The organism is Microbacterium sp. 11MF, assembly GCF_000383475.1.
GTDB lineage: Bacteria > Actinomycetota > Actinomycetes > Actinomycetales > Microbacteriaceae > Microbacterium > Microbacterium aquilitoris.
The window spans coordinates 733185-789922 of record NZ_KB911460.1; the positions used below are offsets into that span (position 1 = coordinate 733185).

The 56738-nt window shown below is 69.8% G+C and carries 53 protein-coding genes (1 of these 53 only partly in view); 29 read left to right on the plus strand and 24 right to left on the minus strand.

The window, feature by feature from the left end; genetic code table 11:
• Positions 1-72 precede the first annotated feature (72 nt).
• The 4 genes from H286_RS0110525 (at position 73) to H286_RS0110540 (ending at position 3545) form a co-directional block, all read left to right on the plus strand.
• The gene (locus tag H286_RS0110525; RefSeq protein WP_018186962.1) at positions 73-1122 is read left to right on the plus strand and encodes an NAD(P)H-dependent flavin oxidoreductase; all 1050 of its coding nucleotides are present in this window, start codon (positions 73-75) and stop codon (positions 1120-1122) included.
• 108 nt (positions 1123-1230) lie between these two features.
• Complete coding sequence (locus tag H286_RS0110530) at positions 1231-2028, plus strand: amino acid ABC transporter substrate-binding protein (protein WP_018186963.1); 798 nt, start codon at positions 1231-1233, stop codon at positions 2026-2028.
• A 70-nt stretch (positions 2029-2098) separates the two neighbouring features.
• On the plus strand, positions 2099-2773 hold the full coding sequence (locus H286_RS0110535; RefSeq protein WP_176770681.1) for an amino acid ABC transporter permease: 675 nt from the start codon (positions 2099-2101) through the stop codon (positions 2771-2773).
• Positions 2760-3545 carry an amino acid ABC transporter ATP-binding protein gene (locus H286_RS0110540; RefSeq protein ID WP_018186965.1) on the plus strand — a complete coding sequence of 262 codons (786 nt, stop codon included), beginning with the start codon at positions 2760-2762 and terminating at the stop codon, positions 3543-3545. Before H286_RS0110535 ends, H286_RS0110540 begins: the two co-directional genes overlap by 14 nt.
• Positions 3546-3548: 3 nt before the next feature.
• Here the strand turns inward: H286_RS0110540 and H286_RS0110545 are convergent, their stop codons facing one another.
• The 8 genes from H286_RS0110545 to H286_RS0110580 form a co-directional block, all read right to left on the minus strand.
• Positions 3549-3827, minus strand: a complete 279-nt coding sequence (locus tag H286_RS0110545) for an acylphosphatase (protein WP_018186966.1) — start codon at positions 3825-3827, stop codon at positions 3549-3551.
• Positions 3827-4858 carry an NADP-dependent oxidoreductase gene (locus tag H286_RS0110550; RefSeq protein WP_020098126.1) on the minus strand — a complete coding sequence of 344 codons (1032 nt, stop codon included), beginning with the start codon at positions 4856-4858 and terminating at the stop codon, positions 3827-3829. The genes H286_RS0110545 and H286_RS0110550 overlap by 1 nt, the downstream gene beginning before the upstream one ends.
• Positions 4859-4997: 139 nt before the next feature.
• The gene (locus H286_RS0110555; protein WP_020098127.1) at positions 4998-5483 is read right to left on the minus strand and encodes a MarR family transcriptional regulator; all 486 of its coding nucleotides are present in this window, start codon (positions 5481-5483) and stop codon (positions 4998-5000) included.
• A 1-nt stretch (position 5484) separates the two neighbouring features.
• Complete coding sequence (locus H286_RS0110560; RefSeq protein WP_020098128.1) at positions 5485-7170, minus strand: MDR family MFS transporter; 1686 nt, start codon at positions 7168-7170, stop codon at positions 5485-5487.
• A gap of 143 nt (positions 7171-7313) precedes the next feature.
• Positions 7314-7991, minus strand: a complete 678-nt coding sequence (locus H286_RS0110565) for a YqaJ viral recombinase family protein (RefSeq protein ID WP_020098129.1) — start codon at positions 7989-7991, stop codon at positions 7314-7316.
• Positions 7992-8058: 67 nt separating this feature from the next.
• Positions 8059-9237: an ROK family transcriptional regulator gene (locus tag H286_RS0110570; RefSeq protein WP_020098130.1), complete on the minus strand. Its 1179-nt coding sequence runs from the start codon at positions 9235-9237 to the stop codon at positions 8059-8061.
• Positions 9238-9353: 116 nt separating this feature from the next.
• Positions 9354-10421, minus strand: a complete 1068-nt coding sequence (locus H286_RS0110575; RefSeq protein ID WP_020098131.1) for an ABC transporter permease — start codon at positions 10419-10421, stop codon at positions 9354-9356.
• On the minus strand, positions 10418-11893 hold the full coding sequence (locus H286_RS0110580) for a sugar ABC transporter ATP-binding protein (RefSeq protein WP_020098132.1): 1476 nt from the start codon (positions 11891-11893) through the stop codon (positions 10418-10420). Before H286_RS0110580 ends, H286_RS0110575 begins: the two co-directional genes overlap by 4 nt.
• A gap of 320 nt (positions 11894-12213) precedes the next feature.
• Between H286_RS0110580 and H286_RS0110585 the strand changes: the two genes are divergently transcribed.
• The 6 genes from H286_RS0110585 to rplL all read left to right on the plus strand — a co-directional run bounded on the left by H286_RS0110585 (position 12214) and on the right by rplL (position 17997).
• Positions 12214-13260, plus strand: a complete 1047-nt coding sequence (locus H286_RS0110585; RefSeq protein ID WP_018186974.1) for a substrate-binding domain-containing protein — start codon at positions 12214-12216, stop codon at positions 13258-13260.
• A gap of 81 nt (positions 13261-13341) precedes the next feature.
• Positions 13342-14487, plus strand: coding sequence for a Gfo/Idh/MocA family protein (locus tag H286_RS0110590; RefSeq protein WP_020098135.1), 1146 nt, complete (start codon positions 13342-13344; stop codon positions 14485-14487).
• 36 nt (positions 14488-14523) lie between these two features.
• Positions 14524-15528 (plus strand): sugar phosphate isomerase/epimerase family protein, encoded by a 1005-nt coding sequence (locus H286_RS0110595; RefSeq protein ID WP_020098136.1) that lies wholly within the window; start codon positions 14524-14526, stop codon positions 15526-15528.
• A 198-nt stretch (positions 15529-15726) separates the two neighbouring features.
• Complete coding sequence (locus H286_RS0110600) at positions 15727-16761, plus strand: hypothetical protein (RefSeq protein WP_231370939.1); 1035 nt, start codon at positions 15727-15729, stop codon at positions 16759-16761.
• A gap of 316 nt (positions 16762-17077) precedes the next feature.
• Positions 17078-17566 carry a 50S ribosomal protein L10 gene (rplJ, locus tag H286_RS0110605; RefSeq protein ID WP_018186978.1) on the plus strand — a complete coding sequence of 163 codons (489 nt, stop codon included), beginning with the start codon at positions 17078-17080 and terminating at the stop codon, positions 17564-17566.
• Between the two features lie 50 nt (positions 17567-17616).
• Positions 17617-17997, plus strand: coding sequence for a 50S ribosomal protein L7/L12 (rplL, locus tag H286_RS0110610; protein ID WP_018186979.1), 381 nt, complete (start codon positions 17617-17619; stop codon positions 17995-17997).
• Between the two features lie 79 nt (positions 17998-18076).
• On the opposite strand, the gene H286_RS0110615 is transcribed toward rplL, so the two are convergent.
• Positions 18077-19132, minus strand: a complete 1056-nt coding sequence (locus H286_RS0110615; protein WP_018186980.1) for a LacI family DNA-binding transcriptional regulator — start codon at positions 19130-19132, stop codon at positions 18077-18079.
• A 266-nt stretch (positions 19133-19398) separates the two neighbouring features.
• On the opposite strand from H286_RS0110615, the gene H286_RS0110620 reads away from it, so the two are divergent.
• From H286_RS0110620 to H286_RS0110630, 3 genes are all read left to right on the plus strand, one after another.
• Complete coding sequence (locus H286_RS0110620; protein ID WP_026302873.1) at positions 19399-20724, plus strand: ABC transporter substrate-binding protein; 1326 nt, start codon at positions 19399-19401, stop codon at positions 20722-20724.
• A gap of 110 nt (positions 20725-20834) precedes the next feature.
• Complete coding sequence (locus tag H286_RS0110625; protein ID WP_020098138.1) at positions 20835-22172, plus strand: carbohydrate ABC transporter permease; 1338 nt, start codon at positions 20835-20837, stop codon at positions 22170-22172.
• On the plus strand, positions 22172-23143 hold the full coding sequence (locus tag H286_RS0110630; protein ID WP_018186983.1) for a carbohydrate ABC transporter permease: 972 nt from the start codon (positions 22172-22174) through the stop codon (positions 23141-23143). Before H286_RS0110625 ends, H286_RS0110630 begins: the two co-directional genes overlap by 1 nt.
• 67 nt (positions 23144-23210) lie before the next feature.
• Here H286_RS0110630 and H286_RS0110635 read toward each other — a convergent pair whose 3' ends face one another.
• Both H286_RS0110635 and H286_RS0110640 read right to left on the minus strand, forming a co-directional pair.
• The gene (locus H286_RS0110635; protein ID WP_020098139.1) at positions 23211-23894 is read right to left on the minus strand and encodes a DUF305 domain-containing protein; all 684 of its coding nucleotides are present in this window, start codon (positions 23892-23894) and stop codon (positions 23211-23213) included.
• Positions 23891-24601, minus strand: coding sequence for a DUF3105 domain-containing protein (locus tag H286_RS0110640; RefSeq protein WP_020098140.1), 711 nt, complete (start codon positions 24599-24601; stop codon positions 23891-23893). Before H286_RS0110640 ends, H286_RS0110635 begins: the two co-directional genes overlap by 4 nt.
• A gap of 178 nt (positions 24602-24779) precedes the next feature.
• Between H286_RS0110640 and H286_RS0110645 the strand changes: the two genes are divergently transcribed.
• The 3 genes from H286_RS0110645 to H286_RS0110655 are packed head-to-tail and all read left to right on the plus strand — an operon-like array spanning position 24780 to position 27908.
• A complete protein-coding gene (locus tag H286_RS0110645; RefSeq protein ID WP_018186986.1) occupies positions 24780-25436 on the plus strand; it encodes a phosphatase PAP2 family protein in 657 nt (218 codons plus the stop codon).
• Between the two features lie 4 nt (positions 25437-25440).
• On the plus strand, positions 25441-27306 hold the full coding sequence (locus tag H286_RS0110650) for a helicase HerA-like domain-containing protein (protein ID WP_020098141.1): 1866 nt from the start codon (positions 25441-25443) through the stop codon (positions 27304-27306).
• Positions 27303-27908, plus strand: a complete 606-nt coding sequence (locus tag H286_RS0110655) for a GNAT family N-acetyltransferase (RefSeq protein WP_020098142.1) — start codon at positions 27303-27305, stop codon at positions 27906-27908. The genes H286_RS0110650 and H286_RS0110655 overlap by 4 nt, the downstream gene beginning before the upstream one ends.
• On the opposite strand, the gene H286_RS0110660 is transcribed toward H286_RS0110655, so the two are convergent.
• Positions 27903-29333: an MFS transporter gene (locus H286_RS0110660; protein ID WP_020098143.1), complete on the minus strand. Its 1431-nt coding sequence runs from the start codon at positions 29331-29333 to the stop codon at positions 27903-27905. The two genes, H286_RS0110655 and H286_RS0110660, sit on opposite strands and share 6 nt — an antisense overlap.
• A 190-nt stretch (positions 29334-29523) precedes the next feature.
• Between H286_RS0110660 and H286_RS0110665 the strand changes: the two genes are divergently transcribed.
• On the plus strand, positions 29524-31062 hold the full coding sequence (locus H286_RS0110665) for an SDR family oxidoreductase (protein WP_020098144.1): 1539 nt from the start codon (positions 29524-29526) through the stop codon (positions 31060-31062).
• Between the two features lie 18 nt (positions 31063-31080).
• Here H286_RS0110665 and cydC read toward each other — a convergent pair whose 3' ends face one another.
• The 4 genes from cydC to H286_RS0110685 are packed head-to-tail and all read right to left on the minus strand — an operon-like array spanning position 31081 to position 36871.
• Positions 31081-32745, minus strand: coding sequence for a thiol reductant ABC exporter subunit CydC (gene cydC / locus H286_RS0110670; RefSeq protein WP_020098145.1), 1665 nt, complete (start codon positions 32743-32745; stop codon positions 31081-31083).
• Positions 32742-34379 (minus strand): thiol reductant ABC exporter subunit CydD, encoded by a 1638-nt coding sequence (gene cydD, locus H286_RS0110675; RefSeq protein WP_020098146.1) that lies wholly within the window; start codon positions 34377-34379, stop codon positions 32742-32744. Before cydD ends, cydC begins: the two co-directional genes overlap by 4 nt.
• 20 nt (positions 34380-34399) lie before the next feature.
• The gene (cydB, locus tag H286_RS0110680) at positions 34400-35434 is read right to left on the minus strand and encodes a cytochrome d ubiquinol oxidase subunit II (RefSeq protein ID WP_020098147.1); all 1035 of its coding nucleotides are present in this window, start codon (positions 35432-35434) and stop codon (positions 34400-34402) included.
• Positions 35435-35443: 9 nt separating this feature from the next.
• The gene (locus H286_RS0110685; RefSeq protein ID WP_020098148.1) at positions 35444-36871 is read right to left on the minus strand and encodes a cytochrome ubiquinol oxidase subunit I; all 1428 of its coding nucleotides are present in this window, start codon (positions 36869-36871) and stop codon (positions 35444-35446) included.
• 190 nt (positions 36872-37061) lie between these two features.
• Between H286_RS0110685 and H286_RS0110695 the strand changes: the two genes are divergently transcribed.
• Positions 37062-39179 (plus strand): serine hydrolase, encoded by a 2118-nt coding sequence (locus H286_RS0110695; RefSeq protein ID WP_231370941.1) that lies wholly within the window; start codon positions 37062-37064, stop codon positions 39177-39179.
• A 1-nt stretch (position 39180) separates the two neighbouring features.
• Here the strand turns inward: H286_RS0110695 and H286_RS0110700 are convergent, their stop codons facing one another.
• Positions 39181-39804: a helix-turn-helix transcriptional regulator gene (locus tag H286_RS0110700; RefSeq protein ID WP_020098151.1), complete on the minus strand. Its 624-nt coding sequence runs from the start codon at positions 39802-39804 to the stop codon at positions 39181-39183.
• Between the two features lie 73 nt (positions 39805-39877).
• Between H286_RS0110700 and H286_RS0110705 the strand changes: the two genes are divergently transcribed.
• The gene (locus H286_RS0110705) at positions 39878-40375 is read left to right on the plus strand and encodes a DUF427 domain-containing protein (RefSeq protein WP_020098152.1); all 498 of its coding nucleotides are present in this window, start codon (positions 39878-39880) and stop codon (positions 40373-40375) included.
• A 24-nt stretch (positions 40376-40399) separates the two neighbouring features.
• On the opposite strand, the gene H286_RS0110710 is transcribed toward H286_RS0110705, so the two are convergent.
• Positions 40400-41224 (minus strand): HAD-IIA family hydrolase, encoded by an 825-nt coding sequence (locus tag H286_RS0110710; RefSeq protein ID WP_020098153.1) that lies wholly within the window; start codon positions 41222-41224, stop codon positions 40400-40402.
• 117 nt (positions 41225-41341) lie between these two features.
• Here H286_RS0110710 and H286_RS0110715 point away from each other — a divergent pair, with 117 nt between their 5' ends.
• From H286_RS0110715 to H286_RS0110740, 6 genes are all read left to right on the plus strand, one after another.
• Entirely contained in the window at positions 41342-42259 is a 918-nt protein-coding gene (locus tag H286_RS0110715; RefSeq protein WP_028497488.1) for an iron-siderophore ABC transporter substrate-binding protein, read from the plus strand.
• A complete protein-coding gene (locus H286_RS0110720; RefSeq protein ID WP_020098155.1) occupies positions 42256-43260 on the plus strand; it encodes a FecCD family ABC transporter permease in 1005 nt (334 codons plus the stop codon). The genes H286_RS0110715 and H286_RS0110720 overlap by 4 nt, the downstream gene beginning before the upstream one ends.
• Positions 43260-44306 (plus strand): FecCD family ABC transporter permease, encoded by a 1047-nt coding sequence (locus H286_RS0110725; RefSeq protein ID WP_020098156.1) that lies wholly within the window; start codon positions 43260-43262, stop codon positions 44304-44306. The genes H286_RS0110720 and H286_RS0110725 overlap by 1 nt, the downstream gene beginning before the upstream one ends.
• A complete protein-coding gene (locus H286_RS0110730; protein ID WP_018187003.1) occupies positions 44299-45114 on the plus strand; it encodes an ABC transporter ATP-binding protein in 816 nt (271 codons plus the stop codon). The genes H286_RS0110725 and H286_RS0110730 overlap by 8 nt, the downstream gene beginning before the upstream one ends.
• A complete protein-coding gene (locus H286_RS0110735) occupies positions 45111-45956 on the plus strand; it encodes a siderophore-interacting protein (RefSeq protein ID WP_020098157.1) in 846 nt (281 codons plus the stop codon). The genes H286_RS0110730 and H286_RS0110735 overlap by 4 nt, the downstream gene beginning before the upstream one ends.
• A 73-nt stretch (positions 45957-46029) precedes the next feature.
• Complete coding sequence (locus tag H286_RS0110740) at positions 46030-46419, plus strand: DUF3021 domain-containing protein (protein ID WP_028497489.1); 390 nt, start codon at positions 46030-46032, stop codon at positions 46417-46419.
• A 94-nt stretch (positions 46420-46513) separates the two neighbouring features.
• Here H286_RS0110740 and H286_RS0110745 read toward each other — a convergent pair whose 3' ends face one another.
• Entirely contained in the window at positions 46514-47554 is a 1041-nt protein-coding gene (locus H286_RS0110745) for an LLM class flavin-dependent oxidoreductase (protein ID WP_020098159.1), read from the minus strand.
• A 77-nt stretch (positions 47555-47631) separates the two neighbouring features.
• Positions 47632-48492 (minus strand): SDR family oxidoreductase, encoded by an 861-nt coding sequence (locus H286_RS0110750; protein WP_020098160.1) that lies wholly within the window; start codon positions 48490-48492, stop codon positions 47632-47634.
• Between the two features lie 108 nt (positions 48493-48600).
• On the opposite strand from H286_RS0110750, the gene H286_RS0110755 reads away from it, so the two are divergent.
• From H286_RS0110755 to H286_RS0110770, 4 genes are read left to right on the plus strand one after another with little or no spacing between them, the layout of a single operon-like run.
• Complete coding sequence (locus H286_RS0110755) at positions 48601-48963, plus strand: winged helix-turn-helix transcriptional regulator (protein ID WP_020098161.1); 363 nt, start codon at positions 48601-48603, stop codon at positions 48961-48963.
• Positions 48964-49017: 54 nt separating this feature from the next.
• A complete protein-coding gene (locus H286_RS0110760) occupies positions 49018-49956 on the plus strand; it encodes an aldo/keto reductase (protein ID WP_020098162.1) in 939 nt (312 codons plus the stop codon).
• A 41-nt stretch (positions 49957-49997) separates the two neighbouring features.
• On the plus strand, positions 49998-50729 hold the full coding sequence (locus H286_RS0110765) for a sulfurtransferase (protein WP_020098163.1): 732 nt from the start codon (positions 49998-50000) through the stop codon (positions 50727-50729).
• A gap of 32 nt (positions 50730-50761) precedes the next feature.
• Positions 50762-51841 carry a DNA glycosylase AlkZ-like family protein gene (locus H286_RS0110770; RefSeq protein WP_020098164.1) on the plus strand — a complete coding sequence of 360 codons (1080 nt, stop codon included), beginning with the start codon at positions 50762-50764 and terminating at the stop codon, positions 51839-51841.
• A gap of 6 nt (positions 51842-51847) precedes the next feature.
• On the opposite strand, the gene H286_RS0110775 is transcribed toward H286_RS0110770, so the two are convergent.
• The 4 genes in view from H286_RS0110775 to H286_RS0110790 are tightly spaced (at most 45 nt apart) and all read right to left on the minus strand, a layout consistent with a single transcriptional unit that may run on beyond the window.
• Positions 51848-54841, minus strand: a complete 2994-nt coding sequence (locus H286_RS0110775; RefSeq protein WP_020098165.1) for an alpha-mannosidase — start codon at positions 54839-54841, stop codon at positions 51848-51850.
• Positions 54842-54886: 45 nt separating this feature from the next.
• Positions 54887-55762, minus strand: a complete 876-nt coding sequence (locus tag H286_RS0110780) for a carbohydrate ABC transporter permease (RefSeq protein ID WP_018187013.1) — start codon at positions 55760-55762, stop codon at positions 54887-54889.
• On the minus strand, positions 55759-56703 hold the full coding sequence (locus H286_RS0110785; protein WP_018187014.1) for a carbohydrate ABC transporter permease: 945 nt from the start codon (positions 56701-56703) through the stop codon (positions 55759-55761). The genes H286_RS0110780 and H286_RS0110785 overlap by 4 nt, the downstream gene beginning before the upstream one ends.
• Before the next feature lie 4 nt (positions 56704-56707).
• A protein-coding gene (locus H286_RS0110790) for an extracellular solute-binding protein (RefSeq protein ID WP_028497490.1) crosses the window boundary here: on the minus strand, positions 56708-56738 show its end. The gene runs 1331 nt beyond the window's last position; 31 of the gene's 1362 nt are visible here — the last part of the coding sequence; its start codon lies off the right edge, out of view; its stop codon occupies positions 56708-56710.

A 56738-nucleotide genomic window follows, 5' to 3' on the forward strand; every position in this document is an offset into this window, starting at 1 on the left:
TCGTCCAGACAGTAAGGGGCTCCACCTCCGGGTGGGGCCCCTTCGTCGTTCCCGCCTTGATAGCGTCGTCGCGTGACCCGCGACATCCCGACGCTGTTCGGCATCGACGCCCCCATCGTGCTCGGGCCGTTCGGCGGTCTGTCCTCGGTCGCGCTGACCGCGGCAGTCAGCGACGCCGGGGGTCTCGGCTCGTTCGGGCTCTACGGCTACTCCGGCGCCCGCATCCGCGAGACGGCGTCCGCTCTCCGCGCCGCGACGAACCGCCCGTTCGCACTGAACCTCTGGCTCCCGACGGGTGACGAGGTCTCGCCCGCTGAGACGGACCTCGATGCCGCCCGGGTCGCCGTGGCGCCGCTTCTGGCGGCAGCGGGTGCGGCGGCGCCCGTCCTCCCCGATACCTTCCTCCCCGACCTCGGCGAGCAGCTCGAGGCCGTGTGGGATGCCGCCCCCGCAGTGCTCAGCGTCGTGTTCGGCGTGCCGGCGGCCGAGATCGTCGACGAGGCGCATCGCCGCGGCATCCGTGTCGTGGGAACCGCCACCTCGGTCGCCGAGGCCGCCGCGCTGGCGGAGGGGGGAGTGGATGCGGTCGTCGCCAGCGGCGCGGAAGCCGCCGGTCACCGGGTGAGCTTTCTGCGCCGGGCGGAGGAATCGCTCGTCGGCACGTTTGCGCTCGTGCCGCAGGTGGTGGACGCTGTGGACGTACCCGTCATCGCGGCCGGCGGCGTCGCCGACCGACGGGGCGTCGCGGCCGCGTTCGCGCTCGGTGCGGCCGGCGTCCAGGTGGGGAGCGCGTTCCTGCAGACGCGGCAGTCTGCGGCCTCCGACGCGCATCGGACGGCGCTGCGCGCAGCGGCCGATACGGACACCGTGCTGACGCGGGCGATGAGCGGGCGGTTGGCCCGCGGCATCCCGAATCGGGCCGTCCGGACCATCGAGGCTGCGGGCGCGATCGCACCCTTCCCGGCACAGAACTGGCTGACGGCCGCGTTCCGCACCGCTGCGCCTCACGACGCGGACCTCATCTCGCTCTGGGCCGGTCAGGCCGCGGGGTTGTCGCACCGGGGTGACGTGGGCGAGGTCTTCGCCGAACTCGCCGCGGGGCTTCCGCCGGCATCCCGCTGACACAGTCCGTCACCTGCGGGAATCATTCACGCGGATGCGTGTTGTACTGGGGGTCCGTGCGGGCCACAGCCTTCGCGTGCCTCCCCTTCCCCCTCACCAAGGAGACCCATGTCCCGTCGTCGTACCGCCGCCCTCGGAGCCCTCGCCCTCAGCGCCGTTTTGGCTCTGACCGCCTGCTCCTCGAGCTCGAATGCTCCCGGCGCCGGTGGTGACGACCTCGGTCTCGCCAAGGGCGGTACGTTGACCGTCGCGACCGAGGGCACGTACCGTCCGTTCACTTACCACGACGAGAGCGGCAAGCTCGTCGGCTACGACGTCGAGATCATCGAAGCCGTCGCGAAGAAGCTCGACCTCAACATCGAGTTCAAGGAGACGCAGTGGGACGGCATCTTCGCCGGGCTCGACGCGGGTCGCGTCGACGTGATCGCCAACCAGGTCTCGATCAACCCCGAGCGCGAGGCGAAGTACCTCTTCAGCGAGCCGTACACGGTGTCGCCGAGCGTCGTCGTGGTCAAGGACAGCGACGACTCGATCTCGAGCTTCGCCGACCTCGAGGGCAAGAAGACAGCGCAGTCCCTCACGAGCAACTTCTACAAGCTCGCCGAAGAGGCCGGTGCCGACGTCACCCCGATCGAGGGCTGGGCGCAGGCTGTCGAGCTGCTGCGCCAGGGCCGCGTCGAGGCGACTGTCAACGACAAGCTGACCTTCCTCGACTACGAGAAGACCGACGGTCCCACTGGGCTGAAGATCGCCGCCGAGACCGATCCCGCCAAGAGCGCCGTCGTCACGACCAAGGGCAAGAAGGCGCTCATCGAGAAGATCGACGGTGCGCTGGACGACCTGCGCGAAGATGGAACCCTCGCGAAGATCAGCGAGAAGTACTTCGGGGCCGACGTCACCGAGTGACATTCGTGTCGACGGGCTCGGCGCGGCGCGGTAACGCGACCGCCGAGCCCGTTCCCTGTTCTGCGAAAGGATGCCGGTGGACGCCGATACATGGCAGTTGATCCTGACCTCGTTCTGGCCGATGTTCAGCGCCGGGATCACCGCGACGATCCCGCTGGCGCTGATCTCCTTCGCGCTCGGACTGGTGCTTGCGATCACGGCCGCCTTGATGCGGATTTCGGGCAACCGGCTTCTCTCCGGCGTGGCGCGTGTCTACATCTCCGCCATCCGCGGTACGCCGCTGCTCGTGCAGATCTTCGTGATCTTCTACGGTCTGCCGCAGATCGGTGTCCTGATCAATGAGTACCTCGCTGCAGTCATCGCCCTCTCGCTGAACGTGGGCGGATACGCCGCTGAGGTCGTGCGGGCGGCGATCCTGTCGGTGCCGAAGGGGCAGTGGGAGGCGGGCTTCACCGTCGGGCTCTCGCGGGCGACGGTGCTCCGGCGCATCATCCTCCCGCAGGCGGCCCGCGTCTCGGTGCCGCCGCTGTCGAACACCTTCATCTCTCTCGTGAAGGACACGTCGCTGGTGGCCCAGATCACCGTCGCGGAGCTCTTCCTCTCGGCGCAGCGCATCGCCGCCTTCACCTCGGAGTTCCTCGTCATCTACATCGAGGCGGCGTTCATCTACTGGCTCTTCTGCCTCGTCCTGTCCTTCGGCCAGGACCGCATCGAACGGAGGCTCGACCGCCGTGTCGCACACTGACGCACCCCTTCTCGCCGTCACCGGGCTCCGCAAGTCGTTCGGCGACAACGTCGTCCTCGACGGCGTCGACTTCTCCGTCGCGCCCGGGCAGGTCGTCTGCCTGATCGGCCCCAGCGGTTCGGGCAAGACGACGGTCCTCCGCTGCCTCAACGGCCTCGAGACCCCCGACGCCGGTGTCGTCGCCTTCTCCGATGGTCAGCGTCACGACTTCGCACAGCCTCTCAAGGGCCGCGCGGCCAAGCTCGACCGCGCCGCCCTCCGCGACCGGTCCGCCATGGTGTTCCAGCAGAACAACCTGTTCCCGCACCTCACCGTGCTCGAGAACGTGATCGAAGGTCCCGTGCACGCCCACGGTGCGTCGAAGGATGCCGCGACCGCAGAGGCCGAACGGTTGCTGGGTCGCGTGGGACTCGCCGAGAAGCGCGATGCGTACCCGCACGAGCTCTCCGGCGGTCAGCAGCAGCGTGTCGGCATCGTCCGGGCGCTCGCCCTCGCGCCCGACGTGCTCCTGTTCGACGAGCCGACGAGCGCGCTCGACCCCGAGCTGGTCGGCGAGGTGCTCCTCGTCTTGAAGGAGCTCGCCGAGGAGGGGTGGACGATGGTCATCGTCACGCACGAGCTGGCCTTCGCGCGGCAGGTGGCGGACGAGGTCGTGTTCTTCGACGACGGCGTCATCGTCGAGCGCGGGCATCCGCGCGACATCTTCACCGCGCCGACGAACGAGCGCACGCGGCGATTCCTCGACCGCATCCTGCGTCCGCTCGAGGACTGAGCCTCAGGCGTCGCGCCGGATCTCGAACCCGTCCTCGTCCGTGACCGGCGTCAGCTCGGTCATCGCGACGTGGTCCACGACCGCTCCGCGCGGGCCGGTCGCCGCCCACTCCACCACGGACTCGACGGCGGCGGCATCCCCCTGCACCTCGGCTTCGACGGAGCCGCCTGCGAGGTTCCTGACCCATCCCGTCGCGCCCGCGCCGCGAGCGATGTGCTGCAGGGAGTAGCGGAACCCGACGCCCTGGACGATGCCGCGGACGACCAGACGGATGCGCCGCATCACGCCTCCGTCACGCTGAGGACGACCTTGCCGCGGACGTGACCCCGCTCGACCTCGCGGTGCGCGTCCGCGGCGTGGGCGAGGTCGAAGACCTTGTCGATGTAGACCTGGATGGCGCCCGAGTCGAGCAGCCGACCGAGGGTCGCCAGCACCGACCCGTCGGGCACGACCTTGTACGTCGTCGCGCGCACGCCGGCCGAGGCGGCGGCATCCGCGTAGCCGTCCCATCCGCCCGTCGGGACCATGATGTACAGGCCCCCGGGCCGCAGGACGCCGAGAGAGCGGGCGCCCGTGTCGTCGTGGACGTTGCCGACGAGGTCGATCACGACGTCCACGTCGCCGACCACGTCCTCGAACCGCGTCGTCGCGTAATCGATCGCGACCGACGCCCCCAGTTCACGCAGCCACCCGAGGTTGCCGTCTGATCCCGTCGCGGTGACATGGGCTCCGAAGTAAGCGGCCAGCTGCACGGCGAAGTGGCCGACTCCGCCGGAACCTGCGTGGACGAGCACCCGCTGGCCCTCATGCGCGTGAGCGGTCTCGACGACCAGCCCCCAGGCCGTCAACGCGGCCAGGGGGACCCCCGCGGCCTCGACGTGCGACAGTGACGCGGGCTTGCGTGCGACGGAGAGCGTCGGCACGACCACGTACTCGGCGTAAGTGCCGCCCGACCGCGGGAAGGGGACCATGCCGAAGACCTGATCACCCGGTTGCAGGGGGTGAGCTTCGAAGGGGCTCTTCACGACGATGCCGCTGAAGTCGAACCCGAGGGTCGAGGGATACTCGGGGATCTGCCCCGAGACGCCCCGGCCGGAACGCGTCTTCGCGTCGATGGGATTCGTGCCGGCGGCGACGACGCGCACGAGCAGTTCGCTGAGAGCCGGCTCGGGGACCGGGATGTCGGCTTCGCGCAGGACCCCGGCATCGCCCGGCCCGTCGTACACGACGGCGCGCATGGCAGCGGGGGGAGCGGTCACCTCGACGAGGTCGCTCGCGGTGGGGGCTGCGGGTCGCAGTGGCCGGAATCGCATCGGCGGCTCCTTCTCACCAGCGCTCGACGGCGGGCGCTATAGGTGCTCGGTGGATGACCAGTCAACCTCGCCATTGTCTCGGCGGTGTTACGTCGGCATCACCGGGGCAAGAAGCCCGGCCTGAGGCCCTCGGCGCGGCCTAAGAGAGGGATCTGCCGTCGGGTCGTGACCCGGCGACCAGGGCGTGCAGGAGGTGCGCGAGGTTCTCGATGTCCTCGACGCGCCAGTCGCTGAGGGCCTCGAGCAGTGCCCCCTCCTGCGGGCCGCGTGCATCCGCGAGGCGCTCGTGACCGTGCGCCGTGGCGGACAGGAGGCTGGAGCGACCGTCGGTCGGGTCAGGGGTGCGCTCGATGAGGTCCAGATCGGCCAGCTCCCGGACGGTGCGACTCAGCTGGCCCTTGTCGACCGCGAGCATCTCGGCAAGAGCGGACTGCGTTACAGGCTCGTGCCGCGCGATCGTCGTGAAGACCTTGTACGCACCCGGCAGCATGCCGGGGCTCACCCGGTTCGCGTTCTCGGTGATCCGGCGGCGGAACAGGGCGATCAGATCACTGAACTCACCCTCGAGGGCGCGCACCGCCAGGGTGCGCGCCTCTCGATCGGACTGCGTGGTCATCTCGGCCATATTATCGGCGGGTCGGCGCCTCGGCCTCGGAGCGGGCGTCGGTGTCGACGTCGGAACCGGTGACGGGCACGGTGCCGGTGGCGGTGATGCCGTCCATCCCGGCGGGGACCGAGACGGTCGCGAGGTCCGCCTCCGACGCGTTGCGACGCTCCGAGGTGGTCATCGTGCTCAGCGACCGATTCGGCAGGAAGATCACCGCGATGATGCTCAGGATGCCGAAGGGCACCGCGATGAGGAACGCGGACGAGATCCCCTGGGCGTAGATGTCCTCGACGATGACGCGGAGCTGGTCAGGCATCTCCGAGACACGGGGGAGCGTTCCCGAGCTGAGCTGCTTTCCCCACGTCGCGCCGGCCGGGCCGATCGCGGTAAGCGCCGCGACGACACGCTCGTGAGAGCCCGCGAACAGGTCGGCGACCCGCGAGGCGAGCGCGGCGCCCATGAGCGAGACGCCGATCGTGCCGCCAAGGCTGCGGAAGAAGGTGACTCCCGAGCTCGCGACGCCGATCTCGCTCGGCTTCGCGCTGTTCTGGACGGCCAGGACGAGGTTCTGCATCGTCATGCCGACACCGGCACCGAGAAGGAACATGTACACCGACACGAGGAAGAAGTCCGTGTCGTAGTGGATGGTCGACAGGAGGGCGGCGCCCGCGGTCAGCAGGATGCTGCCCACCACGAGGTACGGCTTCCAGTGTCCGTAGCGGGTGATGAGGGCTCCGACGCCGATGGAGGAGAGCAGCAGCCCTGCGATCATCGGGATCGTCATGAGGCCCGCCTCGGTCGGGGTCGCGCCGCGGGCCATCTGCATGTACTGGCCGAGGAAGACCGATGCGCCGAACATCGCGATGCCGGTGGCGATCGAGGCGACCACAGCGAGGGTGAACGTGCGGTCGCGGAACAGGGTCAGCGGGACGAGGGGCTCCGAGCTGCGGAGCTCGACGATGACGAACAGGATCGCGGCCAGGACGGCGCCGCCGACCATGAGGAGCGTCTCCGTGCTCCACCAGTCGTAGCTGCGGCCCGCGTTGGTGACCCAGATGAGCAGGAGCGATACGGCGGTCGAGAGGAGGACGATGCCGATGTAGTCGATCTTCGGTCGGCGCGTCGACGGGGCGGAGGCGGGGATCGTGCGCTGCACCAAGAGGAGAGCGGCGACGGCGACGGGGAGCGAGACGAAGAAGTTCCAGCGCCAGCCGAAACCGTCGGTGATGACACCGCCCAGGAGCGGACCGCCGACCGTGGCGACGGCCATGACGGCTCCGAACAGGCCCATGTAGCGTCCGCGCTCGCGCGGGCTGATGATGTCGGCCATCAGCACCTGGCTGAGGGCGGCGAGGCCACCGGCGCCGACGCCCTGCGCGGCGCGGAAGGCGATGAGCGTGCCGGGGTCCTGCGCGAATCCGGCGGCGGCGGTCGCCAGCACGAAGATCACGAGGGCGATCTGGTAGAGCGTCTTGCGGCCCATGAGGTCGGCGAGCTTGCCCCAGATCGGGGTCGAGATCGCGGTGGTGAGGAGGGTGGCGGTGACGACCCAGGTGTAGGCGCCCTGGTCGCCGTTCAGGTCGTGGATGATCACCGGAAGGGAGGTCGATACGACGGTCGAGGCGATCATCGAGACGAACATGCCGAGAAGAAGGCCCGACAGCGGGACGAGCACCCGACGCCGGGTCGGAGTGGTGGTGGTCATGTACAGCTCCAGATGGTTGACTCACATCAAAGATTGAGAGAAGTCAACTATATGCCGATGCTTGATCCGTGTCAACTATCTGCAGACGCCTGGCGCGCGGGCGCGCCGGGAACACGGGCCGCAGCCCGGACGTGATGCGGCGGTCAGTCCGCGAGGGCGAGCGCGCGGAAGATGTCGCGCTCGCGCAACTGCTCACGACGACTGACCGGTGCAGGCTGCTCGCGTCGCGGCGGGGTGTTGCCGGTGGTGCGGCGGTAGAGCTCATCGATGAGCGACGTCGCCAGGTGCACGAGCGCGCCGATCTCGGCCTCATCCCGGTCGATCCATGCGCAGCGCGGCTCGTCTCGGAGCGGCACGAAGTCCTGGTGCTCCTCCCATACGACGAGCGTCCGCTCGGCGCCGAGGACGTGCTGCTGCCACCACACCTGACGCATGTAGGTGCGGGGGATCGACTTCCAGGTCTTGTTGGTCGTCTTGATCTCCGCGAGAACGACGCGGCCCCCGGCATCCACCATGATCCCGTCAGGAGTCGCGAGGTGACGCTTCTCGACCTCGGCGTGGAACAGGGCGGACGAGGGCAGGATGCCGTGGGTCGCCGCCACCCACGCGGCGATCTCGGGCTCGCGGCGTCGGCCGTGGTCGGTGTAGGCGTTGCCGCTGAATCCCGACCCGTTGAGCTTGGCCTCGGCCGCCCGGGCGATGGCGCGCTCGCTCGTGAGCGACGCGACGTCCGTGGCGGTGATCCCGCGGGAGCGAGCCCGCATCCACGCGACCCGGTCGCGGGAGTCCGCGACGATCCGGGCAGCGAGTTCGGGAGTCACCCGTCGATCCTAAGTCGCCCCTCCCGCACGCTCGCCCCGACCCGCCGGATGCCGACGGCGAGGATGCTCACGCCCTCAGTGACGTCGAGGCGAGGACGTCGTGCGAGAGCGCGTGCTCGATCGCCAGCATCCCCGCGCCCAGAACGCCGGCGTCGGCGCCCGTCGCGGACTGGACGATCGACAGATGCGCCGTCGCCAGCGGGGCGGATCGGGAGTACACGACCTCGCGGATGCCGGCGATCAGGTGCTCTCCGACGCGGGCCATCGACCCGCCGACGGCGATCACCGAGGGGTTGACCAGGCTGACGCAGGTGGTGAGGACCTCGCCGATGTCACGACCCGCCTGCCGGACGGCCTGGATGGCTTCCACGTTTCCCCGCTTGACGAGTTCGACGACGTCGTTCGAGGTGCGCGCGTCGACGCCGATCGCGCGCAGCCCGCGCGCGATCGCCGGTCCCGAGGCGAGTGCCTCGAGGCAGCCCCGGTTGCCGCAGGTGCACGGCACATCGCCGCCGCGAGCCACATGAACGTGGCCGATGTCGCCGGCTGCGCCCTGGGCGCCCCGCCTGAGCTGCCCATCTGAGATGAGTCCTGCGCCGATCCCCGTCGCGATCTTGACGAAGAGCAGATCCTCGACTGAGGGCCATGCCGCGGCGCGTTCGCCGAGGGCCATCGTGTTGACGTCGTTGTCGACGAGGACGGGTACCGGGAGGTGTTCCTGGAGGCGGCCGGGGATGTCGAACCGGTCCCAGCCGGGCATGATCGGAGGGTTGGACGGCCGGCCGCTCGAGTGCTCCACGGGTCCGGGCACGCCGATGCCGATCGCCGCCACCGAGGCATCGTCGCGACCGACCTGCGCGAGGAGCCGTCGCGCGACGTCGAGCAACCACGCGAGCACCGAGTCCGGGCCGTCGGCGATGTCGATGGGCTCCGACGACTGCGCGAGGACCACTCCGGCCAGGTCGCTGACAGCGACCGTCGCGTGGGAGGCCCCCAGATCCGCGGCGATGACGACCTTGGCGGCCGGGTTGAGGGCGAACTGGGACGGAGGGCGACCGCCCGTAGAGACCTTGTCCGCCACCGCCGTCACCAGCCCCATCCGCATGAGCTCCTCGACGCGCGCCGCGATCGTGGACCGTGCGAGACCCGTCGACTTGGCGAGTTCGGCACGGGTGCGGGGTGCCCCGTCGCGGAGCAGCTGGAAAAGCTCGCTGGCTCCGGGAGCCAGGGCGGGGGAGTCGGTCATCGGATCATCTCTTCCGGGTCCTGCGATCGGGCGCACGCCTCGACATCCGTCGATTCTCCACCGCCGCGCTATGTCTGACGTGCATGTGACCTCGTCGGCCTGCGGCGCGTGTGGCGTCAGGAGGTCCGGCCGGCAGGTCGCGCGAACCGCTGCTGCAGGAGCACGGCGATGACGATGATGACGCCCTTCGCCACGGCCTGCACCGACGACGACATGTTGTTCTGAACGAAGACGTTGGTCAGGGTGGCGAAGATCAGGACGCCGAAGACGGTCCCCGTCACGGTGCCCCGGCCGCCGATGAGGAGCGTTCCGCCCACCACGACCGCCGCGATCGCATCGAGCTCGAGGAGTTGCCCGTTGACCGACGCTCCCGCGGTCGTGCGCCCGAGGATCATGACGCCGGCGATTCCGGCGCACAGGCCCGAGATCGCGTAGAGGTACATGACGTGGCGCTTGACGTTGATGCCGGCCAGGCGTGCCGCTTCGCGGTTGCCTCCGATGGCGACGGTGCGGCGACCGAAGGTGGTCCGGTTCAGCAGCACCCAGCCGAGGACCGACACGACCAGGAAGATCCAGATGAGCATGTCGACTCCGAGGATGTCGAGGTTCATGAACGTGATGAACTCGCGCTGTCCGCCGACCTGCAGCGTCCTGCGGTTGGCGAGGATCTCGGCGAACCCGCGCGCCCCGACGAGCATGGCCAGAGTGGCCATGAAGGCGACGACGTTGCCGTAGGCGATCACGATCCCGTTCAGGAACCCCGCGAAGACGCCGACCGCGAGGGCGACGATGACCATCACGATCCAGTGGGTCTGGTCGGCGAGGTCCTGGACGGCAGCCAGCGCTCCGACGACCGACGCGAGGCCCAGGACGGACCCGACCGAGAGATCGATTCCGCCGGCGATGATGACGAGCGTCATGCCGATGCTGATCACGCCCACGATAGACGCCTGGCGCAGGATCACCATGATGTTCGACAGGCCGAGGAAGGTGTCGGGGGCGGATGCCGCGCCCACGATCACGAGGACGAGGAGAGCGAGGACCAGGCCCATGTTGCGTCCGACCGACCCCGAGAGGATGCGGCGCCAGAGGGGTGCGTCGTCGACCGTGACGGTCGACGTGGTCGGAGGTGCGTCGGTCGAGGTCAGCGGGGTGTCCGCCCCGGCGGTGGTCTGCTCGCTCACGCGGCGGTTCCTTTCATGACGAGGTCGAGCACGCCGTGCTCGTCGATCTCGGAGGACGGAAGGGTGGAGAGGATGCGGCCCTCCGCGACGACGAGCACGGTGTCGGCGAGGCCGATCACCTCCTCGATCTCGCTGGAGACCACGACGACCGCGTTGCCCTCGGCTGCCAGTCGGCGGATGAGGGCGTAGATCTCGGCGCGCGCGCCGACGTCGACGCCGCGGGTCGGCTCGTCGAGGAGGAGGACCCGCGTTCCGTGCACGAGCCAACGGGCGAGCAGGATCTTCTGCTGGTTGCCGCCCGACAGCGTGCGTGCGGGCCGGTCGGGGTCGGCGGGTCGGAGCTCGAGCGCCTCGATCTGTTCGCGAGCCGCGGCGCGCTCGCCGCGGAAGTCCAGAAAGCCACCGCGCGAGAACCTCGACATCGACGGCAGGGTCACGTTCATCGCGATGGGTTCGTCCAGGACGAGGCCTTGGCTCTTGCGCTCCTCGGGGGAGAGCCCCACCCCCGCCGCGACGGCGTCGACGACCGAGCCCCGGCGCAGGGGCCGGTCCGCGACGGTGACGGTGCCGGAGGTCGCGCGTCGGGCGCCGTAGACGGTCTCGAGGATCTCGGACCGTCCCGATCCGACGAGGCCGGCGAGACCGACGACCTCGCCGGCGCGCACCTGGAAGGACACGTCCTCGAACACGTCGCGCAGCGACAGGTCTCGGACGTCGAGGACCACCGGGGCGTCGGCGGCGGGCGGGGAGGACGGCGGGAAGACGTTCGCGACGTCGCGCCCGGTCATCAGGCGGATCAGATCGGGCGTCGGCGTGTCGGCGACGGGGAGTCCCGTCGCCGTCGTCCGGCCGTCCTTGAGGACCGTGATGCGGTCGCCGATCTGGCGGATCTCCTCGAGGCGGTGGGTGATGTAGACGACGGCGATCCCCGCCGCCGTCAGCTCGCGCACGACACCGAACAGGTTCTGCACCTCGTGGCTGTCGAGGACGGCGGAAGGCTCGTCCATGATGATCAGCTTGACCTCGTGGGAGAGTGCTCGCGCCATCGCGACGATCTGCTTGTTGGCCGCGCTCAGCTGCCCGACCTCGGCGTGGGGCGAGAGGGAACCGTGACCGAGTCGTCGCAGCAGCTCGCGGGTCCGCCGCGCCGCCTCGCCCCGTCGGGTGAATCCGCCCCGGGAGAGTTCGTGGCCGAGGAAGATGTTCTCGGCCACCGTCAGCCCGTCGACGACGTCGAGCTCCTGGTACATCGTCGCGATGCCGAGGGCGAGACCGGCATCCGGGTCGGGGATGTCGACGATCGCGCCGTCCCACCGGATCTCTCCCGCGTCGGGTCTGTGCACGCCGGCGAGGGTCTTGATCAGGGTGGACTTGCCGGCACCGTTCTGTCCGAGGATGCAGTGCACTTCGGCGGGGCGGACGTCGAGGTCCACTCCGCGCAGGGCGCGGACACCGGCGAAGGACTTTGTCACTCCTCGCACCTCGAGTAATGACGGTTCATGGTCATCTTTGATCACGTCGCGAACATAACATGCGCGTCAAGCCTTTGGCGAGGGGCACAGCGCCGAGGTGTCAGCAGTCTCTCCGAAGCATCTCGCCCGAGATTCCGCCATTTACGTTCAGGATTCTGGCGCCGGTACTTCTGACGATAGAAAAACAAAAGTTGACGGACACGACATCCGTTCTGTTATGTTCATCCCGTCAGCGCTGACCCTCCTCGTGTGCGTTCTCGAGGCCGAGAGGTGCGCTGGTCGCTTCACACCAGAGCTGCATCACATTCAAGGAGGAAGACATGCGCTCACGCATGACGGCGCGCACGCGCCTCATCCTGACCGGCGTCGCCGCCGCCGCTTCGGTCGGCCTGCTGGTCGGCTGTACGGGGACCGGAGCCGACGAGAACGGTGCCGAGAGGCAGGGCACCACGTCGGAGGAGAACGCGGAGAGCGGGGACACCGTCACGATCGGGTTCTCCGGTCCCGCAGCCGACCACGGTTGGCTCGGAGCCATCAACTCCGGCGCCGCAGACGCCGCCGCAAGCTTCGACGACGTCGAGCTGAAGACGGCGGAAGGAACCAACGACCCCATCGCGCAGATCGCCGCCGTGGAGACGTTCGTCAACGACAAGGTGGACGCCATCGTCCTCCTGCCCACCGACGGTGCGGCCCTGACCGAGGCCGCGATCGCCGCCATGAACGCGGGCATCCCCGTCATCAACGTCGACCGCGAGTTCTCGAGCCCCTTCGCGGCCCGGGCCACCGTCCTCGGCGACAACTACGGCATGGGAGTCTCTGCGGGCACCTACATCTGCGAACAGCTCGACGGGAAGACCGACGCCGTCGTGGCCGAGATCGCCGGCATCGATTCGCTACCCCTCACGCAGGACCGGTCGCAGGGGTTCGCCGACGCGCTGAAGGACTGCGGACTCGACGTCTCCGCCCGGGTCGCCGCCGACTTCACGGTCGCCGGTGGCGAGTCCGCGGCATCGCAGCTGCTCTCGGCCAACCCGAAGATCGACGCCATCTGGAATCACGACGACGACCAGGGAATCGGCGTCCTCGCCGCCATCGCCTCCGCGGGCCGCGACGAGTTCTTCATGATGGGCGGCGCGGGCAGCAAGGCTGCCATGGAGGCCATCGAAGCGGACGACAGCGTCCTGAAGGCGACCGTCATCTACCCGTCCACGCAGGCTGCGGACGGCGTGGCGTTGGCCCGTCTCATCGCGCAGAGCAAGACCCTCGGGGACATCGTGACCCCCGGCATCCCGAACCGGATCGTCCTCGATGCGCCGGTCGTCACGAAGGAGAACGTCGACCAGTACATCGACCTCGCCTTCGAGTGATCACCACGGGGGCGCCCGGTGCGTGGGCGCCCCCACCTTCTTCGAGAGGACACCGTCATGACGACAAGGCTCCGGGTCGCGATGATCGGCCACGGCTTCATGGGTGCCGCCCATTCACAGGGCTGGCGGGTCGCGCCGAGGTTCTTCGACCTGCCGCTCGACCCGGTCCTGCACGTCGTGACCGGCCGCGACGCCGGGTCGACGGCGGCGGCGGCGGCCAAATGGGGCTGGGCGGAGTCCTCCGCCGACTGGCGCGCGACGATCGCCCGGGACGATGTCGACGTGGTCGACATCGTCACCCCTGGTGACACCCACGCCGAGATCGCGATCGCCGCGCTCGAGGCGGGCAAGCACGTGCTCTGCGAGAAGCCGCTGGCAAACTCCGTCGCCGAGGCCGAGGCGATGACGCAGGCCGCGGCTCGCGCCGAGGCGCGCGGCATCCGTTCGATGGTGGGCTTCACCTACCGGCGGGTGCCGGCGGCGACGTTCGCCCGCGACCTGGTCGCCGCGGGTCGACTGGGCGACATCCGCCAGGTGCGCGCCGAGTATCTGCAGGACTGGCTGATGGATGCCGAGGCGCCGATGACCTGGCGACTCGACAAGCAGAAGGCCGGCTCGGGCTCGCTCGGCGACATCGGCGCTCACGCCGTAGACCTGGCCGAGTTCATCACGGGACAGACGGTCGACGGCGTGTCCGGCATCGTGGAGACGCTCGTCCACGAACGGCCGCTCCTGGGTGAGGGCATCGGGCTGTCGGGGACCGCGAGCGCCGAGCGCGGACGGGTGACCGTCGACGACGTCGCGCTGTTCACCGGCCGGCTCAGCTCCGGGGCCCTCGCCTCTTTCGAGGCGACCCGGTATCGGACCGGGCGCAAGAACGCCCTCCGGGTCGAGGTGTCCGGCACCCGCGGCGCACTGGCCTTCGACCTCGAGCGGCTGAACGAGCTCGAGTTCTACGACGCGACCGCCGCCGAGACCGAGCTCGGCTTCCGCCGCATCCTCGTCACCGAACACGATCATCCCTACCTCGAGCCGTGGTGGCCAACGGGACACATCCTCGGATACGAACACGGGTTCTCGCACCAGGTGCGGGACTTCACCACGGCGATCGCCGAGGGGGTCGCGCCTCGACCGTCGTTCGCGGATGGTCTCCATGTGCAGCGCGTCCTCGACGCGGTGGAACGCAGTTCGGCGGCGGGCAGTCGCTGGGTGCCGACGAACGACTGACCCGCGGGGCGACCCGCATCCACGAAAGGATCTGCAATGGCGCGACCGATCACCCTGTTCACCGGCCAGTGGGCCGACCTGCCGTTCGAGGAGGTCGCGCGCCTCGCCGGGGAATGGGGGTACGACGGACTCGAGATCGCCTGCTGGGGTGACCACCTCGACGTCTCCCGCTGGGACGACGCGGAGTACGTCCGGAGTCGTCGGGACATCCTCGAACGCAACGGCCTGCAGGCGCATGCGATCGCGAACCACTTGGGCGGGCAGGCGGTCTGCGACGATCCGATCGACCAGCGGCACCGCGACATCCTCTCCGACCGGGTGTGGGGTGATGGCGAGGCCGAGGGGGTGCGGCAGCGTGCGGCCGAGGGGATGAAGGACACCGCCCGGATGGCGGCGAAGCTCGGCGTGAAGATCGTGACCGGGTTCACGGGGTCGTCGATCTGGAAGTACGTCGCGATGTTCCCGCCGGCATCCCAGGACATGGTGGATGCGGGCTACGAGGACTTCGCCGCGCGTTGGAACCCGATCCTCGACGTCTTCGACGAGGTCGGCGTGAGGTTCGCCCACGAGGTGCACCCGTCCGAGATCGCCTACGACTACTGGACGACTCACCGCGCGCTCGAGGCCATCGGGCACCGCGAGGCGTTCGGACTCAACTGGGACCCGAGCCACATGGTGTGGCAGGACCTCGACCCCGTGTCGTTCCTGTGGGACTTCCGCGACCGCATCATCCACGTCCACTGCAAGGACACGAAGAAGCGACTCGGCAACGGCCGGAACGGTCGGCTGTCGTCCCACCTCGCCTGGGCCGATCCGCGGCGTGGGTGGGATTTCATCTCCACCGGTCACGGCGATGTGCCGTGGGAGGACGCCTTCCGCATGCTGAACGCGATCGGCTATACCGGTCCGCTCTCCGTCGAGTGGGAGGACGCGGGCATGGACCGCCTGGTCGGCGCCCCCGAGGCTCTCGCCTTCGTTCGGCGGCTGTCGACCTACGAGCCGTCCGCCGCCGCCTTCGACGCCGCGTTCAGCACGCGCTGAGCGGCGCGAGCGGGCGCAGCGCCGGGGCCCGAGAGGGCGCGGTCCTGTCGAGCGCGTCGGCTGTGGCGCGGCATCCGCCCTCGCTTTCGGTACGGGGACGCGCTTTCGTGCCTCCTCCACACGGGCGAGGCGACCGGGGCTGTCCGGAAGGGCGACGTGCGCGTGTCGTCCGGGCGGACCGGGCGGCACGCTCGGGCTATGCGAGAACTGGACCTGGCTGCCGCCGCGTCGGCGCTGCGGCGTCGAGACGACCTCGTCCTCGATGGGTGGAGCAGACGGGACATCGACGACGCGCTCCGGGGCGGCGACCTCGTGCGGGTGCGCAGGGGGTGGTACTGCGACGGCGGGACCTGGCGGGACCTGTGGCCCGAATCGCAGCACCGCCTCCACATCGCCGCGGTGTCATCGGATGCCGGGGCACCGCCGGTGTTCTCGTTCACCTCGGCCGCGGTCCTCCACGGATTGCCTCTCTACCGGCTGTTCGTCCAGCGCGTGCACGCGGTCGACGCCGGGGTGGGTCGGCACAGCGGACCCACGGTCGGACGACATCGTGACGCGGTCGACGATGTGGACATCGTCACGGTGGACGGACTCCCGTGCACGAGTCTCGAGCGGACGGTCAGCGATCTACTGCGCGGCGCGAGCCTCGAAGTGGCCGTGGCGGCGGCCGACGCGGCGATGCAACGTGTGGCCGGCCCGCCGCGGCGCTATGACGTGGCGGGCGGAGATGCTTTTCGAGAGCGGTTGCGGGAGCGGCTGCGGGAGCGGCTGCGGCGCAGCTCCGGAAAGCGGGGAGTGCGGGCGGCGCGCGACGTTGTCGAGGTGCTCGACGGCAGATCGGAGCTGCCGCTCGAGTCGGTGACGAAGTTGCAGGTGCGGCGGCTGGGCTTCATGCAGCCCGGCCTCCAGGTGAAGGTGCCCGCCGGCACCGGCACATACTGGATGGACCTTGAACTCGTCGAGGCGGACGCGTTCCTCGAGTGCGACGGCGACGGCAAGTACACGGACCCCGCGCTCACCGCCGGGCGCCCGCTCAGCGGCATCCTTCTGGCGGAGAAGGAACGCGAGGACTGGGTGCGTGGCGTCACGGGCCGACGGGTGTTGCGTTGCGCCAGCCGCGACGTCGTCACCCCCGATGCGCTCGCTGACCGCCTGCGGGCCTTCCGCATCACCCTCCCCACCTCGCGAGAGCGTCTCTTCTTGCCGAGAAGGCCGCTTCTTGCCGGGCAATAGCAGGCGCACTCGGCACGAAGCGGCGCTCTCGCGTCCCGGGCGCGCGGCGCACACACGGGCGCGGATGCCGGGATTTGGCGCGCCGGGCGGCGGCACGTACACTGGGGGACAAGCCAAAGACCGTCGGTCATCGTCGTGCGTCCGCGCATGCGATCGAAGCTCTGCATCGCAGGGGCCCACGCAGGTGTACGACAGACTTCCGGGAAACCGGGCTCAAAGCTCCGTGCGCTTGCGCCGGAGCTTTTCTCATGCAGCCCGACCGTCGAGGTCGATGTCCCGCTGCCGCGGGACGTCTCGTACACATCAAGGAGTGACCATGGCGCAGAAGGATGCATCGGTCGCCGAGCTCACGAAGAACTTCGAGAACTCGAACGCCGTCTTGCTGACCGAGTACCGCGGTCTGACGGTTGCCCAGCTCAAGGAGCTGCGCAACAACATCCGTCAGGACGCGCAGTACGCCGTGGTGAAGAACACGCTGACCAAGATCGCCGCGAACAGCGCGGGGATCACGGCTCTGGACGAGGACCTCAAGGGCCCCTCGGCCGTCGCTTTCGTGCACGGTGACTTCGTCGCCACTGCCAAGGCTCTGCGTGACTTCGCCAAGGCCAACCCGCTTCTGGTGATCAAGGGCGGCATCTTCGAGGGCAACGCCCTCACTGCCGACGAGGTCAACAAGTACGCCTCGCTCGAGAGCCGTGAGGTTCTGCTGGCGAAGGCTGCGGGCATGATGAAGGCGACGATGGGCAAGGCTGCCGCCACCATCGACGCGCTTCGCGAAAAGCTGGAGACCGCTGACGCCGCGTAAGCGACGAGCGAGCTCTTTTACACAAACCCCATCTATCTAGGAGATACATCATGGCGAAGCTTTCCACCGAGGAGCTGCTCGAGCAGTTCGCCGGCCTCACCCTCGTCGAGCTCAGCGAGTTCGTGAAGGCGTTCGAGGAGAAGTTCGACGTCACCGCTGCTGCCCCCGTCGCCGTTGCCGGTGCCGGCGGTGGCGCTGCTGCTGAAGAGGTTGAGGAGAAGGACTCCTTCGACGTCATCCTCGAGGCTGCCGGCGACAAGAAGATCCAGGTCATCAAGGTCGTCCGCGAGCTCACCTCGCTCGGCCTCGGCGAGGCCAAGGCCGTCGTCGACGGTGCTCCCAAGGCCGTGCTCGAGGGCGCGAACAAGGAAGCTGCCGACAAGGCCAAGGAGGCCCTCGAGGCCGCCGGCGCGACGGTTTCCGTCAAGTAAGGCGAATCCCTTCACTGGAAGGCTCCGGATGCCGCGGCATCCGGAGCCTTCCGGCGTTAACCGACCCGGTGGTGAACCGTCAGGGCTCGGCGATGCGGGAGAGCCCTGAGTCGCGGACCGCAGCGGCGGTCGCGCCCGAGCGCGGCGCCGTCGAGTTGCGGACGACGAGGCGCGGCCGGATCATCACGGTGACCGGGTCGAGCGTCGCGTCCTCGATGTGGCGCATGAGCAGTTCCACCGCCGTCGCCCCCTGTTCGCGGGGCACCTGGCGAAGGGTGGTGAGGGCGAACATCTCGGCGTTGACGTGGTCGTCGATGCCGATGACGCTGAGCTCGGACGGGACGAGGATGCCGAGACGTCGCGCCGCGATGATGGCCCCGATCGCCACTTCGTCGCAGGCCCCCACGATGGCTGTCGGGCGCTCCGACGGATCGCTGAGGAGGTCGACGGCTGCTTCGTAGCCGGCCGGCATCGACAGTTCCGCCGGTGTGCGGGTGACCTGCGCGCCGAGATCGGAGTCGTGCATCTCCCGCGCATATCCGTCGAAGCGGGCGGACTCGACGTGAGGCCAGTGGCTCGAGGACGTGCCGCCCAGGAAGGCGATGCGCCGGTGTCCCAGCGAGATGAGATGGGATGTCGCGAGGGCGGCGGCGAGCCGATCGTCGAGCGTGACGAGGCTCGTGGTCTGCTCGGTGCCGATCACGCTGACGACGGGTCGGTCGAGGGCCAGCAGCGCCTCGGTCTCGCTCGCGGCGGGTTCGAGGCCGACGGCGATGAGGCCGTCGAACCTCTTGCGGGAGAGGAAGTCGTCGAAGACGCGCCGACGGCCGGCGCTGCCGGGCGTCGCGTCGTAGAGGGTCAGGTCGAGCCCGCGTTCCAACAGGGATGCCTGGATGCCCTCGAGGACCTCGGCGAAGAACCACCGGTTCACGTGGGGGAGCACGACGCCGATGTTGCGGGTTCGCCCCGTGGCGAGGCTGACGGCGCTGGTCGAGGGGACGTAACCGAGGCGCTGTGCGGCCTCGTGGACCCGCTGTCGTGTGGCCGGGGACACCTGTGCGCTGCCGGTCAGGGCGCGACTGGCCGTCGCCTTGGAGACGCCGGCTTCGCGTGCAACGTCGGCGATGGTGCTCATCGGTCCTCCTCGACCCCGTCATGACCTGTCCCCGTGGTCGAGGACTCAGCGTAGTCGGTGGCGGCCGCGAAGGGAACCGGTTCCATCCTCAGTTCATGGGAGCGATCCCATGCGGATCATAACCGAAAGCACAATGGTTGCAGAACCTTGATATTTCGCAGTTGTGCGGAGAGTGTTCGGCCAAGTAGGTTGTCCTGGAATCGGTTCCCCAAGGATGCGGCCAAGGCTCCTCTGGGCGGACGATGATCCCGAAAGAGGAGAAGTACATGGCATTGTCACAGCGATACCGTCTTCTTGCCCCCGTCGCCCTTCTCGGCGCGGCAGCGTTGATGCTGGCAGGGTGTGCGGAAGGTGGCAGCGGAAACGGCGGCGGCGAGGCGAAGAAGACCGTCCGCATCTCCGGCGGCATCACGGGCGGCGAGGCAGACGCCCTCAACAAGTCCTTCGACCAGTTCACCAAGGACACCGGCATCACCGTCGAGTACGTCGGCGACAAGTCGTTCGAGGGCAACATCGTCACCAAGGTGACCGGTGGCGACGCCCCCGACATCGCGGTCGTCCCGCAGCCGGGTCTGTTGAAGACCCTGGTCGACACCGGGAAGGTGCTCAAGGCTCCCGAAGCGGTCGAGAAGGCCGTCGACGAGAACTGGTCGCCCGACTGGAAGAAGTACGGCACCTTCGACGACACCTTCTACGCGGCACCGATGCTCGCGAACCTGAAGGGGTACGTCTGGTACTCGCCGAAGCAGTTCGCGGAGTGGGGTGTCGAGGTCCCCAAGACGTGGGACGACATGATCGCCCTCTCCGACAAGATCGTCGAGACCACCGGCAAGCCCGCGTGGTGTGCCGGCTTCTCGTCCGAGGCGGCGTCCGGATGGCCGGGCACCGACTGGGTCGAGGACCTCGTCCTGCGCCAGTCCGGTGCCGACGTCTACGACCAGTGGGTCGCCGGTGACGTGAAGTTCACCGACCCGCAGATCAAGAAGGCGTTCGACGCGGTCGGCGAGATCCTCCTCAACCCCGACTACGTCAACGCCGGCTACGGCGACGTGAAGAGCATCAACTCGACGGCGTTCGGCGATGTCGCGGCGGCCGTGGCGAGCGGCGACTGCGCCCTCACCCACCAGGCCTCGTTCCTGTCGGCGAACTTCCTCGACGTGAAGACCGCGGACGGCAAGACCCCCGAGGTCGCGCCCGACGGTGACGTCTACGCGTTCATCATGCCCGGCTACACCGAGGGTGAGCTCCAGATCGAGGGCGGCGGCGAGTTCGTCGCCGGCTTCTCGGACGACGAGTCGACACAGAAGGTCCTGGAATTCATGGCATCGCCCGAGTTCGCTGACGCTCGCGTCGAGCTCGGTGGCGTCATCTCGGCCAACAAGAAGGCCGACCCCAGCCTCGCCTCGAGCGAGTTCCTCAAGGAAGCGATGACGACGCTGCAGGACGACTCCACGGTCCTCCGCTTCGACGCATCCGACCTGATGCCCGCCACGGTGGGTCAGGGCTCGTTCTGGAAGGGCATGGTCGACTGGATCGACGGCAAGGACACCGACACGGTGCTCTCCGACATCCAGGCCGGTTACGAGAACTGATCGTCGCCTGACGATCGGCTGAGCCGAGCGGGGTCGGGCTTCCAAAGCCCGGCCCCGCTTCTCCCGTCCGTACCGCACGGGTACGCCGCTGTACCCAGAAGGGAACCCGCATGTCGCAGACGACCGTCGACAGTCCCGTCGACACCGAACCTGCCGTCACCACCCACGCTCAAGACCCGAGGGGTCGATCGATCACGAAGATCGTCGTCGCCGCAGGCTTCATCCTCATCGCTCTGGTCGCTTTCCTGCTCGCCTTCACCGGTTCGACCGAGGAATCGGCGCGCATCACGATCGGCTTCTCGCTTAACAGCTTCTTCCTGTGGCTCGGCGCGCTGAACCCGCTCATCCAGATCCCCGTCATCCTGCTGGTCTTCGGCCTCGTGGTGGCGATCATCCTGGTGCTCATCGAGTTCGCGCCGCGCCCCGGGCGCGGCTACTTCATCATGCGGCTGGTCGCCTGTCTCGTGATCCCGGTGCTCGCCTTCCTGCTGCTGCGTCCGTACGCCAACGCCGTCGTCTACGTGGTGGCCATCGCGCTCCTCGTCGGGGCGCTGCTCTTCTTCGCGGACTTCCGCTCCCGTCAGGGCGCGGGATACCTGTTCCAGCTCATCCTCTTCATGGCCCCGGCGAGCATCATGCTGATCCTCGGCCTCGTCTACCCGGCGATCGCGACGATCTTCAAATCGTTCTTCGACAAGACGGGCGATGAGTTCGTGGGCCTCGAGAACTACATCTGGGTCTTCACGAACCCCACCGGCACGGCCTCGATCGTCAACACGATCCTGTGGGCGCTGCTGGCGCCGACGATCTCGGTCGTCATCGGTCTCGCCTACGCGGTCTTCATCGACCGGGCCCGGGGCGAGAAGCTGCTGAAGGTCCTCGTGTTCATGCCCGTCGCGATCTCGTTCGTCGGCGCCGGCATCATCTGGAAGTTCATGTACGACGCCCGCCAGGGCGACCAGATCGGCCTCCTCAACGCGATCGTCACCGCTTTCGGCGGCGATCCGGTGCAGTGGCTCGCCATCAAGCCGGTCATCAACACGCTCATGCTGCTGGTCGTCTTCATCTGGACGCAGACCGGTTTCGCGATGGTGATCCTCTCGGCCGCGATCAAGGCTGTCCCGGTCGAGCAGATGGAGGCCGCCGAGCTCGACGGCACCAACGCGTGGCAGCGCTTCCGCAACGTCACGGTGCCCGGCATCCGCTCGTCGCTGATCGTCGTGCTCACCACCGTGACGATCGCTTCGTTGAAGGTCTACGACATCGTCGCCGTCATGACCGGTGGTCGCGACGACACGACCGTCCTCGGGTTCGAGATGGTCAACCAGCAGCAGCGGTTCCAGAGCTTCGGACACTCGTCCGCGCTGGCCGTCGTGCTGTTCCTGTTCGTCTTGCCGCTGATCGTCTACAACGCCCGATCGATGGCCAAGCAGAAGGAAATCCGCTGATGACCGTGGCAGCCCCGACCACGCCGGTCGACAACCGCACCGCGCGCCAGGTCGCGCGCGACACCCGCCGCAACGAGGCGATCGCCCACAAGAAGCTCACGTCGAAGGGCGCCACGATCGCGGCGGCCATCATCGCGATCTTCTGGACGATCCCGACCTTCGGTCTGTTCGTCACCTCGTTCCGCCCCGGAAGCGACACGCAGACGAGCGGATGGTGGACGGCGTTCACCGATCCGAAGTTCACGCTCGACAACTACATGCAGGCGCTGAACTCGGGCGGGACGTCCACGACGCTCGCCTCGGCCTTCGTGAACTCGCTCGCGATCACGATCCCCGCGACGGTGTTCCCGATCGTCATGGCGGCCCTCGCGGCCTACGCGTTCGCGTGGATCGACTTCAAGGGGCGCAGCGCGCTGTTCGTGTTCGTCTTCGCGCTCCAGATCGTGCCGCTGCAGATGGCCCTCGTGCCCCTGCTCAGCCTGTTCTCGGACGGCCTGAGCATCAATGACGTGCCGATCTTCCCCGGCTTCGGTCTGAACGAGGTCGATTACAGCTTCGCCCGCGTGTGGATCGCGCACGCGATCTTCGCGCTGCCGCTGGCGACGTTCATGCTGCACAACTTCATCGCCGAGATCCCGGGCGAGATCATCGAAGCCGCGCGCGTCGACGGGGCCGGACACGGCCAGGTGTTCTTCCGGATCATCCTGCCGCTGGCCGCTCCCGCCATCGCGTCGTTCGGCATCTTCCAGTTCCTCTGGGTCTGGAACGACCTGCTCGTCGCGACGATCTTCGCCTCGCCGGGTGCACTGCCGATCACGCAGGCCCTCAACTCCCTGTCGGGGACCTGGGGCAACAAGTGGTTCCTGCAGTCGGCGGGTACGTTCATCTCGATCCTCGTCCCGCTGATCGTGTTCTTCGCGCTGCAGCGCTTCTTCGTCCGCGGCCTCCTGGCCGGGGCGACGAAGGGCTGATCGCCGAAACGACAGAAGAGGGGGATGCCGGTGGCCACCGGCATCCCCCTCTTCTCGTTCGTGCGTGTCAGCTGCAGCCGAGGCGCTGCTGCATCGAGGTCATGGCCTCGATCTCGAAGGTCTGACCCTTCTTCATGTTCTCGGCGACCGTCTTCACGCGCGCGTCGGTGCCGAGCTCGAGAACGGCCTCGGCCATCGGGATCGCGCCCTCGTGGTGGCGGATCATGAGCGAGAGGAACATGCAGTCCGCGGTCTTGCCCGTCGCGCTGTGCAGGGCGGCCAGCTCGTCGTCCGAGGCCATGCCCATCGCCTCGCGGACCTGCTCGTCGGTCTGCGGCGCGTCCGAGGCCGTTCCATGGGCGTGACCGGAACCGGATGCCGACATCCACGCCATCGGTGCGTCGCCGTACTGCGGGAGCCCCCACTGGACGAGCCAGTCGAGCATCTCGCCGCGCTGGGACGACTGTCCCGTCGCGATGTCGTACGAGAGGGCCCGGAGCTCCTCGTCCTCCGTCTCCGCGTAGATCGTCATCGCCATGTCGACCGCCTGCGCGTGGTGCACCTGCATGTCACGGGCGAAGCCGGCGTCCGCGGAGCCTTCGGCGGGCGTGGAACCGGCGATGCCGAAGGTCGAGAAGCGGCCGATCGAGAACGCGACCGCGGCGACGGCGAGGCCGACCAGCAGCACCACCCACCACGGCGGGAGGGTGCGCGGGGTGCCCGGCTCGTCGCCGACGGTCTCGGTCGTCACTGCTTGCCGGGGGCGTCCAGGGCACCCGTGCACGCCGCGCCGGGCTCGGGACCGTTGGTGTTGCGCCAGTAGGCCTTGACGAACTCGCCGATGCGCTCGTCGTCGGGGGAGTCGACTTTCAGCTGCGCGTTCCACGCGCTGACGGCGATCGGGGTGTCCATGCCCTCGTAGGGGGAGAGGACCGTGTAGTCCTTGGGCAGCTGCGCATCGAGCGCCGCGACGCCCGCCTCGTCGACCCGGGCCGGGTCGTAGGTGACCCAGATGGCGCCGTGCTCGAGGGCGTGGACCGCGTTCTCGTTCGGCACCGGCTGCGTGTACACGCCGCAGTTGAGCCAGACGGCGTTGTGGTCGCCGCCGGCCGGCGGGGTCTGCTCGTAATCGACGGCGCCCTCGACATGGGTGGCCGTGTGGTCGAAGGTCTGCACGCCGCGGATGCCGCTGCCGTCCCCGTCTCCCCGGGCGATCGACACGGGGCGCGGCGTCAGGAGGAACGAGGCCACGACGAGACCCACCACGAGGACCGCGGCGGTGGACCCGACGATCCACCAGGTGGCCTTGGTGCGGCGGCGCTTGGCGAGCTGACGCTGGTACTCGGCGAGTTTCTGCTGCTTCTGCTGCTCGCGCTGCTGCTTGACGGTCAGGTTCAGCTGGGCCTGCGTCGCGGGGTTGCCGCTCGTCCGCTTTCCGGCAGGGTCGTTCGGGGTCATGGGAGTGGCCTCGTCGGTCGGGATGGGAGGGCGCGGGCGCGCCGGTTCGAGTTTATTCGTCTGCATCTGCGGGGGCCCTGGATGGGCGTCGTTCATAGGTTCCCGTGACCCTGCGACATTCCACGGCCGCGAGCGCAAGGGGCAGGTTCGTCGGCGGGATGTCGGCCAGGATGAGCGCATGACGAGAGTGCCCACGCATGAACACGAGATCGGCATCGGCCTGCGCCTGGCCGTCATCGGCGCGATCCTCCTCGTGGTCGCCGTCGCGACCGGCATCGCGGTCGAATCGACCGATTCGGAGCTGATCGACCTGGATGCGTGGTGGAACACGTACGTGACGACGTTCCTGCCCGGCATCCGTCCGATCTCCTTCCTCATGAACATCCTCGGAGCAGGAGTCGTCGGGACCTACGTCGTCCCCCTCGTCGGCGCCGCTCTGCTCGCGCTGGCACGCCGGCCATGGGGTGCCGTGTTCTTCCTCGCGGCATCGATCGTCGGCGCCCTCGTCGTGCAGCTGCTGAAGGGGCTGTTCGGGCGGGTGCGCCCCGAGGAGATGCTCGTCATCTCGGATCATGGGTCGTTCCCGTCGGGGCATACGGCGAATGCCGCCGTGATCGCGACGGTCGCCGTCATCCTCTTCCCCCGCGTGTGGGTCGCGGTCGTGGGCCTCGCCTGGGCGTTGCTGATGGCTTTCAGTCGGACCCAGGTGCACGCGCACTGGCTCACGGACACACTCGGCGGGACCGTGCTCGGAGTCGCCACGACGATGCTCGTCGCCGCCGCCCTGACGATTCCCATCGTCAGGGAGCGCGAGCGACGCCTCTCGCTAGGCTGACGACATGAGCGCCGATGAAGCCGCCGCCGAACTCGCCCGCCTCGAAGCGGAAGCCGCTGCCGCCGCGGCGGAACTGAAACTCGCCCGCGCGCAGGCCGCCCTCGCGGCCGCGCGTGCAGCGGCGGTGACGACGGATGCCGCTCCCGCCGAGCCCGCGTCTGCCGAGCCCGCTGCGGCGGAGCCACCCGCCGAGGCTCCGGCCGCGGAATCCGCTCAGCCCGCTGCGGCCCCTCCCGCCGGGGGCCCGCTGGACGACGGCGAGGTCGCCCGCATCGCCCAGGGGTACACCTTCGACGAGGCGACCCTCGACCTCGGGGCCCTCATGAACGGTGCCCCCCTCCCGGACGCGCAGATCCGCATCCCGCTCGCCATGACCAACCGGCACGGCCTCGTCGCGGGTGCCACCGGCACGGGTAAGACCCGCACGCTCCAGGGGTTGGCCGAGCAGCTCGCGGCGAAGGGGGTGCCGGTCTTCGCCGCCGACATCAAGGGCGACCTCACCGGCGTGGCGACGGCGGGGGAGCCGAACCCCAAGCTGCTGGCCCGCACGGAGGCGATCGGGCAGGCATGGGAACCGGCGGCATCCGTCACGGAGTACTTCGCCCTCGGCGGCATCGGCACCGGGGTCCCCGTGCGGGCGACCGTCACCGGGTTCGGTCCGCTGCTGCTCAGCCGGGTCCTGGGGCTCAACGAGACGCAGGAGTCGAGTCTCGGCCTCGTCTTCCACTACGCCGACGCCCACGGCCTGCCGCTCGTCGACCTCTCGGACCTCCGGGCGGTGCTCACCTACCTGACGAGCGACGAGGGCAAGCCCGAGCTGAAGGACCTCGGCGGCCTGTCGCCCGCGACAGCGGGCGTGATCCTCCGCGAACTCATCACCTTCGCCGACGGCGGCGCGGACGTCTTCTTCGGCGAACCGGAGTTCGATGTCCACGACTTCCTGCGGACGGCACCCGACGGGCGGGGTGTCATCTCTCTCCTCGAGGTGCCGGGGATCGCCGACAAGCCCGAACTGTTCTCGACCTTCCTCATGTACCTGCTGGCGGAGCTCTTCGAGATCCTCCCCGAGGTGGGGGATGCCGACAAGCCCAAGCTGGTGTTCTTCTTCGACGAGGCGCACCTGCTCTTCCGCGACGCTTCGAAGGCGTTCACCGCCGCCATCGTGCAGACCGTGCGACTGATCCGTTCGAAGGGCGTCGGCGTCTTCTTCGTGACGCAGACCCCCAAGGATGTGCCGGCGGACGTGCTCGGTCAGCTCGGCTCGCGCATCCAGCACGCGCTCCGTGCCTTCACGCCCGATGATGCGAAGGCCCTCCGCGCGACGGTGAGTACGTACCCGACCTCGGGATACGACCTCGAACGCGTCCTCCAGGAGCTCGGAACGGGCGAAGCGATCGTCACGGTCATGAACGAGAAGGGTGCCCCCACCCCGGTCGCGTGGACGCGCCTGCGCGCCCCCCAGGGCCTCATGTCCCCGACGCCCGCGGCGGCCGTGCAGGCCGTCGTCGCCGCGTCTCCGCTCCTCGCGACCTACGGGACTCCCGTCGACCGCGAATCCGCGCGCGAGATCCTCGGCGCCAAGATGGCCGCCGCCGATGCCGCGGCGGATGCGGCGAAGGCGGCGACCGAGAGGGCCAAGGCCGACGCGGAGTACGCGAAGCAGAAGGCCGCTGCAGACAAGGCGCAGCAGAAGGCCGAGCGCGATGCCCAGCGGGAGTACGAGCGGATCCTCCGGACCACCGGCGGCAGCACCCGGACGAGCCGCACGCGCGAGGCATCCCCTCTCGAGGAGATCCTCGGGTCGAAGACGACCCAGTCGATCATCGGCAGCGTCATCCGCGGGGTGTTCGGGAACGGACGCCGGCGATGACCGCGGCGGGAGGCATCCGTCCGTTCCGTCCCGGCGATGAGCCGGCGCTCTCGGAGATCTGCCTGCGCACCGCGGATGCCGGGAGCGATGCGACCGGGATCTTCGAGGACGACGCGATCTGGGGGCACATCTGGGCGCTGCCCTATGTGGAACGCCACCCGGACCTCGCCTTCGCGGTCGAGGACGGGAACGGGACGCCGGTGGGATACGTCGTGGCGACCGACGATACGGACGGGTTCGAGGAGTGGTTCCGGACCGAGTGGTGGCCGCGGTTCGCGAACCGCTGGCCGAAGCCCGAGGCCGAGGTCACGCGTCAGGACGGCACGCTGCTCTACGCGTACGGCCGCGGCGAGAAGCCCGAGCGGTACGCGGCCGACTTCCCCGCCCACCTGCACATCGACCTGCTGCCGCAGGCGCAGGGGCAGGGGGCAGGGCGCCGACTCATCGAGACGCTCTTCGCCGCCTTGCGGGAACGGGGCGTCGCCGGTCTCCACCTCGTCGCCTCGGCGGAGAACACCGGCGCGATGGCGTTCTACACCCGTCTGGGCTTCGCGGCGCTGCCGTCATCGCCGGGGTCGAGCGCGTACGGCATGCGGCTATGACCGGTGGACGGGGATCGGCATCGTCGACGTGTCGATGAGCGGGTCCTCGTCCTGACGAGCGACGACCTCGACGGCTTCTTCGCGCGTCTCGACGGTGGGAACGGATCCCAGCAACGGACGCTTGGCGGTCTCCTTCATCGACAGCAGGGCGACGCCGCCGAGCGCGGCGAAGAACATGATGTAGAACGCCGGCATGAAGGTGTTGCCGGTCAGATCGATGAGCGCCTGACTGAACAGCGGCGTCGTGCCGCCGAACAGGGAGACCGAGACGTTGTAGGCGATCGCCATGGCGCCGAACCGCGACGCCGTCGGGAAGAGTGCAGGCAGTGTCGACGCCGAAACGGCGACGTAGAACGCCACAGGGATGGCGACCATTCCGAGGGCGATGAACACAGCCCATTCCTGACCGATCTGCATGACCGCGAAGGCCGGGATCATGAGGACGATCGTCGAGCCGGCCGCGATCATGTACACCGGTCGACGCCCGATGCGGTCGCTCAGCCGGCCGATGAACGGCAGGCACGCCGACATGACCAGGAGCACGGGCACGGTGGCGACAGCGGTGCCCAGGTTGGAGATCCCCACCTCCTTCTCGAGGTAGGTCGGCATGTAGCTGGTGAGCGCGTAGCCTGCGGTGTTCGTCGCTGCCACGATCGCGATGCCGATGAGCACCTCACGCCAGTGGTGACGGAGGATGCCGACGATGCCATGGCGTGCCAGAGGATCATCGCGATCCGGCTCCTCGTCGGTTCCGCCGGTGTTCTCGTAGGCGGGGGTCTCGGGGATCTTGAGGCGGAACCAGATCGCCACGATGCCGAGCGGGATTGCGACGAGGAACGGGATGCGCCACCCGAAGTCCGTCATCGCGGTCTCGCCCCAGACCGACTCGGTGATGATCGTCGTGAGAGCGACGACGGAGGCACCGGCGGCGAAGCCGACGTACGAGCCGAGATCGAGCCACGACGACCAGAAACCTCGCCGCTTGTCGGGCGAGAACTCCGCGACGTAGGTGGTCGCGCCCGCGTATTCGCCACCGGTGGAGAAGCCCTGGATCATCTTCAAGACATAGAGCGGGATGATCGCCCAGAGCCCGATCTGAGCGCTCGTGGGCAGCACGCCGATGAGAGCGGTTGCCAGAGCCATCATCGCCATGGTGAAGAACAGGACCTTCTGGCGTCCGATGCGATCGCCGAGCGGACCGAGAACGAGCCCGCCGATAGGACGGACCAGGAACGAGATCGCGAACCCGAAGAGGGTGGCCAGCAGACCCCATGGTTCGGGGAGGTCTGCCGTGAACACCGCGGTGATCGTCACGGCGAGGTAGCCGTAGATCCCGAAGTCGAACCACTCCATGAAGTTGCCGACGACGGTGCCGCCGATCGCTGTCCGGACGCGCTTGGTGTCGACCACGACGACGTCGTCCACGCCCAGCCGCGGAGGTGGCGCGGAGCGGGTCAGTGCTTCGGAGGACGGGGGTACCGAGGGGCGAGATGACCTGGCCATCTCTCCACGGTACGTAGTCGATCGGACCCTCGCATCCCGGGGCGTGTCTCTTGACAAACACGACGGGCTGAGCAGGGCCCGACCCCCGTCGGGACCGGTCTATCGTGGCGACATGAGCGAGCTCTCCGCCCCCACCGGCCGCGAACCGGCCCTCGTCGCACGGCCTCGACCGGATGGTTCCGCGCCGCGCGCACTCGTCCTCGGAGCCACCGGATACCTCGGCGGGCGGCTCGTCCCGCGGCTCCTGTCGGCGGGGTACCGGGTGCGCGTCCTCGTCCGCACCCCGGCGCGACTCGCGGCGTTCGTGTGGGGGAGCGAGGTCGAGGTCGTGGAAGGTGCTGCCGAGTACGCGGATGCCGTGACCCGGGCGGTCGACGACGTCGACGTGCTCTACTACCTCGTCCACTCGATGGGCGGGGGCGACGACTTCGAGACGAAGGACCTGCGCGCGGCGGAGACGGTCGCCGACGCGGCGGCCGAGGCATCCGTCGGTCGGATCGTGTACCTCGGCGGGCTGCACCCGGCGGGTGTGACGCTGAGTCCTCACCTGCGTTCGCGGGTCGAGGTGGGCGAGACGCTGCTGCACAGCGGGGCGCCGACGCTCGTCCTCCAGGCCGGTGTCGTCATCGGATCGGGGTCGGCCTCGTTCGAGATGGTCCGTCACCTGACCGACGTGCTGCCGTACATGCCGGCGCCGAAGTGGGTGCGCAACCGCATCCAGCCGATCGCCGTCCGCGACGTCCTGCACTACCTGCTCGCTGCGGCCCACGTGGATCCGGAGGTCAATCGGGCGGTCGACATCGGCGGCCCCGACGTACTGCGCTACGGCCAGATGATGAACGGGTACGCGGTCGAAGCCGGGCTCCGCCAACGCGCGATCGCGGCGCTGCCGGTGCTGACTCCCGGACTCGCCTCGCACTGGGTGAACCTCGTGACGCCCGTGCCGCGGGCGATCGCCCGCCCGCTGATCGCCTCGTTGCAGAACGAGTGCATCATGGACGACCACTCCGTCGACGACCTGCTGCCGCGTCCCGAGGGCGGATTGACGCCCTACCGCGAGTCCGTGCGGCTGGCGCTCCGCAAGGTCGAAGCCGACGCCGTCGAGACCAGCTGGCAGGACGCCGAGGTCTCCTCCGTGCCGAGCGACCCGCTGCCCAGCGACCCCGAGTGGGCGGGCCGGCTCGTCTTCACCGACGAGCAGTCCGCGACGACGTCGGCGAGCCCCGAGCAGCTGTGGCGCGTCATCGTCGGGATCGGCGGGGAGAACGGCTGGTACTCGTCGCCGTTCCTCTGGGCCGTCCGCGGCTGGATGGATCGCCTCGTCGGCGGTGTCGGCCTGCAGCGCGGTCGCCGCAGCCGCGGCAAGGTCGCCGCCGGCGACGCGATCGACTTCTGGCGCGTCGAGGCCGTCGAGGAGGGCCGCCTGCTGCGCCTGCGCGCCGAGATGAAGGTGCCCGGGCTCGCCTGGCTCGAGCTGCGAGCGAAGCCCGAGGGCTCGGGATCGCGGTACGAGCAGCGGGCCGTCTTCTTCCCGACCGGGCTCGCCGGCCGGCTGTACTGGTTCGCCGTCCTGCCCTTCCACGGATTCATCTTCAAGGGCATGGCGAACCGCATCGCGGCGGCGGCGGAGCGCGAGGCGCCGACGACCTGAACCACGGCGCGCTGAGGTTCAGGCGGGCGTCAGTCGTCCGCCCGCGACGCGCACGGTGCGATCGACGAGGGATGCGGGGACCCCGGCGTGCGAGATCAGCACGACCGCGTGCGACCCGTCGACGGCGCCCAGCAGATCGGTCAGGAGCGCGTCGGCGGCGGCCGGATCGACCCCTGCCGTCGGCTCGTCGAGGATGAGCACGGGGAACCCGCGGAGCAACGCCCGCGCCAGGGAGATGCGCTGGGCCTGCCCGCCCGAGACGAGGGCGCCGCGCTCGCCGACCCGCGCGCCCAGCCCCCCGCGGGCGCGGAGCCAGTCGCCGAGCCCGACCCGTTCCAGCACGGCTTCGAGCTCCGCGTCGGTCGCGGTGTCGCGAGCGAAGAGGAGGTTCTGCCGGATGTCCTCGTCGAAGAGCATCGGATGCTGCTCGCACAGTCCCACGGTCAGGCGCAGGTCGTCGGGCGCGATCTCGTCGACCGAGCGTCCGCCGATGGAGTACTCGCCGGTGACGGCGAGGAACCTCACGAGGGCGTGAGCGAGCGTCGACTTGCCGGCGCCGCTCGCACCCACGATGTGCAGGCGCTCGCCGGGGTGCACGTCGAGGTCGACGCCGGTCAGCGCAGGCGCCGCGGCGCCCGGCCAGCGCACGTCGACGCCGCGCAGCCGGAGCCCGTCGCCGAGTGATGGAGCCTCGCCGGTCGGAGTCCCTTCTGCCGGTATCTCGCTCGGGACTTCTTCGGGCACGACGCCGGCGACACGGGATGCCGCGGCCCGCACCTGCCGCCAGGCGGACGCGGCGAGCGGGACGGCCGTGAAGACCTCGAACACCGCCATCGGCACGAGGACGGCGACGCCGAGCGCGGGGCCCGACAGACCACCGGCCGCGACGGCCGGGGCGGCCACGAGGAGGGCGGCGACCGTCGCGGCGCCCGCGGCGAGGGAGACGAGGGCGGCCGTTCCCGCCTGTGCGCCCGCCCGACGGAGAACAGCACGGCGGAGGGCGGCATCCGCGTCCTGGACGGCGGCGCGCGAGGCGGACTCCGCACCGAAGGCGACGAGGACGTCGAGCCGCGAGAGGTGTTCGAGGACCGCGTCGCGCAGTCGCGCACGGAGCGGGGCGATCGATTGCTCCGCCCGCGCCCCCGCCACCCAGCCCCACGCGAGGGCGGCGACCGCGGCGCCGATGAGGCAGGCGAGCAGGGTGAGGGCGGCCGGCCACCACGCGAGTGCGACCAGGAGCACCGATCCGATCGCGACGGTGGCCGACGAGACGAGCGGGAGGATCACGCGGAGCGACAGGTTCTGCAGTTCGTCGACGTCGTCGACGAGGGCCGCAGAGGTGTCGCCGCGCGATGACGAGGCGAGTCCCGCGGGGGCGTGGGGGAGCAGCCGCCGCACCAGATCGGTCCGCGTCCAAGCGAGCTGACGCAGGACGGCGTCGTGACTCGACAGGCGCTCGGTGTAGCGGAAGAACGCGCGGGAGAGGGCGAAAGCGCGGACACCGACGACGGCCATCGTGACGTACATGACGAGCGGTTGCTCCGAGGCCCGGACGATGAGCCACGCGCTGACGGCGAGGAGCGCGACGGCCGACGCTTCGGACAGGAACCCGGATGCGAGTGCGGGCCAGAATCTCCGCGGTGTCGGGACCGCGTCGCGGAGGACGTCACGCATGGTCGTCATGCGGTGACCTCCGCACCGCTCAGGCGCACGACGCGATCGGCGATGCCCCGGGCGCTCTCTCGGTGCGAGACCAGGACGATCAGGGCCCCGGCATCCGCCACCTGACGCAGGGAACGCCACAGGTGGGCCTCGGCGTCGGCGTCGAGGGCCGCGGACGGCTCGTCGAGGGCGAGCACGGGAGCGTGGCCGCGGAGGTGCCGGGCGAGGGCGCGGGCGACGGCGACGCGCTGCGCCTGCCCGCCCGACAGCCCCGCGCCCTGCACGCCCAGCATCCGGGCGGGGTCGAGGGCGCCGAGGCCCACGAGCGCCAGGGCTTCGCGGACCGTCCGTTCCGGCATGTCGTCGTCGCCGAGGCGGATGTTCTCCGCGACCGTGCCCGCAGCGAGACCGGCGCGCTGTCCCGCCCATCCGAGCCAGGCCGACGGCGGGAGCGAGGTCGCCGCGACGCCGTCGAACTCGATGCGTCCGGTCGCGGGGGCGAATCCGAGGAGCGCGTGGAGGAGGCTCGATTTGCCGGCGCCGCTCGGCCCTTCGATGAGGACGATCTCGCCCGAGCGCGCGTCCAGGGTCACGGGCGGCAGATCGCGCACACGCACGTCCCGCACGCGCAGCACGTGTTCCGGCCCGATCGGCGCGGTTGCCGGCGCGGTGTCTGCGGATGCCGCGGCGGCATCATCGAGCACAGCGAAGACGTCCCGCGTGGCCGCTACCCCCTCGCTCGCGGCGTGGAACTGCACGCCGACCTGACGGAGGGGCAGGAACGCCTCCGGTGCGAGGAGGAGGACGAACAGGCCGACGCTCAGGGTGAGGGAGCCGTCGATCAGGCGGAACCCGATCGCGACCGCGACGATCGCAACGGAGATCGAGGCGAGGAACTCCAGTGCGAAGCCCGAGAGGAACGAGACTCGGAGCACCGTCATCGTCTCGCGGCGGTAGTCGTCCGTCACTCGCTCGATCGCGTCGGCGGCGCGACGCTGACGGCCGAAGACGGTGAGCGTCGACAGTCCTTGCACCGTCTCGGAGAACCGGGTCGCGAGCCGGGTCAGAGTCTCCCACTGGCGGCGCTGCACGGAGCGCGTCGCCAGGCCGATCAGGATCATGAAGATCGGGATGAGGGGAAGGGTGAGGAGGACCGTGAGACCCGAGATCGCGTCGGCCGACCACATCGCCGCGACGAGGATCGGCGTCGCGATCACGGTCTGCACGAGCTGGGGCAGATAGCGCCCGACGTACGGTTCGAGGGCGTCGAGTCCGCGCCCCGCCACGAGGGCGAGGTGCGACGTGCTGCGCGACGCCGTCCACTCCGGGCCGAGCTGCGCGACGCCGTCGAGCACGGCCGCGCGCAGCTGCGACTCGACGCGTGCCGACGCGCGCGCGGCGACGCGTTCACGGATCAGCGCGAGCACCGAGCGGGCGACGACGATGCCCGCGAGGGCGAGAAGGGTCCCGGCCAGGTCGGCCCCGGCGATCGCATCGACGATCGCTCGGGTCGTGAAGAAGGCGAAGCCGACGATGACCGCCGTCTGCAGGAGGGACAGCGGGGCGATGACGACGAAGAACGATCGGGATGCCGCGGCGTACCGCCACAGGCGGGGGTCCACCGGCGGCTGCCGCGGCTCGGTCTCGTCAGGCATGGCTCGATCCTCCCGCGGGCTCAGTGAGCAGCCGCGGCATCCGCCTTCTCGATCTGCACCCGCGAGATGCGCTTGCGGAACACCCAGTAGGTCCACGCCTGGTAGGCGAGGATGCCGGGCAGGAAGATGACCGCCGCCCAGGTCATGACGCCGAGCGTGTAGTCGGTGCTCGAGGCGTTCTCGATCGTGAGCGAGTTCGCCGGATCGGTGGAGGACGGCATGACGTAGGGGAACAGGGCGAACCACAGCATCAGGACGGCGCCGACGATCGTGACCGCTCCGAGGGCGAACGCCCACCCGTCGCGGCGACGGAGGTTCGCGACGGCCGACCCGAGCAGCGCGAGCGCGGCGGCGACGCCGCATCCGATCACCGCCGCCAGTGCCGGTGCCTCGCGATCCATCGCGATGACCGTGGTCCAGACGACGGTCGCGGCGGCGAACGCGATCGTCGGGAGGGCGACGCGACGTGCCAGGCGGTGCGCTTCCTCCTTGACCGTGCCGTCGGCCTTCAGTCCCACGAAGTACAGCCCGTGGAGGAAGAAGAGGAGGAGCGTGGTCGCCCCGACGCACAGTGCGTAGGGGTTCAGGAGCGTCAGAAGCGAGCCTGTGACGTTCTTGTCGGCGTCGATCGGGACGCCCTGCACGATGTTGCCGAACGCGACGCCCCACAGAAGCGCCGGGATCACGGAGCCGATCACGATCATCCGGTCGAAGCCGCGCTTCCACGCGAGTCCTTCGCGCTGGTGTCGGTACTCGAACGAGACGCCGCGCAGGATGAGGGCGAGCAGGATGAGCAGCAGCGGCAGGTAGAACCCGCTGAACAGGGTGGCGTACCACTCCGGGAACGCGGCGAACAGGCAGGCTCCGGCGACGATGACCCAGGTCTCGTTGAGGTCCCACACGGGACCGATCGTGTTGATGACCTGGCGGCGCGACACCTCGTCGCGGCCGAGGAACGGCAGGCTCATCCCGACGCCGAAGTCGAAGCCGTCGAGGACGAAGTAGCCGACGAAGAAGACACCGACGATGAAGAACCAGAGGTAGGCGAGATCCATGGCGTGCTCCTAGTAGACCGTCGAGGGGGTCTGGTCGACCGGCAGGTTCCGCGGGTCGGGGTCATCGGGTCCGGGCAGCGGGTCGGGACCCTGCTGCGCGGCTTTGAGGATGAGGCGGAACTCGACGACCGCGAGCGACGCGTAGATCGCGGTGAAGGCGACCAGCGAGACGAGCACCGTCCAAGCGGGGACGTTGGGGGAGACCCCGTCCGCGGTGTGCATGAGACCGAAGACGATCCAGGGTTGGCGACCCATCTCGGTGAAGATCCAGCCCACGAGGCTGCCGAACAGCGGGAGCGGTGCGGACCAGATGGCGACGCGCCACATCCAGCCGGCGACGGGACGCGTGGCCCTCTTGCGGGTGACCCAGAGACCTGCGACCGAGATGAGGGTGGCGATGCCGCCGAAGCCCATCATCCAGCGGAACGACCAGTAGGTGACCCAGATCTCGGGCATGTAGTCGATGCCGGAGCCGAAGCGCGCCGTGTAATCGGCCTGCAGGTTGTTGAGGCCTTCGACGCAGCCGTCGAGGGTGTGCGTCGAGAGGAACGACAGCAGGTACGGGACGCGCAGCGACCAGACCTCGGCGGTGCCGTCGGGGGTGCCGATGGAGAAGATCGAGAAGGATGCGTCCGCCCCGCACGCGGTCTTCCAGAGCGCCTCGGCGGCCGCCATCTTCATCGGTTGCGTCTGCACCATCACGAGGCCGAGCTGATCGCCGCTGATCGCGGTGCCGACGAAGGAGATGATCATGAACCACATCCCGTAGCGGAGCACCGGGCGCATGGTGTCGAGGTGCTGGCCGCGACGCAGGTGGTAGGCGGCGACGGCGATGATGACGGCCGCGGTGAACATGAACGCCGCGAAGATCGTGTGCGGGAAGGCGGCGAGTGCGACCGGGTTGGTCAGCAGCGCGAAGAAGTTCGTCAGTTCGGCTCGCCCGGTCTCGGGGTTCAGCGTGTAGCCCACCGGGTTCTGCATGAACGCGTTCGCGGTGAGGATGAAGTAGGCCGACAGGATCGAGCCGAATGCGGTCGCCCAGATGGTGAGCAGGTGGATGCGGCGGGGCAGCTTGTCCCACCCGAAGATCCACAGCCCGATGAAGGTCGCCTCGAAGAAGAACGCCATGAGGCCCTCGAAGGCGAGCGGAGCGCCGAACACGTCGCCGACGAAGCGCGAGTAGTCCGACCAGTTCATGCCGAACTGGAACTCCTGGACGATGCCGGTGACCACACCCATCGCGAAGTTGATGAGGAAGATCTTGCCGAACAGGCGCGTGATGTGCAGCCACTTCACGTCGCCCGTGCGGTGCCAGATCGTCTGGAAGATCGCGACGGTGAGCGCCATGCCGAGCGTGAGCGGCACGAACAGGTAGTGGTAGAGCGTCGTCAGTCCGAACTGCAGGCGAGCCAGGATGAGCGGGTCCAGAAAGTCCACGGGCTTGGTCCTTCCACGGGTATGTTCCGACGGTACGACGCGGTCCCGATCGCGGGATCGGATCGGGCCGTGCAAAACACCCGGATGCCGCCGCGCCGCACCACCCCCATGGTGGGAGCGGTCTCCGCCCCCTACGGTGGGCCACATGACTCGTGGCGAATCCTCCCGTGTTCCCGCGATGATGCGGCGGATGACAGCGCTCACGGCGGTCTGGGTGACCGCGGTGCTGATCCTCACCGCGGGACCGGCCGCGGCCGGGACCGTCCCCACCCCGTCGCCGACTCCGACTCCCACCGCGAGCCCGACTCCAACTCCGACGCCCACGCCGACGCCAACGCCGACGCCGACCCCGAAGCCGACGGTCGCTCCGACCCCGAAGCCGTCGCCGTCGCCCACGCCGACGCCGACCCCCGCACCTTCGCCGGATGCCGGTGCACGCCTGGCAGCGCCCCCGGCCCCGCGCATGCCCTCGATCACGCGGATCAGCGCGCCGACGGCCGCTGACCAGACGATCACAGCGAGCCGCACGCTCTTCCCCGACGGCAGCACGGAGGTCGTCGTCTCGGCCGCCAAGCGTCATGACGCGCAGACCGCGGCCTACCTCGCCGGCGCCCGCCGCGCACCCCTCCTCTACGTCGCGCCCGATGCGATCCCCGCCGCGATCACGGCCGAACTGAAGCGGCTGCGGCCCACCCGCATCCTCGTCGTCGGGTCGACGGCCTCCGTCGGGACGAAGGTGGCGGGCCTGCTCGGCGCCATCGCTCCGGTCGAGCGGATCGCCGGCGGTGACACCTACGCGCTGTCGCGAGCGGTCCTCCGATTCCAGGGCCCGGTGAAGCGGGTGTACATGGCCGACGGTCGCACGATGGGTACCGCTCCGATCGCCGCTGCGGCCGCGAACGCCACCGGCGCGGGCTTCATGGCGGTCGACGGCCGCGGGACGGCGTCGACCGCGACGATGGACGCGCTCCGGGCGGTGGGGGCGAAGGAGGTCGTCCTCACGAACGTGATGTCGATGATGGGTCGGAACTTCGTCGACAAGATCAGGGCCGCAGGCATCAGCGTCCGGCGCCTTCCCGGCGGGACGAACGAGGCGATGGCCGTCTCGGCCGCCGGAGAGTACCCCGCCACGACCACCCGGGCCGTCGTCGTCTCGGGCGCGGACGCGCCCAATCATGAGACCGGCACGGCGGCGGCGGTCGCCGGTGCGCTCCGCCAGCCCTTCCTCTACGCCCGCACCGAGTGCGTATCGGATGCCGCCGCAGCGATGCTCGACCGGCGCAAGGATTCCGTCCTCGCGATCGGCTCGACGAGCCGGCTCAACGCGACGGTCATCTCCGGCGACGGGTGCACGGCCGTCCGGACCGCTGCCGCCGACACGCTGCGCGCGAAGATCACGGCGGCGACCAAGCGGCATCCGTCATCGTCGTACGCCGTGACCGTGCGGCAGATCGGCGGGCTGGAGGTCGTGTCGGGAGTGACCGGTGCCACCCGCCGCGAGCCGGCCAGCATGATGAAGCTGTTCGTCGCCTGGGCGGCTCTGACCCGGGTGGACAAGAAGCAGGCGTCGCTGTCGACGAAGCTGTCCTCGGGGCTGACCGTGAAGGAGTGCCTGCGAGAGCTCATCTGGATGTCGGACAACTACTGCCACACCGACCTCGTCCACTGGATCGGGATCTCCAACCTGAACAAGCAGATCGCCGCCGGCGGGTACGGCCAGACCTCCTACGGGCGCGTCCTCAAAGGGCAGGACGTCCTCTACGGCGGCAACCGCACGACGTCCAACGACCTCAGCCTGCTGCTGTCGCGGATCGAGAAGAAGCAGCTGCTGAGCGCGTCGAGCAGGGCGCTCATGCTCGACCTCATGCACACGCAGCTGTTCCGCTCCCGCATCCCGAACGGCATCCCCGCCTCCGCCTGGCAGGCGTCCAAGCCCGGCTCCCTCTGGGTGAAGGGCGGCTTGCTCCAGGCGGACACGGCGATCATCCGGGGACCGAAGGGGACCTTCGTGCTCACGGTCATCGGTGACGCCGGATCGTCGAAGGCCGGCATCCGCGACATCGCGCGCACCGTCTACTCGCACGTCAACGGCTCCTTCGGCGCGGCCGCGAACCATTCGGATCTGCACGTGCGGACCACGAAGAACGCGACGTGGCGGAAGAGCGCGGGCGGCGCGGTCGGCGGAACGGTGCCCGTCGGCACACCGCTGCAGGTCTCGGACTCGAAGCGGCACTGGTACAAGATGCACTACCGCGGCGGCTACGCGTGGATCTGGTACTCGTCCGTGCGCAGCAACCTCGCCTACTGACTCACGCGTCGGGGCGCCGGCGAAGCAGCTGGATGACGCACTGCTGCGGGTCGCAGGACGAACGCATGCCGTCCACGGCGAGCGGTCCGCCCGCCTCGCGGAGCGCCCCCTGCATCAGCCCGAGGTGGACCCCGCACAGGGTCTCGCGGTGATCCGCCTGGTCGGCGGCGTGGGCGCACGGAGTGAGATCGATCGTGAGGCCGTCCTCGTCGATCTCCGGATCGAACCCGCCGTCGAGGAGCTGCTCGACGAGCGCATCGAGCTGATGCTGCTCCTCGCCCGTGAGGGTCCCCGCGGTCTCGGGCATGACGCGGCGCATGAGGTCGCCGCGCTCGACCGCGGCCTGCACCTTGCGACGGTGCTCGGGGCTCGACACGCTCGCACCGTCGACCGCGCGGTAGAACACGCGGGGGCGGCCGCGGACGGTGCGATTCTCGACCTCGGTGGCCACGAAGCCGCGCTCGATCAAGCGCTGCAGGTGCTCGCGCACGGTGTTCGGGTGCAGCCCGGTGGCTTTCACGAGCTCGCCGACGGTCTGCTGCGGGGTCGTCTGCAGCAGATGGAGGATCGCCACGCGCGAGGACGTGGAGATCGCGTTGTAGGCCGTCGGGCGCCGGGCCGTCATGGCTCCATTATCGCGGGATGCCCGGTGCTCGGAGGCGGCCCCAGGATGGGATTCCGCCCTTAATCTGGAGGGCATGCGGCACCCCACTCCAGACCCCGTCGGCCCGGGACAGGAGAGCGTCTGGGACTATCCCCGACCCCCTCGCGTCGAGCCGGTCCGCGGGACCGTGACGATCACCCTCGGCGGCGAACGCATCGTCGCCACGAAGGGAGCGCTGCGGGTTCTCGAGACGAGTCATCCGCCCGTCTACTACCTGCCCATCGCCGACTTCGTCCCGGGCGCGTTGACGCGGGCGCCGGGAGCGTCGTTCTGCGAGTTCAAGGGCGCTGCGCGCTACCTCGACGTCCACGGGGGCGGGCGGACCGTGCCCGGCGCGGCGTGGAACTATCCGAACCCCGAGCCCGGCTACGAAGAGCTCGCCGATCGCGTGGCGGTGTACGCGCAGGAGATGGACGAGTGCACGGTCGCCGGCGAGGTCGTCACTCCGCAGCCGGGGCGGTTCTACGGCGGGTGGATCACCGCTCAGGTGGTGGGACCCTTCAAGGGCATCGCGGGGTCGATGGGGTGGTGACCCCTCCCTGAGTGACCCCGGCGGTCAGAGCCCGAGCGACGGCTGCACGTCGGGGGAGTCGCTCTCGCGCGGCTCCTGCCGGACGAGGTCGGCCACGGAGCCCAGGATCTCGTCGGGACGGAACGGGTAGCGCTCGATCTCGGCGCTCTCGCTGATGCCGGTGAGGACGAGCACCGTGTGGAGCCCCGCCTCGATGCCCGCGACGACGTCGGTGTCCATGCGGTCGCCGATCATGCCGGTGTTCTCGGAGTGGGCGCCGATGCGGTTGAGCGCCGAGCGGAACATCATCGGGTTCGGCTTGCCGACGACGTAGGGCTCTTTGCCGGTCGCCTTGGTGATCAGCGCCGAGATCGCGCCGGTCGCGGGCAGGACCCCTTGGGTCGAGGGCCCGGTCGCGTCGGGGTTGGTGGCGATGAACCGCGACCCGGCGCCGATGAACCTGATCGCCTTGGTGATCGCCTCGAACGAGTAGTTCCGCGTCTCGCCGACGACGACGTAGTCGGGGCTCGTCTCGGTCATGATGAAGCCCGCCTCGTGGAGCGCGGTCGTGAGACCTGCTTCGCCGATGACGAAAGCCGTGCCGCCGGGCTTCTGCGAGGCGAGGAAGTCCGCGGTGGCGAGGGCCGACGTCCAGATCGACTCCTCCGGGACCACGAGGCCCGAGGCGCGGAGCCGTGCGCTGAGGTCGCGCGGCGTGAAGATCGAGTTGTTGGTGAGGACGAGGAACGGGGTGCCGTCGTCGCGCCATTGCTCGAGGAGCTCCGCGGCGCCCGGGATCGGCGTGTTCTCGTGGACGAGGACGCCGTCCATGTCGGTCAGCCAGCACTCGATGTCCGCCCGGGTCCGCATGCCTTCACCCTACGCCCGCGGCTCGTTCGGCCCGGGTAGGGGGATGGCGGTCCGGTCCATGGCTCGACTTTGGTTAGGCTGTCCTTACTTAGCTCCAAGGAAAGGCCCCTGCTCACCATGTCCCCACGCTCACGACTGGTCCTCGCCTCCGCGGCCGGGATGATCGCTCTCGCCCTGGCCGGATGCACCGCCGCCACCGCGCCCGAATCGGCGGGCGGATCCGCGGCCCCGGGAACGCGATCCCTCGAGCACGCCCGCGGCACGGCCGACGTGCCCGACCAGCCGGAGCGCGTCGTGACGCTCGAGCCGCTCGAGCTCGACACAGCGGTGGCCATCGGCATCACGCCCGTGGGTGCGGCCGTCGCGGGGAACGTGACGGAACTGCCCTCGTACCTCGGGGTCTCGGACGTCGCTCCCGTCGGGACCGTCCCCGAGCCCGACCTCGAGGCGATCGCGGCCCTGAAGCCCGATCTGATCCTGGGCACAGAGTCGCGGCATTCAGAACTCTACGAGCAGCTGAGCGCCATCGCCCCGACGGTCTTCATCGCCTCGCAGGCCGACCCGTGGCGCGAGAACGCCACGCTCATCGGCGAGGCGCTGGGCCGTGAGGACGAGGTCGCCGGTCTCCTCACCGGTGTCGATGATGAGTGCGCGCGCCTGAAGAGCGAGTACGCGCTCGACGGTCAGACGGTGCAGCTCATCCGCCCGCGCGACGAGACGACGCTCAGCCTCTACGGCCCGGTCTCGTTCGCCGGCAGCCTGCTCGAGTGCGTCGGCTTCACCATCCCCGACCGGGAATGGGAGGACGGCCTTCAGGCGGACCTGTCGCCCGAGAACATCGCGTCGGCGACGGCGGATCACGTCTTCGTGACGGCCGCGGACGTCGACGACCGTTCCGCGATCCCCGCTGCGGTCGCCAGCGCGTTCCCCGATGCGACGCTGGTCGACACCAGTACGTGGGTGTCCGGCGTCGGCCCGAAGGGGGCCGAGGCCGTCCTCGGCGGCATCGAGCGGTACCTCTCCGCGAACCGGTGACCGTCACCACGCGCCCGGGTCGAGGCATCCTCAGCGTCGGTGTCGTCGCGGCGATCCTCGCCGTCGCCGTGATCGCGTCGCTCGCGCTCGGCGCCAACCCGCTCGCCCCGCCGGCGGTGATCGACGCGATCGCCGGCAGGGGGACGAGGGAGACGTCTTTCGTCGTCTGGGACCTGCGGGCGCCGCGCACGGTCGTCGGCCTCATCGCGGGCGCGGCGCTCGGCGCGGCCGGAGCGCTCATGCAGGCGTTCACGCGCAACCCCCTCGCCGATCCCGGGCTCCTCGGGGTCGGTGCGGGGGCGGCGTTCGCCGTCGCGCTCGGCGTGTCCCTGTTCGGATTGTCCGACCCGGGAGAGGTCGTCTGGCCCGCCTTCGCCGGCGCGCTGCTGGTGACCATGGCGGTCTCCGTGATCGGTGCGAGCGGGCCGGGCGGACCGGTTCGCCTCATCCTCGCGGGTGTCGCGCTCGGCGCCGTTCTGTCGGGCATCACGACCGCCATCACGCTGACGGACCCGGAAGCCTTCGACCGGATGCGCGGATGGAACGCGGGGTCCCTGCTCGGAGCAGGGCTGGACGACCTCGGCGCCATCGCCCCTTTCGTCGCCGCGGGTGCCGTCCTCGCGTTCGCGCTCGCCCCCGGACTCAACGCGATGGCGCTCGGCGACGACGTCGCGCGCTCGCAGGGAGTGAACGTCGGCCGCATCCGGATCGGAGTGATCGTGGCGGTCACCCTCCTCGCCGGGGCTGCCACCGCGATCGCGGGGCCGATCTCGTTCGTCGGCCTCATGATCCCGCACGTCGTGCGGTGGATCGTCGGACCCGATCAGCGTGCAGTTCTGCCGCTGTCGCTGCTGGCCGGCCCTGTCGTCGTGCTCGCCGCCGACATCCTCGGCCGCGTCGTGATCGCCCCCGCCGAGGTCCCGGTCGGGGTCGTCGTCGCCTTCGTCGGAGCCCCGCTCCTCATCGCGCTCGCGCGTCGACGGACGGCGAGGGCCCTGTGATGGTCGCGACCGTCGTGGACCGTGCGGGCCGAGTGGGGCGACCGGCTCGGTCCGTCGCCGCCGGGCGGCGGCGCGTGCTCGCGGTGGGGGTCGCGGCATCCGTCGTGCTGGTCGTGCTGGTCACCCTGGGTCTGATCCTCGGGGACTTCCCCGTCCCGCTCGAGCGGATCCCAACGATCCTGGCGGGCGGCGGTGAAGGGATCGAACACACCGTGGTCGTCGACTGGAGGCTGACGCGCGTGATCGCCGCGGTCGGGGTGGGGGCGCTCCTGGGCATCGCGGGTGCGCTGTTCCAGACCGTCACCCGCAATCCGCTCGCGAGTCCCGACATCCTGGGACTTTCGAGCGGTGCCTTCAGCGGCATGCTCCTGACGCTCGTGCTCGTGTCCGCGAGCTGGCAGGCTCTCGTCGCCGGATCGCTGGTCGGCGGGCTCGTGACGGGACTCGTCATCCAGATGCTGGCCTCGCGCGACGGACTGCAGGGCTTTCGGATCGTCGTGGTCGGCATCGGGGTCTCGGCGATGCTGGCGTCGCTGAACACCTGGCTGTTGCTGCAGGTCGAACTCGAGACCGCGATGTTCGCATCGGCGTGGGGTGCCGGATCGCTCAACGGCGTCTCCGCAGGCCCCGTCACCGGGGCGCTCGTGGCCGCTGTGCCGATCGTCGTGGGGTCGTTCTGCCTCGTCCCACGGATGCGACAGCTCGAGTTGGGGGACGATCTCGGCGCGGCCACGGGGGCGCGTCCGCACGCCGTCCGGGCCCTGGCGTTGCTCGCGGGGGTGGGCCTCGTGTCGGCGGCGACCACCGTCGCAGGCCCCGTGGCCTTCGTCGCCCTGGCGGCTCCGCAGATCGCCCGCCGCCTCGCGCGCACGCCGTCGCTGCCGCTCGGACTGTCGGCCCTCCTCGGAGCCGCGGTCCTGCTCGCCTCCGACCTCGTCGCGCAGCACGCGCTGCCGGCGCCCCTCCCCGTCGGCGTCGTCACCGTCTCGGTCGGCGGCCTCTACCTTCTGTCCGTCATCGTCCTGGAGATCCGTCGCCGTGCCTGATCGCCCACCCGCTTCCCTCACCGTCGAGCAGGCCTCCTTCGCCTATGCCGACACCCGCATCGTCGACCAGCTCTCGCTGCAGATCGAACCGGGCTCGTTCACCGTCGTCATCGGCCCGAACGCGTGCGGCAAGTCGACGCTTCTGCGCGGTCTCGCGCGCCTGCTCGCACCAGAGGAAGGGCAGGTCGTCCTCGACGGCCGGTCGATCGCCGGGATCCCCGCCAAGACGCTCGCGCGGCGGATGGGGCTTCTGCCGCAGACCGCCGTCGCGCCCGAGGGGATCACGGTGCGCGACCTCGTCTCGCGGGGTCGGTATCCGCATCGGGGGATGCTGCGACCCTGGTCGCCGACCGATGAGTCGGCCGTCGTCGAGGCGCTCGCCGCGACCGGGACGACCGAGTTGGCGGACCGGCCGGTCGACGCACTGTCGGGCGGGCAGCGCCAGCGGGTGTGGATCGCGATGGTCCTCGCGCAGCAGACCGAGGTGCTGCTTCTCGACGAACCGACCACGTACCTCGACGTCGCGCATCAGGTCGAACTGCTCGAACTCCTTGCGGCCCTCCACGAGCAGGGCCGGACGATCGTCGCCGTCCTGCACGACCTCAACCAGGCGGCGCGCTACGCGACGACCGTCGTCGCCATGCGCGACGGGCGGGTGATCGCCGAAGGGCCGCCTGCCGAGGTCGTCACGAGCGAGAACGTGTCGGCCGTCTTCGGCCTCGCCAACACCGTCATCCCCGATCCCGTCACGGGAGGGCCGCTCGTCGTCCCGCTCCGTGCGCCCCACGTCACGGAGGTCCGACCATGACCGCAGTCCTCGAGCGCCCTTGGGCGTACAGCGCCTTCGAGGTGGAGGTCGCCGCGACCGTGCGGCTGAGCATGAGGTTCATCCGGATCACGCTGCGCGGCGACGCACTGCGGAACTTCGCGGAGTGGGGTCTCGATCAGCGCATCAAGCTCGTCCTGCCGCTCCCCGGTGGCGGCCTCGCCGACTTCGGCCTGCTCGACGAGCCGACGCCCCACCCCTCCGATTGGTACACGCGGTGGAAGGAGCTCGACGAGACCGAGCGGAACGTGCTCCGGACGTACACCCCCGCCGCGATCCGAGCAGACGACGGCGAGATCGACGTCGACGTGTACCTGCACACCCCGGCAGGGCCGGCGTCTGCGTGGGCTGCGTCTGCTCGCCCCGGCGACCGCCTCGTCGTGACCGGACCCGACCGCCGCATGGGGTGGACGGGGTACGGCCTGCACTGGCATCCGGGTTCGGCACGTCGGGTGCTGCTCGTCGCGGACGAGACCGCGTACCCCGCGGCGCGCAACATCGTGTCGGCGTTGCCCGACGGTGTCGTCGCCGACGTGATGGTGGATGCCGCGGCTCCGGCGGAAGACCTGCTGTCACCGCACGTCGCCGCGCCTCACCGCGCTCAGCGCATCGACCGCGACGATGCCGGGGGTCTCGAGCGTGCCGTCGCGGCGTGGGCGGATGCCACGGTGGATCTGCCGAGCGGCGAGGTCTACGTCTGGCTGGCCGGCGAGTCCGGCACGGTCACCTCCCTCCGGCGCCTGCTCACCGGCCGCCTCGGTGTGCCGAAGGATCGGGTGTCGTTCCTCGGCTACTGGCGCGAGGGCGGCCCGCTCGTCGGCTGAGCGGGGGAGGGGTGGACGCTGTGTCGCGGGTGCTCGCCGTGTAGCGGCATCCGCCCATGGCTAGTCTGGGCACGTGAAGCTGCCGATGCGTGTGATGCTGTCGGCGGTCATCGCCCTCGTGGTCATGACGTCGATCGGGATCGCGCTCCTGGTGCAGGGCGACGAGTCGAACGGACGATCCACGATCGCCGTCGGTGTCATCGTCGCTGCGGTCATCGCCACGTCGCTGATCTATCGAGTCGAGCGGTGGAGCCTGGTGCGTCAATCGGCGGTCCACTTCGCCCTCATGACGGTCACCGTCCTGCCGGCGCTGTTCCTGAGCGGATGGTTCCCACTCGAGGACGTCTGGGGTTATCTCGCGGTCGTCGGGGTGTTCCTCGGGGCCGGTGCCGTTCTATGGGGCGTCCTCTACGTCGTCTTCGGCAAACTCGCGCGCTCCACGGCCGGAGCGGCGGACGCGTAATCGTCCGTGTGCGGGCTCACCGACGGTCGCCTGACGGCTGGACGCTTCGCAGGCGAACAGGTCCGCTCATGAGCCTCACCCTGGCGAGGGCCTCTCAGGCGGTGGCGACCGCGTTCGTCGGAACCCAGCCCAGCGACGGAGCCACGTGGCGTGCGAACGACTCGACGAGGCGCAGGTTGAAGGCGACACCCAACTGGCTGGGGATGGTCAGCATGAGGGTGTCGGCCTCTCGCACTGCGGCGTCGTGCTGCAGTTGCTCGACGAGTTCGTCGGGCGTGCCGGCGTACGTCTTGCCGAACGTCGAGCGCATCCCATCGATGATGCCGATCTGGTCACCGTCCGAGCGTCCGCCGAAGTACATGGCGTCCTCCGCCGTGGTGATCGGGAAGATGCTGCGGCTCACCGAGACCCGAGGCGTACCGGCGTGACCGGCCTCGCGCCACGACGTGCGGAAGGCGTCGATCTGCTCTGCCTGCAGGATGTCGAACGGCCGCCCGTCCGCCGACGTGAGGAGAGTCGAGGACATCAGATTGACGCCCATCCGACCCGCCCACTCGGCCGAGTCGCGGTTGCCCGCTCCCCACCACACCCGCGAGCGCAGCCCGGGGGAGTGCGGCTCGATCCGCTGCAGCCCCTGTCCGCCGCCGAACGGGCTGTGCGGGTCGCTCTCGGCGAGACCCTCCCCGTCGATCGCGCGCAGGAACAGGTCGAAGTGCTCACGAGCGAGGTCGGCGCCGCGGGGGTCTTCCGAACCGGTGTAGCCGAACGTCTCGTAACCGCGGACGACGCTCTCGGGTGAGCCGCGGCTCACGCCGAGCGCCAGTCGCCCGTCGCTGATGAGGTCGACGGCCGCCGCCTCTTCGGCGAGGTACAGCGGGTTCTCGTAGCGCATGTCGATGACGCCGGTCCCGACCTCGATGTGCGAGGTCCGTGCGGCGATCGCGGCGAGCAGCGGCATGGGGGACGCCTGCTGGCGCGCGAAGTGGTGGACGCGGAAATAGGCGCCGTTGACACCCAGCTCGTCCATGCCCTGCGCGAGGTCGATCGCCTGCTTCAGCGAATCGCCGGCGGTGAGTTCGCGACCCCCGCCGAGGGGACCGTAATGGCCGAAGGACAGCGTTCCGAAGCTCTGCATACCGAAAACAACGCGAAGGCCGCGGCATCCATTCCAATGAATATGGATGCCGCGGCCGCGATAGCGTCGGACGAGGGTCAGCTCGCGGGGGCGATGGCGCGCAGTGCGTCGACCCACGATGTGGCGGGACGCCCGATGAGGTCGGTGAGGGCCGAGTCCGTGACGTCGAGGTCGCCGCGCGCGATGCCGGTGTCGAGCGCCACGACGAACCCGACCGTGCCCTCATCGAGGCCGAAGGACGACAGGCGGGCAGCCAGCTCCTCGGCGGTGGCCGGCGCGTAGACGACCTCGCGACCGAGCACCTCGCTCATCGCCGCGGCGATGTCGGAGTAGGTCGCCCGGGGGCCGGCCAGTTCGTAGGTGCGCCCGATGTGGGCATCGTCGAGCATGACCGCGGCGGCGGCTTCGGCGAAGTCGATCCGCGCGGCAGCCGAGATGGCGGCGTCGCCGACCGCGGCGGAGAGAACTCCGGTCTGCGCAGCGGTGGCGAGGTCGCCGGCCGAGTTCTCGATGTACCAGTTGTTGCGCAGGAGCACGGCGGGGATGCCGCTGGCCGCGATGGCCTCTTCGGTCGCCTTGTGGTCGGGAGCGAGGACGAGCTCGCTCGTGTCGGCGTGCGAGACGCTCGTGTAGGCCAGCTTCTTCACGCCGGCGCGCGCGGCCGCCTCGATGACGTTGACGTGGCCGGCCAGGCGTGCGCCCGGGTCGGAGCCCGAGATCAGGAGAACGCTGTCGACGCCCTCGAGAGCAGTGTCGATCAACTCGGGCACGGTGTAGTCCAGCGGGACGACGCGGACGCCCTTGTCGGCGAGGTCGGCGGCCTTCGCCACGGTGCGTGCGCCGGCGACGATGCTGTCGGGCGAGGCGCCGCGGGCGAGGAGGGCGTCGATGACGAGGTGGCCGAGCTGTCCGCTGGCGGCGGTGACGAGGATGGTCATGGCGAGTCCTTTCGGTGATCGGGCGAGATGCGCGACACCGGAGAGAACCCGCGAAGCGACGCTAAACATTCCAGAAGGAAGGTACCCACTTTTTGGTAAGCTGCTGACATGTCCGTCAGTTATGCGCAGTTGCAGCAGGAGTCGCCGGGAATCTTCACGGAGGCCTGCCCCTCGCGGACCGTTCTGGATCACGTCATGAGCAAGTGGGGCGTGCTCGTCCTCCTCTCCCTCACGGACGGCACGCGCCGATGGGGCGAATTGCGGCGCAGCGTCGACGGCATCAGCGAGAAGATGCTCGCGACCACTCTCCGGACTCTCGCCGCCGACGGCATCGTCGAGCGGACGTCGTACCCGGAGGTCCCGCCGCGGGTCGAATACTCCCTGACGCCGCGCGGTGTCGAGCTGATGGAGCGTGTCATGCCCCTCATGAGCTGGATCCAGGCCAACGCTGACGACATCGTCGCGCGCTGACATATGCTCGCGGACCCGCCCCCGGGCATCCGTCATCGTGTCAGGATCGTGACCATGACTGTTCTCGGTACGAGCGACCTGACCGTGTTCCCTCTGTCCTTCGGCGGCAACGTCTTCGGATGGACGGCGGACCGCGACACCTCCTTCGCCGTCCTCGACGCCTTCGCCGCTGCCGGCGGCGACTTCGTCGACACGGCGGACGTCTACAGCGCCTGGGCGCCGGGCAACTCCGGCGGCGAGAGCGAGACGATCCTCGGCGAGTGGATCGCCGCGCGACGACCCTCCGGCGTCGTAATCGCCACGAAGGTCTCGAAGCACCCCGAGTTCCCCGGTCTGTCAGCGGCCAACGTGCGGGCCGGAGCCGAGGCGTCGCTCACGCGGCTCGGCGTCGACACGATCGACGTCTACTACGCCCACGCAGAGGACGACGAGACCCCGCTGGAAGAGACCGTGGCCGCGTTCGGCGCGCTCGTCTCCGACGGCCTCATCCGCTACCCGGCGATCTCGAACTTCTCCGCCGACAACACCCGTGAGTGGGTGCGCCTGGCCCGCGAACAGGGCGTCGCGGAGCCGATCGTCACCCAGCCCCGGTACAACCTCGTCGATCGCGCGATCGAGCGCGACGTGAAGCCCGCCGCCGAGGAGCTCGGACTCACGGTCGTCCCGTACTCGGCCCTGGCCAGCGGGTTCCTCACGGGCAAGTACCGCTCCACCGACGCGTCGGGTCAGTCCTCGCCGCGTGCCGGATCGGCCGCGGCCTACGCGACCCCCGAGGGACTCGCCGTGCTCTCGGCGCTCGACGACGTCGCAGCGGCGCACGATGTGGCCCCGGCATCCGTCGCCCTCGCCTGGCTGCGCGCCAAGGGCACCGTCCCCATCGCGTCGGCGTCGCGGGTCGACCAGGTCGACGCTCTCATCGCCGGCGCGACGATCGACCTCGCCGCCGACGAGGTCGCCGCCCTCGACGCGGCTTCCGCCCCGTTCGTCGGCTGAGTTCCGAAGGACGGATGCCGCCCCGCGATTACCCTGGTGGGGTGGCATCCGTCCTGAACATCTCCGCCTACCTCTTCACGCACATCGCCGACCCCGCGTCGCTGCGTCCTGTGCTGAAGGAGCGCACGGAGGCTCGGGGACTCCGCGGCACGATCCTCCTCGCGGAGGAGGGCATCAACCTCTTCCTGGCAGGACCGGCCGAGGAGGTCCACGGATTCGTCGACGAGCTCCGCGAGGACGAGCGCTTCGCCGCGCTCACGACGAAGGAGAGCTGGTCGGACGAGCAGCCGTTCCGCAAGATGCTCGTCAAGCACAAGCGCGAGATCATCCGGATGGATCGTCCCGCGATCCGACCCGAAGCCGGTCGAGCCCCCGCCGTGGACCCGACGACGCTCCGACGCTGGCTCGACGCGGGGGTCGACGACGACGGGCGCGAAGTCGTTCTGCTCGATACCCGTAACGCGTTCGAGGTCGACCACGGCACCTTCTCGGGCGCGCTCGACTGGCGGATCGAGAAGTTCACCGAGTTTCCCGAGGCCGCCTCGACCCACCGCGATGAGCTCGTCGGCAAGACCGTCGTCAGCTTCTGCACCGGCGGCATCCGGTGCGAGAAGGCTGCGCTCGTCCTCCGCGAGGACGGGATCGACGCCCGCCAGCTCGAGGGCGGCATCCTCGGCTACTTCGAGCACGTCGGCGCCGACGGGTTCGAGGGCGACTGCTTCGTCTTCGACGAGCGCCGCACCGTCGACGCGTCGCTGCAGCCCACGGGCTGACCCGCGTCGGAGGTCGGGGCTAGCCTCATCCCATGCACCGGCTCACGAGGGACGAGGCCCGCCGCATCGCGGTGCGCGCGCAGCTGCTCGACGCCGAGCGGCCCGGCGACGTCGTCGAGGTCGCCGAGCAGATCGCCGCGATCAAGATCGACCCGACGGCCGTCATCGCCCCCAGCGAGCAGTCGATCTGCTGGTCGCGCATCGGCTGGGCGTACGAGCCGGGACAGCTGTCCAAAGCCGTGGAGACGGACCGCCTGCTGTTCGAGTACGACGGGCACTTCCGCCCGGCATCCCTCCTCCCCGCGCTCCGGGCGATCATGCCGACACGCAGGCTGGGCGGCGCGACGCGACAGTACCTCGATGCGAACGCCGACTTCCGTGCCGAGATCCTGCGGCGCCTCGACCGCGACGGCCCGCTGCAGGCGTCGGAGATCCCCGACACGAGCGCGGTCCAGGCGAAGAACGAGAGCGGCTGGTACGGGGCGAATCAGGTGCCTCGGATGCTGGAACTCCTGTCGTACCTCGGCGACGTCGCGATCAGCGGGCGAGTCGGACGCCAGCGGGTGTGGGACCTGCCCGAGCGGGTCTATGCGGGGACGGATGCCGCGATGAGCCCCACCGACGCCGAAGAGGTGCTCGCGGGCCGCCGCCTGCAGGCGCTCGGCATCGCACGGCAGAAATCGTCCTGGTCGGGCGTCGGCACGGCCGGTGACGAGGCCGAGGTGGAGGGGAGCTCATGGCGCTGGCGCGTCGACCCCGAAGCGATCGCGGCGCTCGACGACGATCCCGGAGGCCGTGCGGCGATCCTCAACCCGTACGACCGGATGCTCTTCGACCGGCCGCGGCTGACCGAACTATTCGACTTCACCTTCGTCCTCGAGCAGTTCAAGCCGAAGCACCAGCGGGTCTACGGCTACTTCGCGCATCCGATCCTCGTCGGCGATCGTTTCGTCGGCCTCCTCGACGGGGCGCTCGACAAGAAGAAGGAGACCCTCGTGGTCGCCGCCGTCCACGAGCTCGCCCCGATCGATGAGGACGAGCGCGAGATGGTGCACGCCGAGATCCGGGACCTCGGCGAGTGGCTCGGGGTCCCGGTCCGCGGGCTGGAGTGATCCGGGTCAGCGCGCCAGACGCAGCGTGACGAGCTGGAACGGCGACAGGTCGAGCCGGACGGTCCCCGATGACGCGCGGAGCGCGGTCGGTTCGATCCCGCGCTCGAGCAGGTCGGTCTGCGTGACCGTCGAGGTCTCGAAGCCCGCCGTCAGCTGCGCCGACCGTGCCGAGCCGAGCGCTTCGTAAAGACGCACGATGACGTCTCCGGAGCCGTCGTCCGCCAGCTTGACCGCCTCGACGATCACACCGGGGTCGTCGACCGTGAGCAGCGGCGCGACCTCGCCCGCACCCTGCACCGCGAAGGGAGGCAGGTTGAGGCGGAGGCCCTCGCCGATCGCACCCGCAACGGTCGCGGCGGGCAGGACGGAGAGTCGGAACTCGTGCGCGCCCTGGTCTGCCTCGGGGTCGGGGAACAGGGGCGCGCGCACGAGTGTCACGCGCGCGACCGTCCGGGCTCCGCCGTCGGGGCCGGGTGCGCGCTGCACGTCGTGGCCGTACGAGGAGTCGTTCGCCACCGCGACGCCGTAGTCGCCCTCGACGACGCGGATCCACCGGTGCGCCACGGTCTCGAACTTCGCGGCATCCCACGTCGTGTTCGCGTGGACGGGGCGCGAGAGGTGACCGAACTGGATCTCGGACTCCGTGCGTTCGCCGCGCACCCGCAGCGGGAAGGCGATCTTGAGCATCTTCTGCCGCTCCCGCCACTCGAGGCGCAGGGCGACCTCGAGGGCGCCCGAGAACGGGTCGACGCGGTAGCGCTGCTCGAGTTCCGACGCGCCGAAGCGCCGCCGCACGACGAGGTCCGCACCGTCGACGACCACCTCATCCGCATCCGTGAGGGTCGTCCCGAGGGCGCCGTCCTCGGCGTCGATGTTCCAGGCGTCCCATTCGCGAGGGGTGTCGCGGAACAGCTGCAGCACGCCGCCCGGGAAGGCCGGGTCGATGAGCTCGCGGCCCGTCGTGAGGTCGACCGCGCCCACGACGAGCCCCCGCGCGTCGATCGCCCAGTGGAACCGCTCGTGCCGGAACGCCCACCCGTCACCGTCAGGCTCCGGGACCACGGGCAGGACGGATGCCTCGTCCGCGACCGCGAGCGCCGGCGCGCCCGCCAGCGACATCGGCGCCGCGTTCGCGGTCAGCTGCCGATCGCCCTCGCCGGTCAGCGAGCGCAGGGCGGTGTTGATGATCTCCTGCAGCTCCGCCGCGACGCGTGCGTAGGTCGCCTCGGCCTCCTGGTGCACCCAGGCGATCGACGTGCCGGGCAGGATGTCGTGGAACTGGTGCAGGAGGACCGTCTGCCACAGCGAGCGCAGGCGCTCGGCGGGGTAGGCGGCTCCGGTGCGGACGGTGTCGAGTGTCGCCCACAGCTCTGCCGCGCGGAGCAGGTGCTCGCTGCGGCGGTTGCCCCGCTTGGTGCGCGCCTGGGCGCTGTAGGTGCCCCGGTGGTATTCGAGGTACAGCTCGCCCGACCACACCGGCGGGTCGCTGTACTCGGCCTCGGCCTCGGAGAAGAACTGCGACGGTGATCCGAGGTGCACGCGCGGCGACCCCTCGAGGTCGGCCGTACGGCGCGCGGCGGCGATCATCTCGCGGGTGGGCCCGCCACCGCCGTCGCCCCACCCGAACGGGACGAGGGAGTGCGAGGCATCCGCCTTCTCGGCGAACTGGCGTTCGGCGAGGGCGAGTTCCGCGGCCGACAGCTCGGAGTTGTACGTGTCGACCGGAGGGAAATGTGTGAACACGCGGGTCCCGTCGATGCCTTCCCAGAGGAAGGTGTGGTGCGGCATCCGGTTGGTCTCGTTCCACGAGATCTTCTGCGTGAGGAACCACCGCGACCCGGCGGCCCGGATGATCTGGGGGAGTGCCGCGGAGTAGCCGAACGAGTCCGGCAGCCACACCTCGAGCGGCTCGACGCCGAACTCCTCGAGGAAGAACCGCTTGCCTTCGACGAACTGGCGGGCGAGGGCTTCGGAGCCCGGCATGTTCGTGTCGGATTCGACCCACATGCCCCCGACCGGGGCGAAGCGTCCGGCGGCGACGGCATCCTTCATCCGTCCGAACAGCTCGGGGTAGTGCTCCTTCATCCAGGCGTACTGCTGGGCGGACGACGCGGCGAAGACGAAGTCGTCCTCGGTGCGGATGAGGTCGAGGACGTTCGAGAAGGTGCGGGCGACCTTGCGCACCGTCTCGCGGATGGGCCAGAGCCAGGCCGAGTCGATGTGCGCGTGACCGACCGCGGTCAGCTGATGCGACGAGGCGGATGCCGGGGCCGCGAGCACCGCGCGCAGCTCGGCCCGCCCCGCCTCGGCGGTGCCCGTGACGTCGTCGGGGTCGACGGCGTCGACGGCGCGGCCGAGGGCGGCGAGGACACGGGCGTGACGCGTGCGGTTCGGCTCGAGCTGGTCGACGAGACCGCGGAGCGTCCAGATGTCCTGCTGCAGCTCCCACACGGTCTCATCGAGAAGGCCGAGCTCCAGCCGACGCAGCCGGTAGATGGGCTCGTCTCCCGCGGTCCGCCGGTCGCCGAGCGGGGTGGCCGCGAACGTGAAGGTGCCGGCGACGCTGGGGTTGCCGGCGGCCTCGATCCAGAGGTCGATCTCGTCGCCCTCGACGGGGACCGAGGCGTTCCGCGGCTCGATGGCCTTGACGATCGAGCCGTCCGGGCGGAAGACGAGCGCCTCGGCCTGGAAGCCGGGACCGGACGCGTCGAAGCCGAGGTCGACGACGAGTTCGGGATGCGTCCCGCTCGTCCCCCGCCAGGACGCCGGGACGCTCCCGGTGACGTGGAACCACACCGTGCCCCACGGACGTCCCCACGCCACGCCCACCGACACCGGATCGTAGGTCTGCCGGATCGCCTCGGCGAACGGGACGGGCTCGCCCGGCACCTCCCACGCGGTGATCGTGAGCGGAGCGGTCTCGCGGTAGAGGGCGGGCGGCAGGCGGTCGCCGGCGAGTCGGTCGATGCGCTGCAGGGCCAGGCGGTCGTTGCGGTGCATGGGGTTCCTTCGGGAGAGAGGCGGCGGGAGGAGGGGCTGTGCTGGTCAGCCCTTGACGGCACCCGAGAGCGCGAACGACCCCCCGAGACCGCGGGTGACGATCAGGTAGAGGCCGAGGACGGGGACCGAGTACAGAAGCGAGTAGGCGGCCAGACGGCCGTAGGCGACGGCGCCGTACTGCCCGAAGAAGGCGTAGATCGACACGGCGGCGGGTTGCCAGTCGGGGGTCAGGAGCAGCACGAAGGGGACGAAGAAGTTGCCCCACGCCTGCAGGAAGACGAACACGAAGACGACGCTGAGAGCGGGCCGCATGAGGGGGACGACGACCGTGAACAGGGCCCGCATCGCGCTGGCGCCGTCGACCCAGGCGGCCTCCTCCAAGCTGACCGGGACGGAGTCCATGAAGTTCTTCGTCATCCACAGCGCCATCGGCAGTGCGCTGGCCGCGAGGAAGAGCGTCACCGCCCACGGTTGGTTGATCAGGCGCAGCTGCACGAACAGGCTGTAGACCGGCACCATGATCGCCGTGATCGGCAGGCAGCTCGCGAAGAGCACCGAGTAGAGGAACGGCCCGTTGAAGCGGGACCGGTAGCGCGACAGCGGATAGGCGGCGAGGACGGCCGTCACGACGGTCACGACGGCTGCTCCCGTCGACAGCAGCAGGCTGTTGACGAGAGGGCGCAGCGTGAGTTCCGGCGTCAGGACGTCGGTGAAGTTGTCGAGCGTCGGTTGTGCCGGCCAGGCGACCCGGTAGGTCGCCGCGGAGTCGATCGAAGCCAGGATGACCCACGCGAGAGGCGCGGCGAACAGCAGGCCGATGACGATGAGGACGAGGTTCGCCCAGAACCGGGTGGCACGACGGCGCGGCGAGGCCACGCTCGGCGCCCGCCGCGGTCGGCGCGTCGCGGTCGCGGCGCTCACCCGACGCCGCCCCGTCGACGGAGCGAGACGACGTACGCGAGCGAGAACACCGCGCCGAGGGCCAGCATGACGATCGCGATCGCATTGCCGTAGCCGATGTCGCCGAACGAGAACGCCTGGGAGTAGGCGAACACCGGCAGCGTAGACGACAGGTCGCCGGGGCCGCCCTTGGTCATCACCCAGATGAGGGTGAACACCGACAGGGTCTGCAGGGTCGTCAGGAGCAGGTTCGTGAAGATCGTGCCCGAGATCATGGGGAGGGTGATGAACCGGAGTCGCTTCCAGGTGCCGGCGCCGTCGATCATGGCCGACTCGGTCACCTCGGGCGGCACGTCGTCGAGGGCCGCGCGGTAGATCATCATCGAGAACGCCGTGCCGCGCCAGGTGTTGGCCAGGATGATGGCGAGCAGCGGCAGCGAGTACAGCCAGTTCGGGCCCTGGATGCCGACGAGCGACAGCACTCCGTTGAGCGTGCCGTCGGCCGAGAGGAACGCGTAGCTGACGAATGCCGCGACGATCTCGGGCAGGACCCAGGCGGTCACGACGACCACACCGACGGTGCCGGCGACGGCCCGGCTCCCGGCGCGGAAGAGGACGGCGAGCAGCATCCCGAGGACGTTCTGTCCGATGATCGCCGACCCCACGACGAACACGACGGTCAGCAGGACCGACAGGGGCAGGACCGGATCGGCGAACAGACGCGTGAAGTTGTCGAGGCCGACGAACTCCGGTTTCGCCGCGCTCACCCCGGTGAGGGCGCGATCGGTCAGAGAGCCCGCCACGGCCCACACGATCGGACCGGCCAGGAAGACCAGGAGCAGGCCGACGGCGGGCAGCAGGGGAACGGCTCGTGCCGGTGTCGCACGCGACCCGACCCGCGTGCGCGCGCGCCGGCGGGCGGGCACGGCCGGGTCGGGGGGCGGTGCGAGGGTCGTCGTCATACGCTCACCCGGTGACGACTCCGTCGTCGCCGGCG

Excerpts from the sequence above, each read along its gene's own strand:
- H286_RS0110530 (WP_018186963.1), top strand. The coding sequence starts at position 1,231 with ATGTCCCGTCGTCGTACCGCCGCCCTCGGAGCCCTCGCCCTCAGCGCC.
- H286_RS0110535 (WP_176770681.1), top strand. The coding sequence starts at position 2,099 with ATGCCGGTGGACGCCGATACATGGCAGTTGATCCTGACCTCGTTCTGG.
- H286_RS0110545 (WP_018186966.1), bottom strand. The coding sequence starts at position 3,827 with ATGCGGCGCATCCGTCTGGTCGTCCGCGGCATCGTCCAGGGCGTCGGG.
- H286_RS0110550 (WP_020098126.1), bottom strand. The coding sequence starts at position 4,858 with ATGCGATTCCGGCCACTGCGACCCGCAGCCCCCACCGCGAGCGACCTC.
- H286_RS0110555 (WP_020098127.1), bottom strand. The coding sequence starts at position 5,483 with ATGGCCGAGATGACCACGCAGTCCGATCGAGAGGCGCGCACCCTGGCG.
- H286_RS0110560 (WP_020098128.1), bottom strand. The coding sequence starts at position 7,170 with ATGACCACCACCACTCCGACCCGGCGTCGGGTGCTCGTCCCGCTGTCG.
- H286_RS0110570 (WP_020098130.1), bottom strand. The coding sequence starts at position 9,237 with ATGACCGACTCCCCCGCCCTGGCTCCCGGAGCCAGCGAGCTTTTCCAG.
- H286_RS0110585 (WP_018186974.1), top strand. The coding sequence starts at position 12,214 with ATGCGCTCACGCATGACGGCGCGCACGCGCCTCATCCTGACCGGCGTC.
- H286_RS0110590 (WP_020098135.1), top strand. The coding sequence starts at position 13,342 with ATGATCGGCCACGGCTTCATGGGTGCCGCCCATTCACAGGGCTGGCGG.
- H286_RS0110595 (WP_020098136.1), top strand. The coding sequence starts at position 14,524 with ATGGCGCGACCGATCACCCTGTTCACCGGCCAGTGGGCCGACCTGCCG.
- H286_RS0110600 (WP_231370939.1), top strand. The coding sequence starts at position 15,727 with ATGCGAGAACTGGACCTGGCTGCCGCCGCGTCGGCGCTGCGGCGTCGA.
- rplJ (WP_018186978.1), top strand. The coding sequence starts at position 17,078 with ATGGCGCAGAAGGATGCATCGGTCGCCGAGCTCACGAAGAACTTCGAG.
- rplL (WP_018186979.1), top strand. The coding sequence starts at position 17,617 with ATGGCGAAGCTTTCCACCGAGGAGCTGCTCGAGCAGTTCGCCGGCCTC.
- H286_RS0110615 (WP_018186980.1), bottom strand. The coding sequence starts at position 19,132 with ATGAGCACCATCGCCGACGTTGCACGCGAAGCCGGCGTCTCCAAGGCG.
- H286_RS0110620 (WP_026302873.1), top strand. The coding sequence starts at position 19,399 with ATGGCATTGTCACAGCGATACCGTCTTCTTGCCCCCGTCGCCCTTCTC.
- H286_RS0110625 (WP_020098138.1), top strand. The coding sequence starts at position 20,835 with ATGTCGCAGACGACCGTCGACAGTCCCGTCGACACCGAACCTGCCGTC.
- H286_RS0110630 (WP_018186983.1), top strand. The coding sequence starts at position 22,172 with ATGACCGTGGCAGCCCCGACCACGCCGGTCGACAACCGCACCGCGCGC.
- H286_RS0110640 (WP_020098140.1), bottom strand. The coding sequence starts at position 24,601 with ATGACCCCGAACGACCCTGCCGGAAAGCGGACGAGCGGCAACCCCGCG.
- H286_RS0110645 (WP_018186986.1), top strand. The coding sequence starts at position 24,780 with ATGACGAGAGTGCCCACGCATGAACACGAGATCGGCATCGGCCTGCGC.
- H286_RS0110650 (WP_020098141.1), top strand. The coding sequence starts at position 25,441 with ATGAGCGCCGATGAAGCCGCCGCCGAACTCGCCCGCCTCGAAGCGGAA.
- H286_RS0110655 (WP_020098142.1), top strand. The coding sequence starts at position 27,303 with ATGACCGCGGCGGGAGGCATCCGTCCGTTCCGTCCCGGCGATGAGCCG.
- H286_RS0110665 (WP_020098144.1), top strand. The coding sequence starts at position 29,524 with ATGAGCGAGCTCTCCGCCCCCACCGGCCGCGAACCGGCCCTCGTCGCA.
- cydC (WP_020098145.1), bottom strand. The coding sequence starts at position 32,745 with ATGACGACCATGCGTGACGTCCTCCGCGACGCGGTCCCGACACCGCGG.
- cydD (WP_020098146.1), bottom strand. The coding sequence starts at position 34,379 with ATGCCTGACGAGACCGAGCCGCGGCAGCCGCCGGTGGACCCCCGCCTG.
- cydB (WP_020098147.1), bottom strand. The coding sequence starts at position 35,434 with ATGGATCTCGCCTACCTCTGGTTCTTCATCGTCGGTGTCTTCTTCGTC.
- H286_RS0110695 (WP_231370941.1), top strand. The coding sequence starts at position 37,062 with ATGACAGCGCTCACGGCGGTCTGGGTGACCGCGGTGCTGATCCTCACC.
- H286_RS0110700 (WP_020098151.1), bottom strand. The coding sequence starts at position 39,804 with ATGACGGCCCGGCGCCCGACGGCCTACAACGCGATCTCCACGTCCTCG.
- H286_RS0110705 (WP_020098152.1), top strand. The coding sequence starts at position 39,878 with ATGCGGCACCCCACTCCAGACCCCGTCGGCCCGGGACAGGAGAGCGTC.
- H286_RS0110710 (WP_020098153.1), bottom strand. The coding sequence starts at position 41,224 with ATGCGGACCCGGGCGGACATCGAGTGCTGGCTGACCGACATGGACGGC.
- H286_RS0110715 (WP_028497488.1), top strand. The coding sequence starts at position 41,342 with ATGTCCCCACGCTCACGACTGGTCCTCGCCTCCGCGGCCGGGATGATC.
- H286_RS0110725 (WP_020098156.1), top strand. The coding sequence starts at position 43,260 with ATGGTCGCGACCGTCGTGGACCGTGCGGGCCGAGTGGGGCGACCGGCT.
- H286_RS0110735 (WP_020098157.1), top strand. The coding sequence starts at position 45,111 with ATGACCGCAGTCCTCGAGCGCCCTTGGGCGTACAGCGCCTTCGAGGTG.
- H286_RS0110745 (WP_020098159.1), bottom strand. The coding sequence starts at position 47,554 with ATGCAGAGCTTCGGAACGCTGTCCTTCGGCCATTACGGTCCCCTCGGC.
- H286_RS0110750 (WP_020098160.1), bottom strand. The coding sequence starts at position 48,492 with ATGACCATCCTCGTCACCGCCGCCAGCGGACAGCTCGGCCACCTCGTC.
- H286_RS0110755 (WP_020098161.1), top strand. The coding sequence starts at position 48,601 with ATGTCCGTCAGTTATGCGCAGTTGCAGCAGGAGTCGCCGGGAATCTTC.
- H286_RS0110760 (WP_020098162.1), top strand. The coding sequence starts at position 49,018 with ATGACTGTTCTCGGTACGAGCGACCTGACCGTGTTCCCTCTGTCCTTC.
- H286_RS0110770 (WP_020098164.1), top strand. The coding sequence starts at position 50,762 with ATGCACCGGCTCACGAGGGACGAGGCCCGCCGCATCGCGGTGCGCGCG.
- H286_RS0110775 (WP_020098165.1), bottom strand. The coding sequence starts at position 54,841 with ATGCACCGCAACGACCGCCTGGCCCTGCAGCGCATCGACCGACTCGCC.
- H286_RS0110785 (WP_018187014.1), bottom strand. The coding sequence starts at position 56,703 with ATGACGACGACCCTCGCACCGCCCCCCGACCCGGCCGTGCCCGCCCGC.